General features: G+C 62.7%; 51 protein-coding genes, 1 rRNA gene, 1 other RNA gene, 1 pseudogene and 1 riboswitch (1 of these 55 running past the window's edge). Of the genes and pseudogenes, 34 read left to right on the top strand and 20 right to left on the bottom strand.

Annotation, left to right across the window (positions count from 1 at the left end; translation table 11 throughout):
• A protein-coding gene (locus tag C6W55_RS11300) for an ABC transporter ATP-binding protein (protein ID WP_286892690.1) crosses the window boundary here: on the bottom strand, window positions 1–104 show its 5' portion. Its footprint begins 1,000 nt before the window's first position; only the first 104 of its 1,104 coding nucleotides appear in the window; the start codon lies at window positions 102–104; its stop codon lies off the left edge, out of view.
• Window positions 105–384: 280 nt separating this feature from the next.
• Between C6W55_RS11300 and C6W55_RS11295 the strand changes: the two genes are divergently transcribed.
• Both C6W55_RS11295 and C6W55_RS11290 read left to right on the top strand, forming a co-directional pair.
• A complete protein-coding gene (locus tag C6W55_RS11295; protein WP_286892689.1) occupies window positions 385–1,698 on the top strand; it encodes an MFS transporter in 1,314 nt (437 codons plus the stop codon).
• Complete coding sequence (locus tag C6W55_RS11290; RefSeq protein ID WP_286892688.1) at window positions 1,667–2,584, top strand: polysaccharide deacetylase family protein; 918 nt, start codon at window positions 1,667–1,669, stop codon at window positions 2,582–2,584. Before C6W55_RS11295 ends, C6W55_RS11290 begins: the two co-directional genes overlap by 32 nt.
• Window positions 2,585–2,679: 95 nt before the next feature.
• Here the strand turns inward: C6W55_RS11290 and C6W55_RS11285 are convergent, their stop codons facing one another.
• A complete protein-coding gene (locus tag C6W55_RS11285; RefSeq protein WP_286892687.1) occupies window positions 2,680–3,456 on the bottom strand; it encodes an exodeoxyribonuclease III in 777 nt (258 codons plus the stop codon).
• An 81-nt stretch (window positions 3,457–3,537) separates the two neighbouring features.
• Window positions 3,538–4,221, bottom strand: a complete 684-nt coding sequence (locus C6W55_RS11280; protein ID WP_286892686.1) for a GntR family transcriptional regulator — start codon at window positions 4,219–4,221, stop codon at window positions 3,538–3,540.
• A 116-nt stretch (window positions 4,222–4,337) separates the two neighbouring features.
• Between C6W55_RS11280 and C6W55_RS11275 the strand changes: the two genes are divergently transcribed.
• Complete coding sequence (locus C6W55_RS11275) at window positions 4,338–4,511, top strand: hypothetical protein (protein ID WP_286892685.1); 174 nt, start codon at window positions 4,338–4,340, stop codon at window positions 4,509–4,511.
• A gap of 83 nt (window positions 4,512–4,594) precedes the next feature.
• Here C6W55_RS11275 and C6W55_RS11270 read toward each other — a convergent pair whose 3' ends face one another.
• Window positions 4,595–5,473, bottom strand: a complete 879-nt coding sequence (locus C6W55_RS11270; protein WP_286892684.1) for an SMP-30/gluconolactonase/LRE family protein — start codon at window positions 5,471–5,473, stop codon at window positions 4,595–4,597.
• Between the two features lie 195 nt (window positions 5,474–5,668).
• On the opposite strand from C6W55_RS11270, the gene murI reads away from it, so the two are divergent.
• Window positions 5,669–6,439 carry a glutamate racemase gene (gene murI / locus C6W55_RS11265; protein ID WP_213484661.1) on the top strand — a complete coding sequence of 257 codons (771 nt, stop codon included), beginning with the start codon at window positions 5,669–5,671 and terminating at the stop codon, window positions 6,437–6,439.
• A 58-nt stretch (window positions 6,440–6,497) separates the two neighbouring features.
• On the top strand, window positions 6,498–6,893 hold the full coding sequence (locus C6W55_RS11260) for a VOC family protein (protein ID WP_015256328.1): 396 nt from the start codon (window positions 6,498–6,500) through the stop codon (window positions 6,891–6,893).
• 62 nt (window positions 6,894–6,955) lie between these two features.
• Here C6W55_RS11260 and C6W55_RS11255 read toward each other — a convergent pair whose 3' ends face one another.
• Window positions 6,956–8,761 (bottom strand): 5'-nucleotidase C-terminal domain-containing protein, encoded by a 1,806-nt coding sequence (locus C6W55_RS11255; protein ID WP_286892683.1) that lies wholly within the window; start codon window positions 8,759–8,761, stop codon window positions 6,956–6,958.
• Window positions 8,762–8,932: 171 nt separating this feature from the next.
• Between C6W55_RS11255 and C6W55_RS11250 the strand changes: the two genes are divergently transcribed.
• The 3 genes from C6W55_RS11250 (at window position 8,933) to C6W55_RS11240 (ending at window position 11,863) form a co-directional block, all read left to right on the top strand.
• Window positions 8,933–9,949 (top strand): polysaccharide deacetylase family protein, encoded by a 1,017-nt coding sequence (locus tag C6W55_RS11250; RefSeq protein WP_286892682.1) that lies wholly within the window; start codon window positions 8,933–8,935, stop codon window positions 9,947–9,949.
• Window positions 9,950–10,089: 140 nt separating this feature from the next.
• A complete protein-coding gene (locus C6W55_RS11245; protein ID WP_041853976.1) occupies window positions 10,090–10,650 on the top strand; it encodes an RNA polymerase sigma factor in 561 nt (186 codons plus the stop codon).
• Entirely contained in the window at window positions 10,634–11,863 is a 1,230-nt protein-coding gene (locus C6W55_RS11240; RefSeq protein ID WP_286892681.1) for a hypothetical protein, read from the top strand. The genes C6W55_RS11245 and C6W55_RS11240 overlap by 17 nt, the downstream gene beginning before the upstream one ends.
• Before the next feature lie 46 nt (window positions 11,864–11,909).
• Here the strand turns inward: C6W55_RS11240 and C6W55_RS11235 are convergent, their stop codons facing one another.
• The 4 genes from C6W55_RS11235 to C6W55_RS11220 all read right to left on the bottom strand — a co-directional run bounded on the left by C6W55_RS11235 (window position 11,910) and on the right by C6W55_RS11220 (window position 20,487).
• Window positions 11,910–16,541 (bottom strand): DEAD/DEAH box helicase, encoded by a 4,632-nt coding sequence (locus tag C6W55_RS11235; RefSeq protein ID WP_286892680.1) that lies wholly within the window; start codon window positions 16,539–16,541, stop codon window positions 11,910–11,912.
• A 171-nt stretch (window positions 16,542–16,712) separates the two neighbouring features.
• Window positions 16,713–17,240, bottom strand: coding sequence for a C40 family peptidase (locus tag C6W55_RS11230; protein ID WP_286892679.1), 528 nt, complete (start codon window positions 17,238–17,240; stop codon window positions 16,713–16,715).
• 6 nt (window positions 17,241–17,246) lie between these two features.
• Window positions 17,247–17,400, bottom strand: a riboswitch (cyclic di-AMP (ydaO/yuaA leader).
• A gap of 227 nt (window positions 17,401–17,627) precedes the next feature.
• On the bottom strand, window positions 17,628–18,452 hold the full coding sequence (locus C6W55_RS11225; protein WP_213484666.1) for a hypothetical protein: 825 nt from the start codon (window positions 18,450–18,452) through the stop codon (window positions 17,628–17,630).
• Window positions 18,453–18,468: 16 nt separating this feature from the next.
• The gene (locus C6W55_RS11220) at window positions 18,469–20,487 is read right to left on the bottom strand and encodes a M1 family metallopeptidase (RefSeq protein ID WP_286892678.1); all 2,019 of its coding nucleotides are present in this window, start codon (window positions 20,485–20,487) and stop codon (window positions 18,469–18,471) included.
• 111 nt (window positions 20,488–20,598) lie between these two features.
• On the opposite strand from C6W55_RS11220, the gene C6W55_RS11215 reads away from it, so the two are divergent.
• The gene (locus C6W55_RS11215) at window positions 20,599–21,108 is read left to right on the top strand and encodes a YwhD family protein (RefSeq protein ID WP_015256318.1); all 510 of its coding nucleotides are present in this window, start codon (window positions 20,599–20,601) and stop codon (window positions 21,106–21,108) included.
• 89 nt (window positions 21,109–21,197) lie between these two features.
• Here C6W55_RS11215 and C6W55_RS11210 read toward each other — a convergent pair whose 3' ends face one another.
• From C6W55_RS11210 to C6W55_RS11200, 3 genes are all read right to left on the bottom strand, one after another.
• On the bottom strand, window positions 21,198–23,282 hold the full coding sequence (locus C6W55_RS11210) for an MMPL family transporter (protein ID WP_286892677.1): 2,085 nt from the start codon (window positions 23,280–23,282) through the stop codon (window positions 21,198–21,200).
• Window positions 23,283–23,415: 133 nt separating this feature from the next.
• Window positions 23,416–24,030 (bottom strand): TetR/AcrR family transcriptional regulator, encoded by a 615-nt coding sequence (locus C6W55_RS11205; RefSeq protein ID WP_286892676.1) that lies wholly within the window; start codon window positions 24,028–24,030, stop codon window positions 23,416–23,418.
• A 14-nt stretch (window positions 24,031–24,044) separates the two neighbouring features.
• A complete protein-coding gene (locus C6W55_RS11200; protein WP_286892675.1) occupies window positions 24,045–26,156 on the bottom strand; it encodes a transglycosylase domain-containing protein in 2,112 nt (703 codons plus the stop codon).
• Window positions 26,157–26,358: 202 nt separating this feature from the next.
• On the opposite strand from C6W55_RS11200, the gene speE reads away from it, so the two are divergent.
• From speE to C6W55_RS11165, 7 genes and pseudogenes are all read left to right on the top strand, one after another.
• Entirely contained in the window at window positions 26,359–27,189 is an 831-nt protein-coding gene (gene speE, locus C6W55_RS11195; RefSeq protein ID WP_213484669.1) for a polyamine aminopropyltransferase, read from the top strand.
• Window positions 27,190–27,259: 70 nt separating this feature from the next.
• On the top strand, window positions 27,260–28,129 hold the full coding sequence (gene speB / locus C6W55_RS11190) for an agmatinase (protein WP_213484670.1): 870 nt from the start codon (window positions 27,260–27,262) through the stop codon (window positions 28,127–28,129).
• A gap of 233 nt (window positions 28,130–28,362) precedes the next feature.
• Window positions 28,363–28,713, top strand: a pseudogene (locus C6W55_RS11185) (PH domain-containing protein); the annotation flags it as partial.
• Between the two features lie 162 nt (window positions 28,714–28,875).
• Entirely contained in the window at window positions 28,876–29,664 is a 789-nt protein-coding gene (locus tag C6W55_RS11180) for an amino acid ABC transporter substrate-binding protein (protein WP_015256311.1), read from the top strand.
• Between the two features lie 39 nt (window positions 29,665–29,703).
• Window positions 29,704–30,375, top strand: a complete 672-nt coding sequence (locus tag C6W55_RS11175) for an amino acid ABC transporter permease (protein ID WP_015256310.1) — start codon at window positions 29,704–29,706, stop codon at window positions 30,373–30,375.
• A gap of 13 nt (window positions 30,376–30,388) precedes the next feature.
• Complete coding sequence (locus C6W55_RS11170) at window positions 30,389–31,135, top strand: amino acid ABC transporter ATP-binding protein (protein ID WP_015256309.1); 747 nt, start codon at window positions 30,389–30,391, stop codon at window positions 31,133–31,135.
• Between the two features lie 2 nt (window positions 31,136–31,137).
• Entirely contained in the window at window positions 31,138–32,460 is a 1,323-nt protein-coding gene (locus C6W55_RS11165) for an MmgE/PrpD family protein (RefSeq protein WP_286892674.1), read from the top strand.
• A gap of 81 nt (window positions 32,461–32,541) precedes the next feature.
• Here C6W55_RS11165 and C6W55_RS11160 read toward each other — a convergent pair whose 3' ends face one another.
• The 7 genes from C6W55_RS11160 to purB form a co-directional block, all read right to left on the bottom strand.
• Window positions 32,542–33,987, bottom strand: coding sequence for a M56 family metallopeptidase (locus C6W55_RS11160; protein ID WP_286892673.1), 1,446 nt, complete (start codon window positions 33,985–33,987; stop codon window positions 32,542–32,544).
• Window positions 33,984–34,343, bottom strand: a complete 360-nt coding sequence (locus tag C6W55_RS11155) for a BlaI/MecI/CopY family transcriptional regulator (RefSeq protein ID WP_015256306.1) — start codon at window positions 34,341–34,343, stop codon at window positions 33,984–33,986. Before C6W55_RS11155 ends, C6W55_RS11160 begins: the two co-directional genes overlap by 4 nt.
• A 177-nt stretch (window positions 34,344–34,520) precedes the next feature.
• Window positions 34,521–35,237, bottom strand: coding sequence for a YwaF family protein (locus C6W55_RS11150; RefSeq protein ID WP_286892672.1), 717 nt, complete (start codon window positions 35,235–35,237; stop codon window positions 34,521–34,523).
• A gap of 138 nt (window positions 35,238–35,375) precedes the next feature.
• Window positions 35,376–36,506: an N-methyl-L-tryptophan oxidase gene (solA, locus tag C6W55_RS11145; protein WP_286892671.1), complete on the bottom strand. Its 1,131-nt coding sequence runs from the start codon at window positions 36,504–36,506 to the stop codon at window positions 35,376–35,378.
• Window positions 36,503–37,018, bottom strand: coding sequence for a GNAT family N-acetyltransferase (locus tag C6W55_RS11140; RefSeq protein WP_015256303.1), 516 nt, complete (start codon window positions 37,016–37,018; stop codon window positions 36,503–36,505). Before C6W55_RS11140 ends, solA begins: the two co-directional genes overlap by 4 nt.
• A 53-nt stretch (window positions 37,019–37,071) precedes the next feature.
• Entirely contained in the window at window positions 37,072–38,232 is a 1,161-nt protein-coding gene (locus tag C6W55_RS11135; protein WP_286892670.1) for an amidohydrolase, read from the bottom strand.
• A 36-nt stretch (window positions 38,233–38,268) separates the two neighbouring features.
• The gene (gene purB, locus C6W55_RS11130; RefSeq protein WP_286892669.1) at window positions 38,269–39,639 is read right to left on the bottom strand and encodes an adenylosuccinate lyase; all 1,371 of its coding nucleotides are present in this window, start codon (window positions 39,637–39,639) and stop codon (window positions 38,269–38,271) included.
• A 506-nt stretch (window positions 39,640–40,145) separates the two neighbouring features.
• Between purB and C6W55_RS11125 the strand changes: the two genes are divergently transcribed.
• The gene (locus C6W55_RS11125; RefSeq protein ID WP_015256300.1) at window positions 40,146–40,583 is read left to right on the top strand and encodes a YwiB family protein; all 438 of its coding nucleotides are present in this window, start codon (window positions 40,146–40,148) and stop codon (window positions 40,581–40,583) included.
• Complete coding sequence (gene argS, locus C6W55_RS11120) at window positions 40,580–42,256, top strand: arginine--tRNA ligase (RefSeq protein WP_015256299.1); 1,677 nt, start codon at window positions 40,580–40,582, stop codon at window positions 42,254–42,256. The genes C6W55_RS11125 and argS overlap by 4 nt, the downstream gene beginning before the upstream one ends.
• 3 nt (window positions 42,257–42,259) lie before the next feature.
• Here the strand turns inward: argS and C6W55_RS11115 are convergent, their stop codons facing one another.
• On the bottom strand, window positions 42,260–43,405 hold the full coding sequence (locus C6W55_RS11115; RefSeq protein WP_286892668.1) for a S8 family peptidase: 1,146 nt from the start codon (window positions 43,403–43,405) through the stop codon (window positions 42,260–42,262).
• Between the two features lie 216 nt (window positions 43,406–43,621).
• On the opposite strand from C6W55_RS11115, the gene rpoE reads away from it, so the two are divergent.
• The 16 genes from rpoE to C6W55_RS11035 form a co-directional block, all read left to right on the top strand.
• The gene (gene rpoE, locus C6W55_RS11110; protein WP_286892667.1) at window positions 43,622–44,203 is read left to right on the top strand and encodes a DNA-directed RNA polymerase subunit delta; all 582 of its coding nucleotides are present in this window, start codon (window positions 43,622–43,624) and stop codon (window positions 44,201–44,203) included.
• Window positions 44,204–44,677: 474 nt separating this feature from the next.
• Window positions 44,678–46,279, top strand: coding sequence for a CTP synthase (locus tag C6W55_RS11105; protein WP_015256295.1), 1,602 nt, complete (start codon window positions 44,678–44,680; stop codon window positions 46,277–46,279).
• A 159-nt stretch (window positions 46,280–46,438) separates the two neighbouring features.
• Window positions 46,439–46,822 (top strand): response regulator, encoded by a 384-nt coding sequence (locus C6W55_RS11100; protein WP_015256294.1) that lies wholly within the window; start codon window positions 46,439–46,441, stop codon window positions 46,820–46,822.
• Between the two features lie 149 nt (window positions 46,823–46,971).
• Entirely contained in the window at window positions 46,972–47,826 is an 855-nt protein-coding gene (gene fba, locus C6W55_RS11095) for a class II fructose-1,6-bisphosphate aldolase (protein ID WP_015256293.1), read from the top strand.
• Between the two features lie 101 nt (window positions 47,827–47,927).
• Window positions 47,928–49,187 carry a UDP-N-acetylglucosamine 1-carboxyvinyltransferase gene (locus tag C6W55_RS11090; RefSeq protein WP_015256292.1) on the top strand — a complete coding sequence of 420 codons (1,260 nt, stop codon included), beginning with the start codon at window positions 47,928–47,930 and terminating at the stop codon, window positions 49,185–49,187.
• A gap of 70 nt (window positions 49,188–49,257) precedes the next feature.
• A complete protein-coding gene (gene rho, locus C6W55_RS11085; protein ID WP_015256291.1) occupies window positions 49,258–50,568 on the top strand; it encodes a transcription termination factor Rho in 1,311 nt (436 codons plus the stop codon).
• Window positions 50,569–50,616: 48 nt separating this feature from the next.
• Entirely contained in the window at window positions 50,617–51,897 is a 1,281-nt protein-coding gene (locus tag C6W55_RS11080; protein WP_015256290.1) for a radical SAM protein, read from the top strand.
• A gap of 113 nt (window positions 51,898–52,010) precedes the next feature.
• Window positions 52,011–52,208, top strand: coding sequence for a 50S ribosomal protein L31 (rpmE, locus tag C6W55_RS11075; protein ID WP_015256289.1), 198 nt, complete (start codon window positions 52,011–52,013; stop codon window positions 52,206–52,208).
• A gap of 56 nt (window positions 52,209–52,264) precedes the next feature.
• Window positions 52,265–52,690 (top strand): cation transporter dimerization domain-containing protein, encoded by a 426-nt coding sequence (locus C6W55_RS11070; RefSeq protein WP_015256288.1) that lies wholly within the window; start codon window positions 52,265–52,267, stop codon window positions 52,688–52,690.
• A 95-nt stretch (window positions 52,691–52,785) separates the two neighbouring features.
• An RNA gene (gene ffs / locus C6W55_RS11065) (signal recognition particle sRNA large type) lies at window positions 52,786–53,050 on the top strand.
• Window positions 53,051–53,208: 158 nt separating this feature from the next.
• Entirely contained in the window at window positions 53,209–55,023 is a 1,815-nt protein-coding gene (gene dnaX / locus C6W55_RS11060; RefSeq protein ID WP_286892666.1) for a DNA polymerase III subunit gamma/tau, read from the top strand.
• 25 nt (window positions 55,024–55,048) lie between these two features.
• Window positions 55,049–55,360 (top strand): YbaB/EbfC family nucleoid-associated protein, encoded by a 312-nt coding sequence (locus C6W55_RS11055; protein ID WP_015256286.1) that lies wholly within the window; start codon window positions 55,049–55,051, stop codon window positions 55,358–55,360.
• A 16-nt stretch (window positions 55,361–55,376) separates the two neighbouring features.
• Window positions 55,377–55,973 carry a recombination mediator RecR gene (gene recR / locus C6W55_RS11050; RefSeq protein WP_015256285.1) on the top strand — a complete coding sequence of 199 codons (597 nt, stop codon included), beginning with the start codon at window positions 55,377–55,379 and terminating at the stop codon, window positions 55,971–55,973.
• Between the two features lie 148 nt (window positions 55,974–56,121).
• Window positions 56,122–56,493 carry a DUF2508 family protein gene (locus C6W55_RS11045; RefSeq protein ID WP_015256284.1) on the top strand — a complete coding sequence of 124 codons (372 nt, stop codon included), beginning with the start codon at window positions 56,122–56,124 and terminating at the stop codon, window positions 56,491–56,493.
• Window positions 56,490–56,753 carry a pro-sigmaK processing inhibitor BofA family protein gene (locus tag C6W55_RS11040; protein ID WP_015256283.1) on the top strand — a complete coding sequence of 88 codons (264 nt, stop codon included), beginning with the start codon at window positions 56,490–56,492 and terminating at the stop codon, window positions 56,751–56,753. The genes C6W55_RS11045 and C6W55_RS11040 overlap by 4 nt, the downstream gene beginning before the upstream one ends.
• Before the next feature lie 320 nt (window positions 56,754–57,073).
• A 16S ribosomal RNA gene (locus C6W55_RS11035) occupies window positions 57,074–57,671 on the top strand; the annotation flags it as partial.

Here is a 57,671-nt window from a genome sequence, read left to right as displayed (position 1 = left end):
AATTTGCCCCGCTCGATGTTGAAGCTGACCTCGTCCAGTACGGTGACGCCATCTTCATAACGTTTGGTCACGCGGTCGAACCGAATGATCACGTCATCCGCCAACTGCTTTAACCCTCCTTTTCATAACTGCCGAATCATGAAGCCGTGCACAGCCGTTTGTCCGACTCTGCCGATGGGTGAATCACGATTGTTATATTATCATGGATTTCGTCGTGTGGGGATACAAGAAAAACGGCAAACGCCGTCATTTTATGGCGGCGGGCCCGTTTTGCGGCGAAAGCTGTCGGGAAGCGGGAAAAAGCTGACGCAAACGCCTTCCCGTGCTATGATGAAAACGATAACACTTACGGGCTCGGAAAAGGATGGAAATGGAGGGGGATGCGTGAGAAACCGGTGGATCAACTCGCCTGCCGCGTATGCGCTCGGGATGTTCGCGATGATGGTGCCGACGCAGGCGTTCAGCTCGTTTTATTTTTACTTTTATGTGGATGAACTGGGGCTCGCCGTCTGGCTGGCCACGATTGCGCGCACGATTTACCTTGTATGGGACGCGGTCAACCAGCCGCTCGCCGGTTGGCTGTCCGACCGGACGTCCACGCGGCTCGGGCGGCGGCGGCCGTGGCTGCTCGGCGCCGTGCCCGCGTACATGCTGACGTTCGTGATGGTGTACGCCGTCCCGCCGGGACTCGGCAAAGCCGGCATGCTCGCATGGTTCCTCGCCGCGCTCATCCTGATCGAAGCGGTCGCGACGATCATCTGGGTGAACTACGGGGCGCTCTTCCCGGAGCTGTTCCAGGGCAATCGGCTTCGCGCCCGGGCGTCGGCCGTACAGCAAGGCTTCCAGATTGCCGCCCTCCTGGTCGGCACCGCCGCGACGCCGCTGCTTTACACTTCTCTGGGCTACGGCAACATGGCGCTGATCTATGCCTTTCTCTTCGGCGTTCTGATGCTCGTCTGCATCGCCGGCATCCGCGAGCAGGAAGAAGCGCGGCAAGGCCCGAGGCTGTCGCTGAAAGAATCGTTCCGCACGACGCTGCGCAACATCCCGTTCTGGCTGCACAACATCGCCAACTCCTTCGCCCAGACCGTGAACGGTCTGATCGGTTCAATCATTCCGTTCTACGCAAAGTATGTGCTCGGCATCCCGGAGAAACAGGTGTCGATTCTGCTCGCTTCGATCTTCGTCTCGGTTATTCCGCTCGTCTTCGTCTGGTACCGGATCGCGCGGGACATGGACCCGGTGAAATGCTGGCGGCTGTCGCTGGCCGCCTACGCGGTGTCTGTGCTGCCCCTCAGCTTCGCTGGCGATCTGGCCAGCGGCATTGCGGCAGGCGTGCTCGTCGGCTTCGGGTTGTCCGGATTCCTCGTCACGCCGCCGATCGTCGGCAGCCGCATCATCGACCTTGACTTCGCCGATACCGGCCAGCGGCGCGAAGGCGTCTATACGGCGGTCTCCGGGTTCATTACGCGGTCAAGCGGCCTCATTTCAGCAGTGGCGTTTCTCATTGTGGGCATGATTTTTGACTATGAAAGCGGGGAAAATCCGGGACCGAATCCCGAAGCGGCGTTTGTGTGGCTGAGCAGCTACGTTCCGTTCGGCTTGCTCGCTGTTGCCTTCGCGATCTCGTTGTTCGTTCGGCTGAGAAAGGAGACAGAGGTGCGGCATGACGGTCAAATATCTGGTCATCAACTGTGACGACTTCGGCCAGAGTCCGGCGATGAACGCCGCGATCATGCATCTGCTTGAGGAAGGACTCGTCTCGTCGGCGACGATTATGGCGCCGGCGCCGGCTTTCCGCGAAGCGGCCGAGTGGTGCCGGAAGCGGGAGCAGCCGAACATCGGCCTCCACCTGACGCTGACCAGCGAGTTCGAGGCGCTCCGCTTCCCGAGCCTGACGGGCGGGGCGTCGCTGCACGACGACAGCGGCCATATGTACCGGACGGTGGAGGAATTCGAGCGGAGCGCGGACACCGCGGACGTGATGCGCGAATTGACCGCGCAGTACGAGGCGGTCCGGGCGAGCGGCGTGCAGGTCACCCATGCGGATAACCATATGGGCAGCCTGTACGGCATGGCGACCGGCCGCAGCCATATCCCGCACGTGCTCCGCTGGTGCGCCGGGCGGGGCCTGCCGTTCCGGCTGTTCCGGAAGGTCGACCCCGCCGATCCCCTGCTCGGGCCGATGCCGGGCGTGGAGCGCGCGGCCGCGAAGGCTTCGGCGCTCGCGGGCGTGCTCGGCGTCGCGCTGCCCGACTACCTGCTCTCGCACCCGTTCGAGAAGCGGGACGGTGAAACCTACGAATCGTTCAAGCAGATGCTGATTGACAAGCTGTACCGCCTGCCCTTTGGCATCTGCGAGACGTACATCCACCCCGGCGTCGACGATCCGTGGATGCGCGAGCACATTCCGCACTGGGAGAAAAGGGTGTGGGAGTTCCGGCTGATGATGGACGACGACTTCCGCTACGCGATCCGCGACGCGGGCGTGACACTGGTCGATTACACCTTCATCCGGCGGCACGGGAGAGAATCGCGTCTGCGCGCCGGCGCGCGGCTGGCGGCGTCCGTGCTGGGCCGGTGAGAAAAACGCGCAGCCGCATGTTGTCCTGCGCCCCGGGGTGGGACTGGCATGCGGCTGCTGTTGTTTGTGCCGGATGAGGAAAGTTTCTCGCACGGTCAAGCTTCCGGCGGTACGCCGGGATCACGCATCAGGAGGCCGACCGGGCAATGGTCGCTGCCCATGATGCCGCTGTCGATCAGCGCATCCTCCAGATACGGCGCAAGCCGGGCGGAGACGAGGAAATAGTCGATCCGCCAGCCGATGTTCCGCTCGCGCACCTTCGGCATGAAGGACCACCAGGTGTACGCGTCCGTCCGGTCCGGGTAGAAATGGCGGAACGTGTCGATGAACCCCGCCTCGAGCAGCCGGGTCATCGCCTCGCGCTCTTCGTCGGTGAAGCCGGCATTTCCCCGGTTGGATTTGGCATTCTTGAGATCGATTTCCCGGTGGGCGACGTTCAGGTCGCCGCAGACGACGACCGGCTTGCGCGCGTCCAGTTCCTTCAGGTACGCGCGGAACTGCTCTTCCCAGGCGATGCGGTATTCAAGCCTCGACAAGTCGCGCCGCGCGTTCGGCGTGTACACGTTGACGAGGAAGAACGCGGGAAATTCGAGCGTCAGGACGCGCCCTTCCGGGTCGTCCCCGTCCGAGAAGCCCGTCCGGACCGCCTCCGGTTCGATCCGCGTGAACACGGCGGTGCCGGAGTAGCCTTTCTTCTCGGCGCAGTTCCAATACTGCCGGTAACCCTCCGGCAGTTCCAGCTCCAGCTGGCCTTCCTGCAGCTTCGTCTCCTGCACGCAGACGATGTCGGCGTCCGCGCGCCGGAAGTAGTCGAGAAATCCTTTGCCGACGCAGGAGCGCAGTCCGTTGACATTCCAGGAAATCAATTTCATTGATTAGTGCACCTCAATATCATTCTGCGGCCATCCGGTGCCGCAGGCGGCGCCCGGAAGCGGGCCCCGATTCTTAGATTCTTATATAGTAGACCACGGGTGCGTTTCTTTTGGCAATGGATTTGCCAGGTACTTGCGCAGCACATCGCACAGGAGGATCACCGCTTCACGGAGCGATTTCTCATCCATGTACGAATAGCTGATCCGAAAGCGATGGTGCTCGGGCTCATTGGCGGCAATTCCTCGTTCCCGAAAGTAATCGGACAAGGCCCGCCGCAGTTCCGCATCTCCCTGAAACGGCCCGTAGTTCGCGATAATCGCCGGGTTCTCCGTCACGAGCTGATGGATATTCCTGCAGATTTCCCGGTTGGGCAGCAAATCGGGGTCCACCATTGCGACATGAAGCCGATACCGGCAGTCCGATGAAGATCCCTGGAAATGCCGCCACGTGTGCGCCCGGGGCAAATAATCAATGAGAGACAATTGCCATGACGCGGACAATTCCGGCGTTCCGCCGCCATCTTCCGGATCCGGGCCGACGAAGCAGCCTTTCCCCTGCGTGCAGTGAATCAGCTCCATTCGTTCCAGCTCGGCATACGCCTTGCTGACGGTCACCTGGCTGACCTTGAGGCTCCTCGCCAGTTCACGCACCGAAGGCAGCCGGGTTCCCGTCTTCAACAAACCGGAACGAATGCGATCGGACAACGTTTGGGCGATCTGTTTCGACAATGGCGTACCGGCATGACGTTTCAATTCAATATGCATGGCTTGCCGCCTCCGACTGTTATACACGTTTCTTTACTGTTATACGGTGTTATGGCTATATTGGCCGTAAATTCATTGATTTCAGTATAACTTTAAAGAAACGGGAGGTAAATGCCATGCGGGGATTTAAAGGAATTCTTGCGCTGTTTCTTGCGGCCATTGTCCTTTTGACGGTTGTCATGGTGTGGAAGGAGAACCCCGGGGCAGAAGCGGAACGCGGGATGCGTCACGAATCTAAAGAGGAATATATCAAGAGGAAGCTGGACCATTGGACGCCGATGGTGCCCTGAGCCTGCCAATGATAGAAGCAGCCCGCCCGGCGCGCCGGCCAGAAGGCGGGTTGCTCCCCGTTGGATCGGCATGACTTCGGCGTTCATACGCGCGCGCGTTGGACCGGCAGCCCGGGCACGTCCACCTTCACGCGGAACAGGCCGCCCGCCAGCGGCTGCTTCCCGGTGTTCTGCCCGCTGCCGCCGCCCGCCGTCGTAATGTACAGCTCGTCGAAATGCTCCCCGCCGAACGCGCAGGAGGTCACATTTTCGACCGGGATCGGCACCGACGCCAGCTTCTTGCCCGTCTCGGGATCCCACCGTCCGGCCTGCCAGCCGCCCCAATGGCCGATCCACAGCTTGCCTTCCGCGTCGATGCACATCCCGTCGGGACCGCCCGGCTCGTCCGCCGGATATTCGATGGCGACCCGCCGGTTCGCGATCGCGCCGGTCTCCGGATCGAAGTCGAACGCCCAGACGATCCGCTCGGCCGAATCGATGTAGTACATCGTCTTCCCGTCCGCCGCCCAGGCCAGGCCGTTCGAGCAGACGACTTCCGTCAGCTTCCGCGTCAGCTTGCCGCCCGTCTCCAGCGTATAGAGCGAGGCGTTGCGCTGCCATTTCGCGCTCATCGTGCCGGCCCAGAACCGGCCGGACGGATCGCATTTGCCGTCGTTCACCCGGTTGCCTGCATCCGGTTCGTCCGTATGGACAATGAGCCCGGTCTGCTCCGTCTCCGGATCGAACCGGTAGAAGCCGTCCGCCAGCCCGAGAATCCACGAGCCGTCCTCGGCGGGAACCGCGCAGCCGATCTTCTGATCGAACCCGTGGACGGTAATGCGCCCGTCAAGCGGCCGATAGCGCTGCAGCTTGCGCCCTTCGATATCGACCCAGAACAGTTCGCCGAGCCGCTCGTCCCATACCGGTCCTTCACCGAGCCGGTTGCCTGCGGCGACGACACATTCGGCCTGATACGTCAACATTGCGCTCAACTCCATTTCCTGCTGGTGTATCTTTACCCACAATAACAGAACGGGGCGGAAAGCGCTATTGTCTTGACGGCGGATGCGGGCGGGACATTTGACGGTATTCAAACCGCGGGCGGATAAGGTAAAATGAAAAAGGTTAACGGATGGGCAATCGCGGCTTTTACCACAACAGACGGGAATCGGGTGCAGATGAGGATCGGATTTTTTGACTCGGGGCTGGGCGGACTGACCGTGCTTGCCGAATCGCTTCGCCGGCTTCCGGCCAAAGATTACCTGTACATGGCGGACACGCTGCACGTGCCGTACGGAACGAAGACGAAAGAGGACGTCAGGCGCTACGTTCTGGAAGCCGTCGAGACCATGGTCGGTCAGGGCATTGACGCACTGGTCGTTGCCTGCAACACGGCCACGAGCATCGCGATCAATGAGCTGCGGGAGATCTACAGCATGCCGATCGTCGGCATGGAGCCTGCCGTCAAGCCCGCGGTGGAGATGAACCGGGCGACGGGCAAGCGCGTGCTGGTGTGCGCGACGCCGCTGACGCTCTCCATGCCGAAGTATTACGCGCTGGTCTCCCGCGTGGACGAAAACGGCATCGTCGATTCGCTGCCGCTGCCCGAACTGGTCGACTATTGCGAGCGTCTCGTGTTTGACGGGGAAGAACTCGCGGCGTATTTCCGGCGGAAGCTGGAACCGTTCGATCTTGACCGGTACGGCATCATCGTGCTCGGGTGCACGCATTTTATCTATTACCGGGACGCGCTGCGGCGCGTGCTGCCGGAATCGATCGAGATCGTCGACGGCAACGCCGGCACGGTTCGGCGGCTGGCGGCGCTCCTGACCCGCTACGGCATCTCGGAGAATGACGGCAGCGGCGATGTGCGGCTCATGTGCACCGGCGGCGATCCGGCGTACATCCGGAAGATGGGCATCGCGCTCGACCGGGCCAGGACATTGTAATACAGGACATTGCAAAATTTGATGCGCGGCAACAGATGCCGGAGAGGAGAGACAAGTCATGGGCAACAATCGGGTGATCGGCGGCGGCGGATTTCATCACGTGGCGATTCGGGTGCACGATTTTGACGCGTCCGTGAAGTTTTACACCGAGGTGCTCGGGTTCACCGAGCGCGTGCGGTGGGGCGAAGGGAACGGGCGGGGCATCCTGCTCGATACCGGAGACGGCAATTACCTTGAAATCTTTGCGGGAGGCGCGCCCGGCCCGAAGCCGGAAGGGGCGTTCCTGCATCTGGCGCTTCGCACCGACAATGTCGACAAGGCGATTGAGGTTGCGCGCGCAGCCGGCATGGAAGTGACGGTCGAGCCGAAGGATGTCTCGCTCGGAACGGTGCCGGCGCGGATCGCGTTCTTCAAGGGGCCGGACGGCGAGATCATCGAGTTGTTCCAGGAATAAAAGAATGACAGAGAACCCCGCACGGCGGAGCATGCGTTCCGTGTGCGGGGTTCTGTCATGCTTCAGGGCAGCAGGATGCGCTGACCGGGGAAGATGAGGTCGGGGTTCTCCAGTCGGTTCAGCTCGGCCAGCTTCTGCCAGGTGGTGCCGTATTTGCGGGCAATGGCCCAGAGCGTATCGCCCCGTTTCACGATGTACACGCGCTGCCCGGATGACGGCTGCTGCTGCGGCGCAGGCGCCGGCTGCGGAGCCGGTGCGGGCTGCTGCGGTGCAGGAGCGGGCTGTTGCGGTGCAGGCGCCGGTTGCTGCGGCGATGGCGCGCCTTCCGGAATCGTGCCGGGAGCTACGGCAGGCTCAACGCGGATGCGTCCTTCCGCCTTGGGCGCGACTTCGCCCTCTGCCTGCAAGTAGCGGATGACCGCTTCCTCCAGCGAAGCGAAATCACCGGTCACCGGCTGTTCCGCTAACATGGCATACTGATCGCCGCCGGCGGCGAGGAAATCGTTCGTCGCCAGCGTGTACACCGCCTGAAGGTCGAGCGGTTTGCCGTCCACCCGGACGTCGTAAACCCGCTCTCCCGCCGGTTTGCCGGGATCGATTTTGAATGTCATCCCGGCGACGTGCGGGAACCCGCCCAGCGGTTCGGGGTACGCGGACACGCCGTGTTCAAGCGCCGCCAGCAGCTGGGCTCCGGTGACCTCCTTCGTCTGGATGTAGTTGCCGAACGGCAGCACGGTGATCACTTGACCCTTCGTGATGTCTCCGGCCGGGATGGACGCGCGGATGCCGCCGCCGTTCGTCAGCGCAACGTCCGCGCCGGTCTCGAACAGCATGGCGTCGGCGATCAGATTGCCGAGATTCGTCTCACCCGCCCGCACATGCTCGCGCTCGCCGTCGAGATCGACGAGGCTCTTGCCGACGATCTCGGACAGCAGGGGCTCCTGATTCGCCTTCACTTCTTCAATCACGGCGAGCACGCCCGGGTCCGGTTCGATGCCGGTTGTCTCTTCGGCCGGGATGAGCCGGGCATTTCGCGCTTTCACGCCCGCCGGTCCGACGGTCAGTTCGACGACGCCGACATGCTCGCCGTATTCCCCGGCCTGCACGATCAGCGTGCCGCCGGCCTCCAGGCCTTCGGGCAGCGCCGTGTGGCTGTGTCCGTCGACAATGAGATCAATGCCCGGCACTTCTTCGGCTAGTTTCCGGCTGGTGTCGGTGCTCGCTTCGTCCAGGCCGAGATGGGCCAGTGCAATGACGGCATCCGCCTTGCCCTCAAGCTCCGCGACGACCCGTTTCGCTTCCTCGACCGGATCGGCGAAGGTCAGCCCCGCGACATTGTCCGGGTGCGTCTTGTAGGTCGTCTCGGGCGTCGCAAGCCCGAAGACGGCGACCCGCACGCCGCCGGCATCCAGCACGACGTACGGCTCGAGCAGCCTCGTCCCGTCCGGCTTGTATACGTTGGCCGCGAGCATCGGGAACGACGCTTCGCCGGCCAGTTCGAGCAGCCGGCCGTAACCGTAGTTGTAATCGTGATTGCCCGTCGCCATCGCGTCGAAGCCGACGGCGTTCATCATGCGGACGATGCTGCCGCCGCGCTCCAGATTCGCGATCGTCTGCCCGTGCAGCGAATCGCCCGCATCGAGCAGCAGCGTGTTCGGGTTCTCGGCTTTCAGTTGCTTCACGAAAGCGGCCAGCTTCGCATAGCCGATGTTCGCATCCGTCTGCTCAACCCGGGAATGGACATCGTTCACGTGGACGATCGTGATCGTCGTCTCCCCTTGGGCGGCGCTTGCCGCCGCAGGCAAGGCCAGCAGACTCAGGATCAGGAATGCCAGCAGCATGCGCCCGGCCTGTCTCAGCCGCTCCATCATCCGATTCCTCCTCGAAAAAGTAGTCCCCGATTTCAATAATACAGGCAAATTGTCATCGCTATAATAAATAGAAATCAAAAATGCATAAATTGGATCCGCTTTCCGTGAACTTGCGGCCGGTCCGATTCGTCTATACGGTTAACGGAACGGATCGGGGAGGAGAGCGGCATGCGGGAGGGACGTGCGCGGCCCGGCGGTCGGAGCGGAACGGAGCTGGGTTTGGTGCTGGCGGGACTCGTCCTGCTCCATGGCATCGCCGGCATCATCAGCCTGTTTGGCGCGGAAGCGGGAGCGGACATCATCCTCCAGATGTTCGGGCTTGCCGCGGTCCGTTCGACAATTGCGGCGGATGCCGAAAGCGCCTCGGACACGGCGGCGGATATCGCCTTGACCGAAGGAGCACCCGGGGTGTCGGGCGGATCGGGACACGCGGCGGCCGAGGGCGGCGGCTTGGCGGCTGACGGGACGCCTCTGGCCGGAAATCGGCCGGCACCCGCCGGGAGCACGGCAACGGAACAGCCGCCGGAATCGATCGTGCAGCCGCCGGGTCCGTCGGAATCGGAATCGGCTTCGCAAAGGCGGGAAGCGCCCGTACCGGCCAAACGGGCCGCGCTGACTTTCGACGACGGCCCTGACAGGAAATATACGCCGATGGTCCTTGACATCTTGTCGCAATACGGCGTTACTGCTACATTTTTTGTCGTCGGCACTCAGGCCGAGCGTTATCCCGAAGTGCTGGCGCGCATCCGGGACGAGGGACACGGGATCGGCAGCCACGGCTACGCCCATGCGGACATGGGCAAGATGACGGCCGCCGACATCGCCGAAGATCTGCGCCTCGCGGACGAGGCGCTGCGGGAAGCGGCGGGCATCGTCCCCGCGCTGTTCCGGCCTCCCTACGGATCGGTATCGGATGAACTCAAAGCCGCGCTGTCGGATTCGGGCAAGAAGCTCGTCCGCTGGAATGTCGATCCCCGCGACTGGGACGGCACACCGGCCGCCGAAATCGCATCCCATGTGCTGGAACACGCGAAAGACGGCGCGATCATTCTGCTGCACAGTTTCGGCGGCAAGAACGCCGATCTCAGCGGAACGATCGAAGCGCTGCCGGAGATCATCGAAGGGCTGCTGGCACAGGGGTATGAGCTGACGACCGTATCCGGATTGGAGCGTGACAGCAAGTGAATGGACGTATTTTTTCGGCTCCCCTATGGCAATCGGTGATGAATTCCTGGATAATGGAAACGGGTGCTTCAAGCGCCGCCGTGCCGCAGGATGCGGCCGCGGTGCCGGACGCCGATTGTATCGGGACTAGAGGTGGCGAAGTGCAATCCGATACGGGTTTCGAATACTTGCGGTTCATCGGCGAGCAAGCCGACCGCAAGGCATTGTTGACCGAACTGATGAATGCATATGGCAAAGACGTCTGGAACTTCGCCTACAGCATGACGCGGAAATGGGACCAGGCGGACGACATCGCGCAGGAAGTGTTCCTGAAGGCTTACCGGAATCTGCATACATTCCGCAGCCAGGCGTCCGTGAAGACATGGCTGCTTGCCATTACCCGCAACATGGTGCTCGATTACCGGAAGCAGGCGTTCTTCCGCCGGGTGGTGCTGGTGGACGCGTTCAGGGAGGACGGAGCCTCTTCATCCGCCGAGCGGGAAGTCATCGAGTCGCTGGCGGTGAACGACATGTGGAAGCAGGTGCTCGAACTTCCGTACAAATACCGTGAGGTCGTCATTCTGTACGCGCATTATCAACTTTCGATGAAAGAAATCGCGGAAATGCTGGGCGTAAGCGAAGGGACGGTCAAGTCGAGGCTGTTCCATGCAAGGCGGAAACTGGCGGCGAGAGGAGGCGGTCGCGGTGATTCCGACAGATGACGAGCTGAAGCGCGAACTGGCCCATGGACCGCTCAAGCGCAGCGGTTTCGACGAACGGCTGCGCAGACGGATCGAAGAGCGGCTGGACGAGAACCCGGTCCGCCGTCCTTTCCGGCCGTTCCGGCTGGCCGGCATGGGCATGGGCGTATGCCTCGTGATCGCCGCGGTCGTGCTGCTGATCCGGCTCCATCCGGGGAACACCGGCGGCACGCAGCAGCAGTTGGCCGATTCGTCCGGGACGGATACGATGGCCGGCTCCGCGACGGCCGTGACCGATGCGGAGGAGACGCCGCGCCGTTCGGTGCTGCTCCTCGGGCTCAGGCAGGATACGGACGGAGAGGCGAGCGCCTACCGGACGCTGCTCGTCTCGGGCGGGCCCGACGCGTCCGATTGGTCGGCGGCGGATGGAGACGGCATCATCATGCCGTACCGCACCGATTTCTGGCGGCTGGATGTTCAGGAAATCCAGGGCAACAACGGCACGATTCGGCTGGTCGGAGCCTACAACGCTTCGCGCGGAGATACGGGGACACTGCCGCCGGTTCGGGCGGGAGGCGGGGGCATCGGTCCGATTGAGGAGCGCATCCTGTTTGCGGGCAACCGCTACGTCGGCATCGCCCGTCTGACGTCGGGCGAGTGGACGTATCGGATGATGGATATAGCCGATCTTTCCCAGCCCCGGAATGTCAGATTGATTGCATCCGACGCCGAGCGGCATATGGTTCCGGCCGTACAGACGGACGGCAGGCTCGGCGTAGCCGAGACCGATATGCCGGAACGTCTGGGCGGCATCGACGAATGGACGCTCGCGCGCAAGGCGGGCCGCTGGATCGCGGTCGGGCGCGATGAAGGCGCCGGCAAACGGATGGAAAATACCATCCCGCGGGAACTGCCCTATGCCATCGGCTCCGTGATCGTCGCCCACAACGAACTGGCATTGTATTGGGATGACATCCGCGCCGTGCAGCCCGCCGCCGTCGATGCCGTGACGTCCCCGGCGCGCAATATGGCGGTCATCCTGACAGACCGGAAGATCGTCATCTACAGCATGAAGAACGGCAAACTGGATCGGGAAATGCTGGACATGGAGCTGAAGCCCGGCGAGACGGTCATCATGGCCGAGTGGGCGACGCACGTCGATTATGTGGACGAATGGATTCGCAGAGTCAGTGAATTGTTTGGCGAGGCTCCGGCCAGCCGGGCGCTGCCGTGATGCGGAAATGAAGAAGGGATCCCCTGCGCGGGGATCCCTTGCTTGTTCATCGGCCGAGCGAGCTCAGCCAGACCGTCATCGCGCGGGCGTCGCGCTCCGCTCCGACGGATTGCAGCAAGGAGGCGGCCTCCGGCGATTCGGCGGCCGGTTCGCCGTTCAGGGAGGCGATCCGGATTTTGCTGCGCTTCGTCATTTGCATGATCGTGCGGAACGCGCGGCGCATCGTGTCCGCCAGCGCATCTTCGCCGATGTCTTCCGGCGCCCGCATCGTGGATACGCTCCTCCCGTATCCTTCGATCCACAGCAGCCATTCGCCGCCGCGCAGCACGAGGAAGTTGCCGCTGCGGCGCGCGAAGGCGGCGCCCGGCCGCTGCGGCCACGGCGCAAGCAGCCCGAACGGATTGGCGGGATCGGGCGCGGCCAGCACCGTCACGTCGTCTTCGGCTCCGGTTTCGACGGGCGGCCGGCGAAGCGACGCGACCCGTTCACGGGAGACGAATTGCATCGTCTGCACGCCGCGGACGAACATGCCGCGCGTGACGATGCCCATGGTCTCCAACTGCCGGAGAACGGGCAGCAGCACATCCCACCCGAAGGGCGACCAGTGGTCGGCCGTTTCTTTCGCGAGCACGCCGAACCCGTCGAGCAGATGGCGCGTCCAGGCCATGACGGACGTCTCTTGCGGCACATCGGCTTGCGGCGCATCCGCATCCTGCAGCAGATCGGAGAGCGCATACCAGCGGCCGTGTCCGGAGCCGGTCCGGGGCAGTCCGCGGGCAGCGCCTGTCTGCGCGGTCTTCGCCGTTTTTGCCGGCTTCGCCGTCAATGCGAGACGCAGCGGGGCGAATTGATCGTTCGACACATGCCCGTCCCGGACGAGATCCAGCAGATCGGACAGCAGCTCGGACGGCAGCCGGTCGAACTCCCGGGCCAGCTTCGTCAGGAAGGCGGCGCCGCCATCCCGGAGCCGATCGAGCAGTTCCGGGTGCTTGACCGGCCGGCCGGCGCTTTCCCGCAGAACCGGAACGTAGAGTTCCCGTGATTCGGCAAGGAAGAACGCGACCTGGACCTGGTCGGCGCCGGATTCCCTGCGCGCCGTCCAGATGACTTCCCCGCTTGCGCAGAGCGCGTCGAGCAGTTCGCCGCGGTAAGCGGTCAGCCGGGAGGGGAAGATGACGGTCTCCCACAGTTCGAGCGGCAGGAACAGCCCCTGCAGCCGGCCGATCACCGCCAGCAGGCCGCTCTCGCCGGCGAGCCGCGCGCCCGGCAGCGCGTACTGGAGCGCGGCAGCCTCCAGCAGCCACCTTTCCGGCTCGAGCGGCTCGGCCTCCCTGCGCGCTTCCCGCACGGAACGGCGGAGGATGCGGGAGGCGATCCGGCTGCTCATCCATGCCTCGCCTTCATCATCGCCCGCGATCGGCGACGGTTCGATCCGCTCCTGCAGCAGCAGCTCGTCGATGACGGCGCGCGCCTGCACCGGCGACAGCTGCGGATAGCGGCCGATCAGATCCGCCATCGTGAAGGAGAGCACCTGCTCCGTCCAGCGCCCGGCCACGAAGGCGATGGATGCGGGAGTCGCGGGAAACTCGCGGTACAGGTCGCGTTCGTCCGCGCAGATCCAGCGCACAATGCCGCCGAATTCCAGCGGCGCAATCCGGCCATCCCGTTCGAGCGCCCGGAGCCACTCCGCCGTCCGGCCGCCGGCCCAAGCGGCCAGCTCGTCGGCCGAGCTGTCGCCCCGCCGCTTGAGCAGCGCGTACAGCCCGTCCGGATCCGCGGGCGGACCGCCCGGCCCCGGTTCGGCGAGCCGCCGCCGCTCTTCCTCGATCGCTTCCGGCCGCACGGCGCGGCGCAGCGCTTCCTCGCCGAACAGTTCGCCCGCAAGCCGCTTGTTGATTTCGATGAGCTGCAACTGCAAATCGCCGCTGAGCTGGTCGCCTTCGTACAATTGCTTCATCGCGTAATCGGACACGAATGCCGACGCCAGCGGCGAAGGATGCGCGGTCTCGCGCATGACGATGCGGATGGTGCCGTCGGCGAGGGAGCGCAGCGCATCCAGAAGGTTCGGGAGGTCCAGCTCGTCGTGAAGCGTGCAGCGCATCGCTTCGTGCAGATAGGGGAACTGCTCGGCATACGGCAGCGCCTCCCGGAGCAGTTCTTCGCTGCGGATGCGTTTCTGCCACATCGGCGTGCGCCGGAAGCTGCGCTGCAAGAGCAGCGACGTCTCCGCAATGCGCCGGAACGAGACGGCGAAGAGGGGGGAGCCGGCAATGGCTTCCCTCAGCAGCCGCTCCACATTGTCAGGCGTCACTTGCCGCACGGCGTCAAGCCAGGCCGGTCCCCATTCCGGCAGCACAAGCTCGATTCCGCCGTCCCGGGCATGGGCGTACACCTGCTGCCGCATCGCTTGTTCCAGCACATGCCGGATCGCCAGCAGCCAGGTGCGGTTGACGCGCTTGCCCCAGTGGTTGTGCATGACGACGTGCCAGCGCCCCGTCACGTCGCGGTAATACTCGACGAGCAGCCGCTTGTCGGTCGGCACGCCGCCGTGCGCGTGCTGGGAGCGGACGAGCGCCGCAAGGCCGGATGCCGCCCCGCCGTCCAGATGGAAGCTGCGGGACAGCCAGTCGATGGTCTCCGCATCGGCGGCCGCCTGGCCGCCCGTCCCGGAACCATCATCCGGCCCGCCGAAGTCCGCCGCCTGACCCTCCGAAGGGTTGACGGCTTCACGCGCTGCCGCTCCATCGACATGTTCCGCCGTTTCGACAGCGCTCCCCGCCGCTCCACCGCCAGCCGTCAGCCGCCGTTCAAGTTCGGCCCACAGCCGGCCGACGGCCTGTCCCAGCTCGTAGGAACGCCCGGGGCCCTCGTTCCGCCAGAACGGGATTTCGCTGTACCGGTTGCCCGCTTCCACCGCATAGACCCGGTCCTGCCGGATGCTCTGGATACGCCACGAGCTGGTGCCCAGCTGGAAGACGTCGCCGACCCGGCTCTCCTCGATATACTCTTCGTCCAGCTCGCCGAGGCGGACGCGGGTCTCCGCATGGTGGACCGGGTAGCCGGAACTCTGCGGAATCGTGCCCGCGCCGGTCAGCGCGGCCATGGCGCTGCTTCCCCGCCGGGAGATGCGGCCGGTCAGGCTGTCGTATTCGATCAGCGGCCGCACGAACGGATATCGTCCGCCGAGCACGAGCAGCGCGGCGTGCAGCCGCTCCGGCGGGAACGACCGGAAGCTGTCGCTGCGGATGATGAGCCGATGCAGCTCGTTCACGGCGAGCGCGTCCGGCGATGCGGCCGCCATCGCGACGACGTGCTGCGACAGCACGTCAAGCGGATCCCGGGGCGGCTCGATCGGCTCGATGTCGCGCTCGATGATCCGCCGGGTAAGCACGGCGATCTCGGGCAGCTGTTCGCGGGTGCGCGCGACGATCGCCCCGCGGCTTACACCGCCGACGGCATGGCCCGCCCTGCCGAACCGCTGGATGCCGGCCGCCGCGGAGAGCGGCGAATCGAGCTGGATCACGAGGTCGACATGACCGACGTCGATGCCCAGCTCCAGCGACGAGGTGGCGACGATGACGCGCAGATCGCCCGATTTCAGCCGCTTCTCGATCTCCAGCCGGCGCTCGCGGCTGACGCTGCCGTGATGCGACATCGACATCTCGAACCCGGCATGGTCGTTCAGGTGAAGCGTCAGCCGTTCGGCCAGCCGCCGGCTGTTCACGAAGATGATGACGGATCGGGCGCCTTCCATCAGCTGCATCAGGCGCTCGACGATCGGCTTCCAGACGAGTTCAATCTTCCGGCTGCCCGGCGGCTGCCCGGGAAGCGTCACCGTCAGCTCGATCTTCCGCTCCATCCGGCTCTCCACGATCTTGACGGGCCGCGGCCGGTATCCGTACGGGTGCGCAAATTCTTCGGCCGCGCCCGCATCAGCCGGCGCGGCGGACCGGCCGCCGTCTCCCGGCACGGGCAGCGCCTCCCGGGGCTCTTCCCAGCCGGCGAGGAAGCGGGCGACGCGCGCAAGCGGCTTCTGCGTCGCCGACACGCCGATCCGCTGGATCCGCGCCGGGCAGAGGTCAGCGAGCCGTTCGAGCGTCAGCGACAGATGCGCGCCGCGCTTGTCCGCGGCCAGATCGTGGATCTCGTCGACGATCACTTTCTCCGTCGTCCGCAGCATCCGCCGGCCCTTCTCCGACAGAAGCAGGATATACAGCGACTCCGGCGTCGTCACGAGCACGTCCGGCGGCCGCCGCAGCATCGCGGCGCGCTGCGCCCCGGTCGTGTCGCCGGTGCGGACGGCCGCGCGCAGGCCGGGCCAGGGTTGTCCGGATTCCGCGGCCAGCCGGTCGATCGCCTCGGCGAATTCGGCAATGTGGTGATGAATGTCATTGTTCAGGGCTTTCAGCGGCGTGATATAGACGACTTTCACGCCGGAACCGGCGCCCGGCCCGGTCTTCGTCCGGATGCAATGATCGAGGCAGGGCAGGAGCGCCGCCAGCGTCTTCCCGGAACCGGTCGGCGCGGCAATCAGCGCGTGATGTCCCGTGCGGATGGCGTCCCAAGCCTCCCGCTGCACGGGAGTCGGTTCTCCGAAGGAACGGAAGAACCATTGCGCGAGAACCGGATGGAACCCCTCCAGCTCCGGCGGCAGCGGCTGCCCGCCGAAATCCGTCATGCCCTTCGCCTCCTTGCATCGTTGCAGGAAAAACATTCCGTATTCCCAGCATAACCAATCCGGCATTCGCACACAATCCGGCGTGTCCGGGCAAAACGCAAGAACCCGCCGGGCTCTCGGGGAGACCCTGCGGGTTCTGATGCTTGCCGGACCGTTCCGCCCGGTTTACGGTTAAGCTTCCGTACCTTCAGCCGCGCCTGCGGCTTTCTCTGCTTGCTCCTGCACAGCCGGCTGCTCGACGGCGATCTTCTCGTAGGCGCTGTCGCTCAGGATGCGGCGCGCGGTGACATACCGCTTCGCGTAATACTTGTCCGACAGCGCGGTAATAACGACGCCTTTCGACGTGGAGGCGTGGGCGAACTTGCCGTCGCCGACATAGATGCCGACGTGGGAGATGCCGTTGCCGCTCGTGTTGAAGAAGACGAGGTCGCCTTCGCGGAGATCCTCTTTCGCCACTTCCACGCCTTTCTTCGCCATGGAAGCGGAGTTGTGCGGCAGTTCGATGCCGAACTTCGCAAATACATAAGCGGTAAAACCGGAACAATCAAATCCTTTGGTCGTGGTGCCGCCGTACTTGTACGGAGTGCCGAGCAATTCATCGATTACTGCGTCCATCTTCGATCCGGCAGAGGCGCCAGCCGTCGTGAAAGCAAATACAATGGCAAGCAGCGCCGTGACGGATACCGCCAGTCGTTTCACGTATGCGAGAACTCCTTCCGATGCCTGCGAGGTTAGCTGTGGGGTTCGGTCGAAGGCTCCCTGGGACTCTTCCGGCGCATGCCGCCCGGCAGCGCAGAGTCCGTTCACCCGGATTGGTTCCCCCGCTTCCCGTTCGACGGGAATTCGGCATTTTTCACAACGGTCCTACGAATTCGCTTTCCGCTCGTGAAATCCTTCCAAATTAAAATGAGAATCCTCTCATAAAAACACGAAAATTCTCTCATAAAACACCAACCCCCCCACATAAAAAGGCGAATTTTTCTCATGAAAAGGTGAATGGAAAAAGAAAAAGCCGACATGTCCGGGCTAGTGTCCGGATATGTCGGCTTCGGTTTGCGGCGGGCCGCTGCGGGGCCGGACCGGCAGTCAAGCGGCCGGCTGCCGTTTCGATTGCCACGCTTCATATTGCGCGGCGAAGGTCCATACTTTGAACCAGGTGCGGAAAAATTGCTGGGCCTGGTGCAGAATGAGCGCGAACAGCCCGGCCCAGATCATCGACACGGCGGTGGAGACGAGACCGGTCGCGGCGCCGATCGCCCATACCGTGAGCGCCGCGGCGGCGGCCATCGGCAGGCTGCGGATCGTGACGGACAGCGACGGCAGCATCCCGTCACCCGCCGCCGCTCCGAACTGCATGCCGAGCGAGACCAGGCGGATGAGCAGGCACCACCCCAGCCAGGCGGCCGCGGCGGGCAGCACCGCCCACAGCAGGTCGCCCCATCCGGCGCTGTCGAAGAACGCGCGGCGCGCAAGCGGCAGCAGCCAGGCGAGCGGCGCGAGGATCAGGGCGAGTTCGGCGGCGTAGATGAGGGCGATGCGCTTCCAGGCGGCCCGGATGCCGGCGAAAAACGTGGTGCCGCGCTCCTTCGTCGCATGCTGCAGCGAGTGGAACAGTCCGGCGTTGATGAACGGCGTGAGCAGCATGCGGACGGCGAGCAGACCGGCCAGCGCCAGGCCGTAGGGAACGAGCAGATCGGTCTTCATGATCCGGAACTGCGCTTCGACAAGGAAGAGCTCCACGGCCCCCTTGGCGGCCAATGGATCCGGGTACCGCTTCAGGAGCGGGACCAGCACGCCGTCGATCGCCCGGTAGAGGAAGAATCCCCACAGAAACTGATAGACGAACAGGAGGACGATGATGCCGGCGTGCCGCACGGTGCGGTTCCATCCGTTGATCACATAGGTTTTCATGGCGGTCCTCCTCCCATTACCATCCGAACCGGGCGATGATCGTTTCCAGCAGCTTCGCGGCGCCGAGATTCCAGCGATTCCGTGTCGTCCGCGGCAGCTCGGCTTTCATGAAGTTGTTGTACAGCCGGTTGTCGAGCAGGTTCGTCCGGTTCGGGTCCGCCGCCGCCCAGACGACCGGATGCGGACGGGTGACCCGGATCTCGGTCCTGGCGCTGTCGCTGTCCCAGACATGCGTCGAGACCGACCCGTCGGCGAACTGCAGCAAGACGGCGATGGGGCCGGTATAGGCGCCGGTGCGGGACAGGGTGACGACCGATTCATATTGCCGCGATCCGTTCGATTCCGAAGGCGCAGTCCGGACCGATTCGATCGCCACGTCGGCCGCCTCTCCACCGTACACGAACGCGCCGAAGTAGTCGTCCCAGTCGGTGCCGGTCACTTTTTCGACGATGCGCTGGAAGTCGCGGGATGACGGGTGCTTGAACTTGTAGGTCTGGAAATACGTCCGCATGATGGCGCGCATTTTCCGTTCTCCCGCCCTCCGTTCGATGCCGAGCAGCACCAGTTTCGCCCGGAGATAGACGTTCTCGGCGTAATGCTCGTGGCTGCGGTATTTCCAGGAGAGCTGGTCCAGCGGCGCCGGATCGGTCAGGTATACCGCCTCGACCGGCAAGTTTGGCGAGATGCCGTAGATGGCGTCCATCACCTTGTCCTCGGCGTAGGAGGTGAACCCTTCGTCCAGCCAGGCTTCTTCGAACTCGTTCGTGGCGACCATGCCGTACCAGTATTGGTGGCCGACCTCGTGCACGACGGTCCGTTCCAGCTCGAAGCCCGGGTTTTCTTCCTCGGCGGACGCCGCGGTGATCAGCGTCGGATATTCCATGCCGCCCGCGCCGCCCGCGCCCTTCGGCGGCACGACGATGGACAGGGTGGAGTAGGGATAGGCGCCGTACCATTCCGCGTATTTCGCCAGGGACGATTTGGCGGCGTGCATGTAGCGCTCCCGCAGATGGGCGTGCAGCGGATCGAGGTACAGCTTGATCCGTACGCCGGGGATGCCTTTCGCGGAATACGATTCCTCGCTGTAAATGAAATCCGGCGAAGCCGCCCAGGCGAAATCGTGCACATCGTCGGCGTAGTAATGGTACGTTTTCATGCCGCTTTCGATCTTCGGCGTTTCCGCGAGGAATCCGGTGGCCGCCGTCTTGTAGTTCTCCGGCACGCGGATCTTGACGCTGAAGATGCCGAAGTCGCTGTAGAACTCGGAATTGCCGTGATACTGGTGCGCGTTCCAGCCTTCCTGTTTCCGGCCGCGCGTCCCCTTCGTCTCGTAGACGGCGATCTTCGGAAACCATTGGCCGGCCATGACGAAATCACCGGCATAGCCCATGCGGGCGAACACGCGCGGCAGCTTCACGTCGAACTGCATGCGCAGCGTCACGCTGCCGCCGGGCGGCACCGGCTGCGAAAGGCGCAGTCTCGCCAGCGTCCGGTCGTTCGGGTTGCCGTCGTCCGGGCTGACGTACTGCAGCCGGGGCAGCAGGTTCTCGCCGTCCTCGGCGATGATGGAGCGGAGCGTGATGCCGCCGACGCTCTCCGGCACCGCCCGGTCGTTCCGGAGCCGGCCGCCGGACTCGCGCATGAACGTGGTCTGCGGGCTCTCGAAGGCGTTCGGATACAGGTGAAAATAAAGTTCGGATACCGTTTTCGCGCCGGGGTTGGTCCATGTGACGGTCTGCTCGCCATGCAGCGTCTTCGCCTCGGCGTCCAGCCGGACGTCGATGTGATACTCGACGACGCGCCTCGCGAGCGCGGCCGGCTTCGGTCTCTGCACCGTCTCCGGAGCGGAAGCCGAAGGCGGCGCGGCCGCTGCCCCGGGAGCCGGCTTCGCAGTCTTGGGATCGCCGGATGAGATGGCCGACGCGTACGTATATTGGGAGAGCCAGGCGGTGCGGAACTCTTGTCCGAACAAAGCGAGCGCGAGCACGGCAGCCGCCGCGATCAGGGCGATTCGGGTGCGGGCGTTGAGCTGCATGGACCGATTACCTCCCGTTGACAAGCATCTACGGCATGTATATGTTGGCTACGGGCGGATTATTAGCTAAAATGATTGACAAACCCAGCAAGGAAGGCGGGGACATTTTTCGTGGAACAGCAAGACAGCGGTTCGCAGAAGAAGCGCACGCTGGCGTTCAATGTCGTCAGCACGCAGACGCATAAAGGATTCGGCGCGGGGAGCATCAATCTGAACGATGTGTCCTCCGTCATCATCGACGGCGGCGAAGCCTATATCGACATCGGCGCCATGCATGCGAAGAGCAGGGTGGAACGCGGCATCAAGTTCAGCCCGAACAAGGAAGATGTGCCGAACGGCCGGAAGGTGTGGGTCGTCTGGGTCGCGGTCGACCGGAGCGGTGAGGGAGCGTACTACGCGGGCGCGACCGCCTGCGAGATGCTGATCGATTCGGAAGCGCGGCGCGGGTGGAAGATTCTCGCCGACCACGTGAACCGGCTGGATTACGCGATCAAGCGCAGGTTCATGCTGGACGAATTGTCGGCGGAGGAGAAAAAGGCGCTGAAAGACCTGCTGATCCGCCACAACGCGGAATGGTGGGAGCGTTCGCCGGAGGAGCTCAAGCAGGCGCTGGATGTGTGACTGGCAGCGGTGTCGTTTCGGACAGGGTGCATTATTGCACGATATTGAAAGGAGGCCGACCGGGGCAACAGTTCCCGGTCGGCCTCTTCTTATTTGTCCTTCTCGAACAGCACGATCAGTGACGGCAGCAGGAATCCCCGGATGAGGAACGTGTCGAGCAGAATGCCCACGGCGGTAATGAAGCCGAAGACGGACAGCACCTGCACCGGCTGCGTCATCAGGACGGCGAATGTCGCCGCGAGAATGAGGCCGGCCGAGGAGATGACGCCGCCGGTCTTCGCAACGGCGATTTCCACCGCCTTCCGCACCGGATGGCGCCGCCGTTCCTCCTGGAACCGCGACACGAGGATGATGTTGTAGTCGATCCCGAGCGCCACCAGGAAGACGAAGGCGTACACCGGGATCCGCGTGCTGTACGTGTCGATGCCGAACAAGAGGTCGGTCAGGAACAGGCCGAGCCCGAGCGCGGACACGTACGAGATCAGGATCGTCGCCATCATGTAGAGCGGCATCTTCACCGAGCGCGTCAGGTAGATGAGCAGCGCCAGGATGAGCGCCGTCTCGAGGATGACGATGCGGACGATATCGGAGCGGTTCACGGCGCGGTCGTCGATGCTGGAGGCCGTCTCTCCGGCGAAATACGCGCTGCCTTCGATGCCGCTCTCCGCCAGCAGATGGTCGGCGTCCGCGATCAGGGTTTCGAGCGCGTCCATCGTCTCTTCCGCGTACGGGTTCTCGCCGTACGTCAGGCTGAACTGCGCGATGCGGCCCTCCTCCGCGGCGCCGTTCTCGCGCACCTGGCTGACGAGCGGCTGCGCTTCGAGGGAGGCGGCGAACCGCTCCTTCTGTTCGTCGGTGAGCGGCTGCTCCGCTTCGACGATGACGGTCGTCTCCGCCACGAGCCCGCTTTCGAATTTATCCGCCACGATCTCATACCCCGCGCGGGAAGGCATGTCCGACGGGAACGACTTCATCAGATCGTATTCGTAGCGGATGTTCAGCACGCCCAGCGCCGACGCGATCAGCAGGACGCCGGCGGCGATCGCGGTGGCGGCCGGCTTCTTCGCCGTCAGGCGTCCCGCACGGCTCCACAGCGAGGAATCCGAATGGTCCGGATCGCCGACCTTCGGAATGAGCGGCCAGAACGATTTGCGGCCGAACAGCGTGAACAGCGCCGGCACGAGCGTTACGGACGCGATCATAATGATCGCCATCGTCGTGCCGAAGATCGGCGCGAAATTGCGATAGTCGCCGTATTCGGCGAAGAACAGCATCAGCATTGCGGCGAGCACGGTGCCGCCCGCGAAGAATACCGGCACCCCGGTTCCCCGCATGGCGTGCTTCATCGCCTCGTACTTGTTCTCATGATGCTTGAGCTCGTCGCGATAGCGCGAGAACACGAACAGCGAGTAGTCGGTGACCGCCGCGAACAGCAGGATCGTCATGATCGACAGCGACTGGTTGCTCATGACAAGGCCCGCGGCGCCCATCAGGCCCAATGTCTGGTTCACCGCTTCATATACGAAGGCGGAGGCCAGCAGCGGGATAAGGGCGAGCAGCGGCGACCGGTAAATGACGACCAGCAGGACGAGAATGAGTCCCACGGTGGACAGGATCAAGACGACATCGGCGCGCGAGAACAGATTGAGGCTGTCCACCGCAATGCCCGCGGGGCCGGTGACGTAAAATTCCATGCCGGCAGCCGGCTCGGCCAGACTTTCCAGATGTTCCAGCGCGGTGCGCAGTTCCTTCGTCTCCATCGAGGATTCGAAAATGATCGGAACGATGACGGTGCTGCCGTCCTCCGACCGGAAGGATTGCACGGCCTGCGGCGGGAGCGACGGGAGCGGAACGATCGACTTCAGACCTTCCGTCTCCGGCGCCTGCTCGAAGAACGGCTTCAGCGCCTCCAGGTCGGCTTCGCCTTCTTTCGCATGGAACACCAGAATGGCGGGCAGCCCGTCGGACGATTCGAAGTATTGGTCCAGCTTGTTCTGAGCGATGACGGATTGCGCGTCTTCCGGGAGCGAGTCGATGCTCGTCACCTCGTATTCCTTGGCGCTCGGCGCCAGCCCGCCGAGCAGCAGCGTGACGGCAAGCCACACGCCGAGCGTAATCCGCATCCCCCTCTTCGTGGACACGAAGTCCGTTATGCGAAGCAGCAACGATTTCATGTACGGGTCCTCCTGTTTCCGTAATCGTGATTTGCTTAAAGTGACACTTGTGTCACTTTCGGCAAAAAAAGAATGCAAAGCGCAACTTCGCTTGCCATTCTCTTATTATGGCCTTGTGCAGCATCGCTGTCAATCAGGCCATGATGCCGTGCCGGATGATGTCCTCGATGGCCGCCACCCATTCCTCATACGGAATGCCCGAATGATTGGGGATCATGATGGACTGAAAAATAAAGCCGAGCACCAGCCCGTCGGGCAGATGGGAACGCAGTTTTCCTTCCCGCCGTCCCTGCCCGATGAACGAGCCGAGGCGCGCGTACATGTCCAGGTGGAGCTGGTCCAGCCGCGCAAGGTTCGCTTTCACTTTCGCGTTCGCGGACCTCGGAATCTGCTGGACGCTGTTAATCAGCTGATGGATCGTCCTCCGCTTGAAGATGAGATCAAGCAGATACCGGAACCGGGATTCGAAGTCCGGATAGTTTTCGATTTCCCGCAGCTCGGCCAGAAAACGGTTCATCTCGTGGATCATGAAATCGGAGATGAGCTCGTCCTTGTTGTCATAGTACTTGTACAGCGCGCCTCTTGAGATCTGCAGACGTTCGGCCAGGATACTGAAGGTGAAGCCTTCGTAGCCCTGCGCAAGCAGCACGTGCCCGGTCTCCCGGAACAGGTCGTCGGTCGTAAACTTGCGTTCCCTTGCGATTTCAATCACCTCATCGAAGAGGTTTACTTCGACAAGCTCCCGCATATTCCTCCTTCTCGCTATCCGAGCCACCAGCGCTTCAAATCTTCCCACCAGGAGCGGCGGATTTCCTGGTCCGCCCGGGGGGAGTCCGGCTCCTCGCCGCCCGATTCGTCATGCGCGTCGCAATACTCGACCGGCTCGGTACCCGCAATGAACGTTTCCGTCCGCCGATGCGGACACGCTTCGCCCGCGAGTTTGCCGGTTTCGGGATCGATGTACACTGTCACGACGCCGTCCGGCATCGGGAACATCTTCGGCGGCACGCCGGCGAGCGCCCGCTCGATGAAGTCGGCGAAGATCGGCGCCGCGCGATGCGCCTCGGCCTGCGTGATCGTGCGCGCCTTGTCGTAGCCGACCCAGACGGCGGCCGACAGCTCCGGCGTGTAGCCGACGAGCCAGGCGTCGTAGGCGGTCGTGCCGGTCTTGCCGGCCACCGGGCGCTTGATGGCGGCCGACACGCGGTGCGCCGTGCCGCCCGGCTCGAACACGCTCTCGAGCAGCCGCGTCATGACATACGCATGCGCGGGCGACGCCGCCTGCTTGGGCGACGGTTTCGCCTCATACAGCACGCGGCCCGCACGATCCTCGACCCGTAGGATCGCGACCGGCTCGTGCCGGACGCCGCCGGCGGCCAGCGCGCCGAACGCGGACGCCATCTCGAACGGGCTGACGGGGAACGTGCCGAGCGCCAGCGAAGGCACCGGCTGCATCGGGCTGTCGATGCCGAAGCGGCGGGCCGTCGCCACGACGTTCTCCGGCCCGACCGCCATAATCGTGTGGACGGCATAGATATTGTCCGAACTTGCGATCGCCGTCCGCATGTCGATCTCGTCCATGACATAATGATCGTTATGGTTGCGCGGCTCGTACGTCTTGCGGCCTTCGTCGTACGTGAAGACGGTCGGTTCGCTCCGGAAGCGGGTGACCGGGGTCATGCCGTTCTCGAGCGCCGTCAGGTAGACGAACGGCTTGAAGGAGGACCCCGGCTGGCGCGTCGTCGCGAAGACGCGGTTGTATTGGTTCGTGTTGTAGTCGCGGCCGCCGACCATCGCCTTGATATGGCCGTTTCGCGGATCGATCGCGATGAGCGCCGCCTGCTGTTCGGAGCCCGCCGGAATGCCGTTCTTCACCGCTTCTTCGGCGGCTGTCTGGATGTCGGGGTCGAGCGTCGTGTAGATGCGGACGCCGCCTTCGGCAATCAGCCGCTCGTCGATGCCGAGCTGTTCGACGGCGACCATCCGGACGTAATCGCGGAAATACGGCGCGTATCCGTCGTCCGCATCCGATTCGAGCGGACGGAAGTTCAGCGGCTCGCGGAACGCGGCGTCGGCTTCCTCCCGCGTGATGACGCCCTGTTCCACCATGGCGTTCAGCACGAGGCGCTGCCGGTCCTTCGCGTTCTTCATGTCCCGGTAAGGCGAGTAATACCGCGGCCCCTTGGGCACGCCGGCCAGCATGGCGCTCTCCGCGAGCGACAGTTCGGAAGCGTGCTTGCCGAAGTAGCGCTCCGCGGCGGCTTCGACGCCGTAGGCGCCGTGGCCGTAGTAGATCTGGTTCAGATACATCGTCAAAATTTCCGTCTTGTCGTATTTCATTTCAAGCTGCGCCGCGTAAACGGCTTCCTGCAGTTTCCGGGACCAGGTCCGCTCGTGGGACAGCCAGAGGTTGCGCGCCAGCTGCTGCGTCAGCGTGCTCGCGCCCTGCTTCGCCGACAGGCTGCGCAGGTTGACGAGGGCAGCGCGGGCAAGTCCGCGCAGATCGATGCCGTGGTGCTCGAAGAAGCGGCGGTCTTCGATGGCGAGCGTCGCCTGCACGAGGTACGGCGAAATTTCCGACAGTTCGACGGAATGCCGGTATCCGCCGGCGTGAAGCGTGTCGATGACGCCTCCCCGGCTGTCGTAGATATACGAAGTCTGGCTGATGAACGCGGCGGGCAGCGACTGCGTGCTCAGCCAGATCCAGCCGGCGATCAGCCCGCCGGCGGCGAGCAGCAGGAGGAAGGCGAAGACCGCGGCCCAGACGCGGAGGCGGGCACGCCGGATCACGCGCCGCTCGGCCCGGAGCAGCCGTTTCTTCTGTTTCTCGCGCTCTTCCGCGGTCTGCGGGCGGTTGTTCGACTGATCCGCCATGTTCGCCACCGTCCTTTCCGCTCGCAATCTTTCATGTTCCTTAGTATGGAAATCGAAAGACGGCGTTATTCATGCGGGTTTGGAGGCGGTCGGCATTCCCGGAAGAAAAAACATTTTGAAGCGGGGCGGGGAGCATGTTGCTTTTTCCCATTGAAACTCTATAATACAGGTTGAAATCCTACAGGAAGAAGGGATCGTCCTCGTGACGGAGATATGGTTTACGGAGAAACAGACTGACCATTACGGCATCACGATGAAGCTGAAGGAAACGTATGTCCGCGAACAGACGGACTTCCAGGATCTCGCCATGGTGGAGACCGAGGAATGGGGCACGATGCTGCTCCTCGACGGCATGGTGATGACCACGGACAAAGACGAGTTCGTGTACCACGAAATGGTGGCGCACCCGGCGCTGTTCACGCATCCGAATCCGGAGCATGTGCTGGTGGTCGGCGGAGGCGACGGCGGCGTCATCCGCGAAATTCTGAAACATCCGAAAGTGAAGCGGGCCGTTCTGGTCGACATTGACGGCAAGGTAATCGAGTATTCGAAGCGTTACCTGCCGCAAATCGCGTCCGGGCTGGACGATCCCCGCGTCGAGGTGATCGTGAACGACGGATTCATGCACATCCACGATCACAAGAACACGTACGACGTCATCATGGTCGATTCGACCGAGCCGGTCGGGCCGGCGGTGCAGCTCTTCACGCGCGGGTTCTACCAGGGCATCTACGACGCGCTGAAGGAAGACGGCATGTTCGTCGCGCAGACGGACAATCCGTGGTTCAAGGCGGATCTCATCCGCAACGTGAACCGCGACGTCAAGGCGGTGTTCCCGATCGTGCGCACCTACTGGGCGAACGTGCCGACCTATCCGAGCGGGCTGTGGACGTTCACGCTGGGCAGCAAGAAATACGACCCGCTTGAGGTGGACGAATCGGCGATACCCGAGATCGATACGAAATATTACTCGCCCCGGCTGCACAAGGCGGCGTTCGTGCTGCCGAAGTTCGTCGAGGATCTGGTGAAATAAGCGAAATGCGAGCGTTCGGACGGCCGTCCCGCTTCGGGGCGGCGTTCTTGATGGAAAGGGGAAAACCGGTGTGAAGCTGGATCAAAAATATTCCGGCAACGTGTTCATTCTGAGCTCCGAAGATTACGAGGCGGCGAAGGCGGTCATCTATGGCATGCCGATGGACTTCACCGTCTCGTTCCGTCCGGGCTCGCGCTTCGGCCCGCCGCGCATCCGCGAGGCGTCGGTCGGGCTGGAGGAGTACAGCCCGTATCTGGACCGCAGCCTCGAAGACATCGTCTATTTCGACGCGGGGGATCTGCTGCTGCCGTTCGGCAACGCGGCGCGCAGCCTGGAGATGATCGGCGAATTCGTGAGGGGCGTGCTGGCGGACGGCAAGCTGCCGGTCGGCCTCGGCGGCGAGCACCTCGTCTCGTGGCCGATCATCCGCGAAGTGTACGCGAAGTATCCGGATCTTGCGGTCATCCATATCGACGCGCACGCGGACCTGCGCGAGCAGTACGAAGGCGAGCCGCTGTCACACTCGACGCCGATCCGTAAAACGGCGGAGCTCATCGGCGGGAAGAACGTGTACCAGTTCGGCATCCGCTCCGGCTCGCGCGAGGAGTGGGCGTACGGACGGGAGAACGTGAACTTCCATCCGTTCGAAGTGCTGGAGCCGCTGAAGCGCGCGCTGCCCGAGCTGGCGGGCCGGCCCGTGTACGTGACGATCGACATCGACGTGCTCGATCCGTCCTGCGCGCCCGGCACCGGCACGGCCGAAGCGGGCGGCATCACGTCGAAGGAGCTGCTGGATGCCGTGCATGCGATCGCGCGCTCCGACGCGCGGGTCGTCGGCTGCGACCTGGTGGAAGTGGCGCCCGCCTACGATCCGACGGAGCAGACGCAAATCGCCGCTTCGAAGATCGTGCGGGAGATGCTGCTCGGTTTCGTGAAATAAGCACGGCAGAAGATCGATATCGGCTCATGCGGGCCCCGGAGGAAGATATTCCTCCGGGGTTTGAACATTCCACAATTTGACGCAAAAGTGATAGAATATTGAACTACAATCGATTACATGTTATTCGCGGTGCGGACAGATCATAAGGAGGGATCGCCGTGTCGCTGTTCAGCGGGTTGTTCGGCAACTATACCGAGGTTTCACCCCGGGAACTGTAGCAGCAGTACGGCGCATACCTGATGCCCGGGGAGACCGTCCAGACCGGGTTCCGGCTGGTACGCGACACGTTCATCTTGACGGACAAGCGGCTCATCCTGTTCGACCATCAAGGCGTGACCGGGAAGAAGACGCGCGTCGTCTCCATCGACCTGGATTCGATCTACGATGTCACGATGGAAACGGCCGGCACCGGGTTCGACGACAGCGAGCTGACGATCCATTACATCACCTCTCCGTATTACAAAGCGAACAACTTGCAGACGGCAAGCTACCGGTTCGAGTTCAGCAAAAAATTCAATATTCAGCCGTTCTATGTGGCGCTGGTGTCGCTGGCTTACGAGAACAAGCAACGGATCAACGGTTGAACCAGGAGTCATCCGGCTCTGCCGCGGCGACGCGGGCAGGGTCTTTTTCATCAAAAAAAATTGATCTCCGGGGAAAAATTTAATTTGACTAAACCAATCGGAAATCGTAAGCTTAATACGGTCGGAAATTCGACAATTTTCAACAAAAGGGGTAACCACACCATGAAAAAGCTGTACTTCACTTTGGCCGTCGTGCTGCTGTTCAGCGTATTGGCTGCAGCCTGCTCTTCCGGCAAGTCCGGCGGCGATGACGACAAGAAAGTGCTCCGCGCGGGCTCGACGGGCCAGTCGTTCCCGAACAGCTACAAGGACGGGGACAAGCTGGTCGGTTTTGACGTCGAAGTCCTCGAAACCATTGCCGCCAATCTCGGCTATACGGTAGAATGGGTTAACACCGATTTCTCCGGCCTGATGGGCCAGCTCGAGACCGGCAAGATCGACACGGTCGCCAACGTCGTGGCGGTGACGGAGGAGCGGAAGCAGAAGTTTGACTTCACCGTGCCTTACTCGTACGCCGGCGTGGCGATCGTGACACACGTGGACAACACGGACATCAACACGCTGGAGGACCTGAAGGGCAAGACGGTCGCCGGCGTGCTCGGTTCGCAGAACGTGAAGAACCTGCAGAACTACGATCCCGAGATCAATGTCCGGACGTACGAGAACCGCGACGGCGCGCAGAACGATGTCCTGAACAAGCGCGTCGACGGCTATGTGCAATCCAAGGCGAATCTGATCGCCGAGATCAACAAGAACAACCTGCCGCTCAAGTTCGTCGGCGAACCGTTCCACTATGAGGATGTCGCGTTCCCGTTCGTGAAGAGCGAGAAGAACCAGAAGCTGATCGAGCAGTTCAACGCCGAAATCGAGAAGCTTCGGGAGGACGGCACGCTGAAGAAGCTCTCCGAGAAGTATTTCTACGGTGAGGACGTCACGACGAAGAGCGAGTAATCTGAACCGCGCGAAAGCGCATGGGAGCGGGCGATAGACGTGAATTTCGATCCATCCTACATCATTGAAATATTGCCGAGGATCATTCAGTACATCCCGATCACGCTGCTCATGGCGGTGCTCGCCATGATTCTGGCGATCGCGGTCGGGCTGGTGCTGGCTCTCGCCCGCAACAGCAGGAACCGGCTGCTCAGTTCGGGAGCGGCCGTCTATATTTCTTTCTTCCGCGCCATTCCGATGCTGGTGCAGCTGTTCCTGATCTACTACGGCCTGCCGCAGCTGTTCCCGGTATTCACCAAAATGGATGCCGTAACGGCGGCCGTTATCGGATTCGGATTCAAGCAGGCGGCGTTTCTGGCCGAGATTTTCCGGGCGGCGTTCCTCTCGGTGGACAAAGGGCAGATGGAAGCATGCATCACCGGCGGCATGACGAAGCTTCAGGCGTACCGGCGGATCATTCTGCCCCAGGCGGCGCGCAACGCGCTGCCCGGCACCGGCAACATTTTCATCAGCCTGATCAAAGAGACGTCCCTGGCGTTCACGCTCGGGGTGGTCGAGATTTTCGCCGAAGCGAAGATGCAGGCCGCCGAATCGTTCCGGTTCTTCGAAGCCTATCTGGCGGTCGCCTTGATCTACTGGCTGCTGATCATCGTCTATACGTATCTGCAGCAGAAGCTTGAGAACTATCTGGATCGCCCATATCGGACATGAAGGTTGATTGGCCATGATCAAAGTGACAAACCTCAAGAAACGATTCGGCGACCTCGTCGTGCTGAACGGCATCGACTTCGAGGTGAAGGACGGCGAAGTGCTGTCGATCATCGGTCCGTCCGGATCGGGGAAATCGACGCTCATCCGCTGCCTGAACTTCCTGGAGCGGCCGGAAGCCGGCGTGATCGAGATCGGCGGCGTGCGGGTTGACGCCGAGAAGTGCACGAACAAGGAAATCCGGCAGCTTCGCCTGCAGACCGCGATGGTCTTCCAGAATTACAATCTGTTCAAGAACAAGACCGCTCTGCAGAATGTGACGGAATCGCTCATCGTCGTGAAGAAGATGCCGAAGAAGCAGGCGGAGGAGCTCGGCATGGAGCTGCTCCGGCAGGTCGGCCTGGAAGACAAGCGGGACAACTATCCCGCCACGCTCTCCGGCGGCCAGCAGCAGCGCGTCAGCATCGCCCGGGCGCTCGCGCTCAGGCCCCACGCCATCCTGCTGGACGAGCCGACGTCTTCCCTCGACCCGGAGCTCGTGTCGGAAGTGCTGCAGACGATCAAGAAGATTGCCGAGATGGATACGACGATGATCATCGTGACGCACGAGATGGATTTCGCCCGGGATGTGTCCGATCACGTCATTTTCATGGCGGACGGCAACATCGTGGAGCAGGGCCCGCCGGCCGAGCTGCTCGATAACCCGCGGAAAGAGCGGACGAAGCAGTTCCTGCGGACATTCCACGCGAACAGGAAGCGGTGACGATGGCGGACAGTCTGACGTTGGCGTTCCTGGACAAGCTGTGGCGCATGCCTTTCTCCGGGGAGAGTCTGGAGAAAGCGAAGTACGGCATATTGGATTACATCGCATCCGCCTTCGCCGGGAGGGCGGATGCCGGCGTTATGAAGCTGATCCGGGCGGCGGACGAGGAAGGCGGCCGGCCGCTTGCGCCGGTGCTGTTCCACGGGTGCCGCGTCAATCGCGGGCAGTCGGCGCTCATCAACGGCTTCATGGGCCATGCGCTCGATTATGATGATGTGCATGCGGAGGTGCGCGGCCATCCGAGCACCGTCATTCTGCCGGCGCTCATCGCGCTCGGCGACCGCGGCGGCGACGGCCGGCGTTTCCTCGAAGCGTATATCGTCGGCGTTGAAGCGATGGCGCGCATCGCGCTGGCGCTGTCGAATGAACATTATGAGCGCGGGTTTCACAACACGGCGACGGCGGGCGCGTTGGCGGCGGCGATCGCCGGCGCGCATTATCTGGACTGGCCGGCGGAGCGGGCCGCGCTGGCGCTCGGGCTCGCCGCGACGCAGGCCGGCGGACTGCGCGTCCACTTCGGCACGGAGACGAAGCCGCTCCATGCCGGGCTGGCCGCGGCCGCAGGGATCCGGTCGCTGCTGCTCGCGGAAGCGGACGTGCAGGGAAGCCGCGCCAGCCTGGACGGCCGGCTCGGCTATTTCGCCGTGTTCGGCCAGGGCGAAGAGCGGGCGCGCGCCGAACTGCTGCGCGAGGACGCCGTCCCGCGGATCGTCAGCCCCGGCCTGTGGCACAAGCTGTACCCGTTCTGCTCTGCGGCGTATTTCGGCTGGCACGCGGCCGAGCAGCTCGGCCGGATTCCGCTCGACCGGATCGAAGCGATCGAGATCGCCTTCACCGGGCGGAGCGATGCGGCGCTCATCCATCAACGCCCCTTGAACGGCGAAGAGGGCCGCTTCAGCATCGAGTATATCGCCGCGCTGATCCTGAGCGGCCGGGGCATCCGCGCCGGCGACTTCCAGCGGGTGCCGATCGACGGCGAGATCCGGGCCTACATGGACCGGATGCGGCGCACGAACGTAATGGACGAGCCAACGGGCGTGAGGTACACGCGCATCACGGTGACGCTCACGGACGGCGGGACGGTGACCGCCGTCGGCGACCGCCCGAAGGGCTCCCCCGGCAATCCGGTCACGGAGGCGGAGCTTGAGCGCAAGTTCGAAGAAGTCGTGACCGGTCCGAACGCGGCGGCCATACGGGAACAGGTGCTGCGCCTGGATGAGGCGCGGGATGTGAGGCCTTTCATCGGTCTGCTCGGCGAAGGATGACGGACCGGTGCATAAGCGAAAGTCCCGGCACACCGGCCGGGACTTTCACACGGCTCCAACCTTGACGGGTTGGGGCTTTTCTTATGACTGCGAGAAATCGAAGGACAGGCGGTTGACTTGGTCAATCAGCCGTTGCAGGCCGGATGCGTCCGCGCTGTAAGGCCGGACATCGCCGCCGAGCCAAGCTTCGGCCTGTTCCCGCGTGACCGTCATGCTGTACGAGGCGCTGCCGTCCGGGTTCGTCTGATCGCCGATCGAAAGACTGATGCGGTCGACGTTGTCGATCAGGCTGAAGAGCAGAACGGCGTTGCGGCAGAATGTCTCGTAGGCGGCGTCTCCTGTCTCTGCCTGATCGGCAGCTGCATTCATTTGGTAACGGATGATCACGCCGTAAGGCGGTTCGGTTGTCTGCAGCTCGATGCCGTTCCAGTCCAAGCCTTCCGGTTCGGGCATGCCGTGGATGAGACCGCCGACTTTGCCGGCATGGCCCACGTACAACGTCTTGTTGTTCATCAACTCGGTCAGGTTGTAACCGGAATAGAACGTCTGCCGGTCGGTGTGCGGCACCGGCTGCGCCATCTTCGGGTTTGTCGAGCACGCCGCAATCAGGACGGCGATGGCCAGCATGTACCCGGCGATCACCCGGGCGGATGGTTTCCGGTACGCGAGAATGTTGCGAATTCTCGCCTTCACCTGGTTTTCGCCAAAAGCCGGAGAAGACCCGGCGCGAAGCCCGGAACTGCGGACGGCACACGACAACAATGCGGCAGCGTATGGCCGCTTGTGACGGCCGCCCGTCTTGTCCAATACCTTCTCGTCGCAGGACATTTCCATATCTTTGCTCATCAGCGCATAAGACAGCCAGATCAGCGGATTGAACCAGTGGATGATTACCATGATATAGGCCAGCGGTTTGATCACATAATCCCGCCGGTCGATATGGGTCTGCTCATGCAGAAGGACGTACGTCAGCTCCTGTTCGCTCAGGCCTGTCGGAACGTAGATTTTCGGCTTGAGCAGGCCGAAGACGAACGGCGTGTCAATCCGGTCTGACTCGTAAATATGATCGCGGATGCGGACGGCTGTCCGAATGCTGTTTCGAACGTTCCAATAGTTCACGGCGCTTCTGGCCAGGAGAACGATGACGCCGATGATCCAGATGATGCCGCCGAGCCGGATGAGCATGTCCAGCATGTCCACGCCCGGCACTTTCGCGGCGGGCATCATCGTCTCCGCCATGCGCTCGATCCCCCGCATGCCGGCATCCATCGCTGTCGTTTTCAGTTCAGGGGACACGAAGGTCATGAAGCCCGAATCTTCCGCGGCGAGAGGCTCAATCGGCCGCATGATGCTAAGCGGCGACGCAAGACGAACCGGTATGACGAGCCGGACGGCAACGGCAATCCACAGCAGATAGGACAGCACGGCGGGAGCGCGCCGCAGCGCCAGTCTTGCCGCGATCACCACGAGCGCCGTGAACCCGGCGGCAATGCTCATATTGACAACGGTGAAAAACAGGTTCGTCACTCCGCCGCCTCCTCAATGATCCGTTTCAACGCCTCGGCTTCCTGCCGGGTCAGTTTCTTGCCGCCGAGGAAAGCAGTCAGAAACTGCGGGAGCGATCCATCGAAAGTTTTGTCGACGACCGCCCGGCTCTCGTATTGCTGCACATCGGCTTTCTTCACAAGGGCTGTGACCGTCGCATTCTCATTTTTCAGAATCCCTCTGCTGCACAGCTTTCGCAGCACGGTATAAGTCGTCGATTTCTTCCAACCGAGCTGCTCCCGGCTCAATCTCACCAGATCCGTCGAATTGATCGGTTCGTGATCCCAGACCAGGCACGCAAACTTGTATTCGGCCTCAAACAATTTGGGCGGTTCCATCGCAGCCATCGCCTTTCTGCAGGTTTATCGTAATCGACCTAACGAAGAGTCTATCGCAATAAACCTGTTCTGTCAACGGTGCCCGCGCTAGTGGAACGCGAAAAAAAAGCCCCCGCATACGAGCATGCGTGCGGGAGTCGGTTGGCAGCGGAGCTGCGGCCGTCTTTGCGGCGCAACTCAACGCCTCGGCCGAAGGGCGAAGGGCAGGTACAGGATCACGCACATGGCCAGCGCGACGCCTTCCAGCGACAGAATGTACCACGGCCAGGGGCCGAGCAGGTCGAGCAGCGACGGGTCGTCCGGCTTGCGGGCGATGAACATGTAGTTGCCGCCGGTTATGGCATTGACGATGCCGATGGGGATGAGCAGGATGTTGAGCCAGAGCATGGTGCGCCAGATGGAAGACCATGTCGGCCGGAAGCCGTACGCGGCGATCATGAACAGGCTGGAGACGATGATGCCGCCATGGGCGATGAAGAAATAGAAGAAGGTGAAGTGCGGATACCCCGACAGAATGGCGGCGGGCGTCAGCAGCGCCTGCAGCGCCCCGCCGATGCCGGCAAAGTAGTTGAATTCAAACAGGCGATAGCTTCGGGTCCAGAGCATGATGAAGGACAGGATCAGCGTCAGGCTGCACAGATGCAAGGGCAGGGTGTAGGCCGGATCCCACTGGTCGGCAACGAAATACCAGATATGGAGCGCAATGTCGAGCAGCAGCAGCATCGCGGCCAGCGCGTGGCGAATGACGTCCGCGAGACGCGGGCGCTCCCGCAGACCGCGCCAGCCGAGGGTGAATGCGCTTACCGCCGCGATGATGACAAGAGACACCCAATGAGACGGCGAATAGAACGTGAAAGGAGCCGTTTCGGAGCCGAAAAAAGGCACCCGTTCCATACCGTCAACCCCCTTTTCGTTTTTTCTCTGTTTTGTTCACCATTTTTTCACAAATCAACCCGTTCTGGCAACATGTTTGTGCGCATGAAAAAGGGCCCGCCTGGAAGGCAAGCCCTTTTCCTTTCCAAATCCTATGAATTATATGAACCGGGACAGCGAGAAGGCGCCGAGATCGAAGCGGGTCGAGCCGTTCAGCAGCAGTTCCGCGGCGATCTCGCCGAGCGCGCTGGCGAATTTGAACCCGTGGCCGGACAAGCCGCCGATGACGAGCACGTTCGGATGCTGCGGATGCCGGTCGATCACGAAATCTTCATCCGGCGTAAACTCGTACTTGCAGACGGAGCTTTGCAGCAGCGGCCCCGCCGCCCGCGGCATATACTTCTGCACGACCTGACGCAGCGACTGCTCGTCCGTCTCGTAATGCCCGAACGGATGCAGCGGCTCGCCGGGCCGCCAGTCCCGGCCGCCGTCGTGCTTGCCGATCTTCAGGCCGCCGCCCAAGTCGGGGAAACCGTAAAACCCGCCTTCCGCGGTATGCAGCGTGAAGCCGGGAAACTCGCCGGCGCGGTATTCGGCCGATTCCGTCCCGAACCAGCCGACCGGGATGCGCAGCGGCCGCAAGGGGAAGCGGACGAACGGCTCCAATTGTTCGAACCATGCGCCGGCGCTGAGCAGCGCCTTCTCCGCGCGGAAGACGCCCTCGGCGGTCTCCGCGGCGACACCGGCCTGATCCGCCGTCACGCGCAGCACCGGCGTGTTCGTCACGAGCTTCGCGCCCGCCGCCTCCGCCAGCCCGCGATAAGCGGCGATCGCACGCTCGCTGAACAGATAGCCCGCTTCCGGCTCGTACATCCCGATGAAATGGTCGGGCAGGTCAAGTCCAGGCCATCTTCTGCGCATCTCGGCCCCATCGAGCATTTCCACGGAGACGCCGAACGCCCGGGCGTCATCCGGGCGGCTGCCGAAGCTGTAATGCTCCGGATCGGCGATGTTGATCACGCCGGAGCGGACGAGCAGCGTCGTCCCCGCAAGCTGCTCCAGCTCCCGCCACAGCTCGTCCGCCCGGAGCGCGAGAGAGATATAGGCGGAGCCTTTCTTGTACGCGTGGCGGATGAGCCGGGTCTCGCCGTGATGGCTGCCCTCCCGGTGGGGCGGGTCGAAGGCGTCGATCAACAGCACGCGCGCGCCGCGCCGGGCAAGATGATACCCGGCGCTCATGCCGGCCGAGCCCGCACCGACCACCATGACGTCATAGATCGGCGCGCTCATCTGCCCGTCTCCCCGCTTTCCGGAAGCAGTTCCTTCTTGTAGAAGATCGTCGTATGCCCTTTGCCCAGATCCTTCTCCATGATCGGCACATACCCCCTGCGCACGTACATGTCGCCGAGCCACGGATGCTCCTTCGCGGTGCCGAGCGACACGGCCGGACTTTTCAGGGTGTCGCGGACCATCGTCTCCTCGCACCAGCTGAGCATCGCGGAGCCGATTCCTTTGCGTCCGAGGTCGGGATCGACCGCGAACCACCAGATGTGCGGCACGCCGAACGGTCCGGGCTGCGGCCCCCAGGGCATCCGCAGCGTCAACGTCGCGAGCGGCTTCCCGCTTTCTTCCATAATAAAGCACATGTGGTTGCGGATGTTGCTTTCCACCAGCGCCAGATCGGCGGTGGCGGCCGCGAAGTTGATGCCGAGCTCGCGGATCGGCTTGTAGGCCCGGAGCGTCAGATCGAGCAGCGCAGGAGCGTCCTCCTTGACGGCGAGCCGGTAAGTGAAGTCAGACATGCGGGGTCACCTTCATCTCTCGTTCATATGGGAAAAAATCAACGCATGAACCGTCACGCCAACGTTTCAAGCGCAAGTTCCGCCGCATGTGCGAACAGGACGGCGCTGACCGGCAAGGCATCCTCGTTCAGCGTGAACTTCGGGTGGTGCCATTCCTCGGTTCCGCTTGTGCCCATCCAGATGAAACATCCGGGGACATGCTCCTGGTAGACGGAGAAGTCTTCGCCGGCGGTCGTCGGCCGCGCCTCGACCACCGTTAGGCCCAGCTCTTCGGCGGCCCGCGTCATCAGGGCGGCCATCGCCGGATCGTTGTTGACGAAGTGCTGGCCTTCCGTCCAGATCAGCTCGGCCGACGCGCCGTAACCGGCGGCTACGCCCTCCGCCACCCGGCGGATCTGTTCCGGGATGCGCCGGCGCACGTCGGCGTTGAAGGTGCGCACGGTTCCTTCAAGTTCGGCGCAATCCGGAATGACGTTCCACGTCGCGCCCGATTGGAACCGGCAGACGCTGATGACCGCGCTCTCCAGCGGGCTCACGTTCCGGCTCACGATGGTTTGCAGGGCGCCTACGATGGCGCTGGCGGCGACGATCGGATCGACGGCGGCGTCCGGGATCGCGCCGTGGCCGCCCTTGCCCGTCACCCGGATCTCGAAGCGGTCGACGCTGGCCATCAGCGCGCCCGTCCGGATGCCGACGGTCCCGACCGGCAGCTCCGGCTTGTTGTGCATGCCGAGAATCGCGTCGACGCCTTCCAGCACGCCGGCCCGGATCATCGCGCGGGCCCCTGCAGCGATCTCTTCAGCCGGCTGGAAAAGCATGCGCACGCGGCCTTTCAATCGATCCCGCCGCTTGTGAAGCAGCAGCGCCGCGCCGATCATCGAAGCGGTATGGAAATCGTGGCCGCACGCATGCATTTTGCCCGGCTCGCACGACGCGAAGGGCAGGCCGGTCTCTTCCGTGACGGGCAGCGCGTCGATGTCGGCGCGCAGGGCGACCGTCGGACCGGGGGATGCGCCTTCGATGTCGACGACCAGGCCGGTCTTGAGGCCGAACGTCTGCACGCTCAGGCCGGCTTCCTCCAGCCAGCCGCGGATGCGCCGGGTCGTCTCGAATTCTTCCAGCGACAGTTCCGGATGCATGTGCAGTTCGCGTCGGATGGCGACAAGATGCGGCGCGAGCGCTCCGGCCGAATCTTTCAAAGCTTGAAGCGGCATATCGACCATCCTCCTTTTTTAGAATAGGTTGTCATTTCAGTCTTCCCTGAGCCACGGCGACTGTTCCGCACGGGCCAGCACCCGGTCCACGATCTGCGGCGCCGATCCGAGGTAGGCGGCAGGGTCGAGCAGCTCTTCCAGCGTCTTCTCGTCCAGCGCTTCGGCCACCCGCTTGTCCGCCAGCAGCACGTCCTTGAACGGCGTGTTTTCCTCCACCGCCTTCATGGACAGCTCATAGATGACATGGTGCGCGCTTTGCTTGCCGAGGCGGTCTGCCAGCGCGAACATGACGCGCTCGGACAGCAGCAGTCCGCCGAGCCGATCGAGGTTGCGCCGCATGTTTTCGGGCTTGACGACGAGCCCTTCGAGCACCGCCTTCGTCGAGGAGAGCTGGGCGGAGAGGTAGATGCACGTCTCCGGCAGCGCGATCCATTCGCCCCGCCAAGACATCGCATCCCGCTCGTGCTCGACGATCATTGCCTCTTGTACGAGCGCGACGTTGTAGCGGACCGGCTTCGCCAGGCTGGCGATGCCTTCGAACGCCGCGGGATTGCGCTTGTGCGGCATCGTGGAGGAACCGATCTTGCCCGAGGTGAACGGCTCTTCCAGCTCATCGATCTCGGTGCGCATCAGGTTGTAGAATTCGTTCCCCAGCTTGCCGAGCGTGGCGCTGATCATGCCGAGGATGCCGATGTATTCCGCCTGCCGGTCGCGGGAGGAGTGCCAGCAGATGTCGGGCGCGTGAAGCCCAAGCTTGCGGAGCGCGAGCGCCTCCACTTCGGGGCCGAGCGGACCGAACGCCGCGTACGTGCCGACCGCGCCGCCGATGACGCCGGTGAACACGCGCGCTTCCGCTTCCTTCAGCCGGTCGAGATGCCGGAGCACTTCGCTCAGCACGACGGCGATCTTGAAGCCGAACGTCGTCGGCAGCCCCTGCATGCCATGCGACCGGCCGGCGATCGGCGTGTCACGGTATTCGCGGGCGAGCCGGGCGAGCTGCCGGGCGACGGCGGAGAGATCGCGCACGATGATCGCGTGGGCTTCCTTCAATTGAAGCATCATGCCGGTGTCGACGATGTCCTGCGTCGTGGCGCCGAAATGAACGTACTCCCCGGCCTCCGGCCCGCAGAGCGCCTGCAGCGCCCGGATCGTCGGCATCAGGGAGTGCTTCGCCTTCAGCACTTCGTCCGCGATCGCCTGCAGGTCGAGCAGTTCGACCCTGGCCTTCTCGGCGATGACCTTCGCCGCATCCGCGGGAATCAGTCCGAGTTCCGCCTCGGCGAGCGCGAGCGCCGCCTCGACGTCGAGATGTTTCTGCAGCCGGTTCTCGTCCGACCAGACGGCGCGCATCTCGGGCGTGCCGAACACATTGCGAAGCATGACCATGTCAATGACGTGTGAGGACATGTTGGTTCCCTTCTTTGCTGATTGGTGTGGGTTTCGTCGCCAAAATCCGACTTAATCACTTGGTTATCGCTTATTGTACTACTAGCATTCCCGGCGGTCAATGGATATCCGCTCCCAGCTCTTGCGCAGCCGGCGGCAGGCACAGTATAATGGTGGAAATCTGTTAGCGACGATGACCGGGAGAGTACTCCGCTGATCAAGCCCCATGCAGCGAGCCGGGACGGTGGAAGCCGGCGGGTCCCAGCGGAGGAAGCGCACCCGCGAGTTGGTTCCCTGAACCGCTGACGCCGGATGACGTCGGCGCGCGTAGGGGAACCCGGCAGAACGCCGTTATCGCTTCAAGGGGAAGATGCCCGTCCCGATCTCAAGCACGATGGCGTGCGGAGACGGGAACGATGAGGCGCGTCTTCCAGAAGAGTGGCACCGCGGATAAACCTCCGTCTCTTTCATGGGACGGGGGTTTTGTGATGATCGGGCTTCTTGAGCTTTGCGCGGAGGTGCAAGACATGGTACTGGCTGCGATTCCGGCTGAGGGACTGCCCGTGAAGATCGCGCTCGAAAGCCGGCAGGACGGCGGCGAGACCGCGCGGTCGGTGCTCGACGGCAGGCTCTACGCCAAGGCCGGCGCGCTGTATCTCCGTTATGCGGAAGAGGACGGCCGGATCCGCTCGACGCTGCGCTGGGACGGCAGGACGCTGCGGCTTGTTCGCACGGGGGACGTCGAGAGCGCCCAGACGTTCGAGCCGGGCGTTGAGACCGGAGGCTATTACCGGACGCCGCTCGTCCGGTTTGATCTCCGAACGAGGACGCGCCGGCTGCGCGTCGAGGCGGACGGCCGCAGCTTTCCGATGGTGTGGAGCTGGGCTTACCGGCTGGAAGCGGGGGGCGCCGATGCCGGAGAATTCGTCATCAACCTAACGATACGGGAGGCAGATGAATCATGAGTGATCATGTATTGGAACGCATCCATCAGCGGGTGAAAGACGCCATCGCGGATGCGGCGGTCGCCGCCGGGATCGCGGCGCGCGACGAGCTGCCGGCATTCGTCGTGGAGGTGCCGAAGGACAAGGCGCACGGTGATCTTGCGACGAACGCGGCGATGCAACTCACGAGGCTGGCGAAGCGGAATCCGCGCCAGATCGCGGAAGCGATTCTGGAACATCTCGACCGGGGCGCCGCCATGATCGAATCCGCCGAGATCGCGGGGCCCGGGTTCATCAATTTCCGCCTGGACAAAAGCTATCTCTACCCGGTCATCGGCGAAGTGCTCCGGGCGGGCGAATCTTACGGCCGGGTGAATATCGGCCGCGGGCAGAAGGTGCAGGTCGAATTCGTCAGCGCGAACCCGACCGGTTCGCTTCATCTCGGCCACGCGCGCGGCGCGGCGGTCGGCGACGCGCTGTGCAACGTGCTGGACTTCGCGGGCTATGACGTGACGCGCGAGTATTACATCAACGACGCGGGCGCGCAGGTCACGAACCTCGCGAAATCGATCGAGGCGCGCTACCGCCAGCAGCTCGGCCTCGAAGCGGAGATGCCCGAGGACGGCTACTACGGCGAGGACATCATCGGCTTCGCGAAGGAGCTGGCGGAGAAGGAAGGCGACCGGCTGCTCTCGCTGCCGGATGACGAGCGGCTGCGCTTCTTCCGCGAGTACGGCCTGACGCGCGAGCTGGACAAAATCCGGCGCGATCTGGAGCGGTTCCGCGTCAAGTTCGACAACTGGTTCAGCGAGACGTCGCTGTACGAGACCGGCCAGGTCGAGGCCGCGGTGGAGGCGCTGCGGGAGCGGGGCATGGTCTATGAGGAAGACGGCGCGGTCTGGCTCGAGTCGACCCGGTTCGGCGACGACAAGAACCGCGTCCTCGTCAAGCAGGACGGTTCCTACACCTACCTGACGCCGGACATCGCCTATCACCGGGACAAATTCCGCCGCGGATACGACCGGCTGATCAACATCTGGGGCGCCGACCACCACGGGTACATCCCGCGGATGAAGGCCGCGATGGCCGCCCTCGGACACGATCCGGACAGGCTGGTCGTCCTGATCGCCCAGATGGTCAGCCTGTATCAGAACGGCGAGAAGGTGAAGATGTCGAAGCGGACCGGCAAGGCGGTGACGATGGAAGATTTGATGGACGAGGTCGGCGTCGACGCGATCCGCTATTTCTTCACGATGCGCAGCATGGATTCGCATCTCGACTTCGACATGGATCTCGCCGTCTCCACGTCGAACGACAACCCGGTCTATTATGTGCAGTACGCCCATGCGCGGATATGCAGCATTTTCCGGCAGGCGGAGGAGCAGGGGATCGCCGTCGACCACGACAAGGCGGACCTGACACGGCTGACCGCCGAGGCGGAGTTTGAGCTGCTGCGCAAGCTGGGCGAGCTGCCGCAAGAAGTGGCGGATGCCGCGGAAGCCTATGCGCCCCACCGTCTCATCCGCTATGTGTATGAACTCGCTTCGCAGTTCCACAGCTACTACAAGGCGGAGCGCGTCATTACGGACGACGCGGCGCAGACCGGAGCAAGGCTTGCGCTGCTGGCCGCCGTCCGGACGGTCATCGCCAATGTGCTGCGGCTGATCGGCGTTTCGGCGCCGGAGCGGATGTAAGATTCAGCCGAGCCGGTCGGCGGCCGCCAGCATGCGCATCACGTCGATCTCGCCGGTCCGTTTCGGCGCCTTCGCGCCGCGCAGGGGATTCATCGAATTGCGCAGAATCTCCTTGATCTCGGCCGGCGAAAGTCCCGGCCGGTAGGCGAGCAGCAGGGCGATCGCTCCGGTGACGTGGGAGGTTGACATCGACGTGCCGCTCATCTCGTTGTATTTGCCCCGCAGCCAGGCGGAGATGATTTTGTCCCCCGGCGCATAGATGTCGACCAGACTGCCCCGGTTGCTGAACGGTGCGATTCTCCGCATCCGCGTCGTGGCGCCGACGGAGAGCGTCTGCGGGAACCGGGCGGGATAGTCGATCGCCTTGCGCTTCGCGTCGTTTCCGGAAGATGCGACGATGATGATGCCGGCGCGCCAGGCGTTCTGCACGGCGGCCAGCAGCGCGCGGCTGCGCGTCTTCATGCCGAAGCTCATGTTAATGATGTCCATCCGGTTGCGGATGCACCATTCGATGCCGAGAATGATGTCGGAGACGTAGGCCGAGCCGTTGTGGTCGAACGCCTTCACCGGGTGGATGACCGCGCGGGGTGCGACGCCGACCATGCCGTGCAGCTGGTTCGCGGCCGCGATCGTGCCGGCGATGTGCGTGCCATGGCCGTTGTCGTCATGCGGCAGCATGCTGCGCGCCAGCAGGTTGATGCCCCGTGAAATGGAATGACGGAGATCGGGATGGCTGAAGTCGACGCCGGTGTCGATGACGCCGACTTTGATGCGGTAGCCGGTCGTCAGGCGCCAGGCCATCGGCGCGCGGATCTGTTTCACGCCCCACGGAATGCCTTGTTCGACGGCGGGCGCACTGCGAACGGTGCCGTGGACAGCGATGCGGGAGTCCGGCTCGAGGGCGCATCCCGCCCACGGCAGACCGGTCGGACGGCCTGCCGGAAGCATGAAGCTGACGCCGCGGATGAGCGGAAGGAGCCGGATGGCCGGACCTTCCGGCCGCCCGGGAGGATGCCGCGCCGTCCACTCGCGGACGAAGCGGCGATAATCTCTGGGGTGGCGAAACCTGAGCATGCAGCGGACTCCTTGACGGTCCGGGGCGGTCAGCGCCCTCTCCTCCAGCCATCTGAGAACCGGGCTTAAGTCCATCGGCGCATTCCTCCCGGGTGGAACATGCTGGACTTATACTATGAGGGCGTCTGGACAGCGGCATGAGCAGATGTCCCGCTCTCCCGAATTGGGCGGCCGGCGGGCGGCGATCCCCCTTTCGCGTTGCTTGCTTTTTGAAATGAAATGAGGTTTACTATAGGTTGACAATGGATAGAACTATGCTGGTTAGATGACTTGCGCGAGAGGATGTGTTCGATGAGCGGCGAGATTCGATTGAAGCTCGATCCCGAACGGATTGAAGAAATGCCGATGGTCGATCTGGCCTTCGAAATTCTGAAAACAGCCAACGAGCCGATGTACTACCGGGATTTGATCCAGGAGATCGGCAGGATCCGCGGCTTTTCCGAGGAGAAAATCAACGAAGTCATCGCGCAGATTTATACGGAGATCAACATCGACGGCCGGTTCGCCTGCGTCGGTTCCAACGTGTGGGGGCTGAAGCGGTGGTACCCGGTTGACCGGAGCGAAGATCCGTCCCTCGGGGCGTCGCGTCCGCGCATCATCAACGATGATGACGAAGAGGAAGAGGATCTGTACGGCGACGAGGAAGAAGCATACGTTACGGACGAAGAAGATTACGACCTCTACGACGAGGACGGCGAAGATCTGTACGACGAAGCCGACGACGAAGCGGATGTGGACGAGGAAGTTCCGATCGACGACGAAGAGCTCGACGAGCCGGATCTCGAGGTCGACGACGAACTGGAGCCGGAGGTCGAGGACGAGTTCGAGGACGACGCGGACGATCTCGATGCCGAAGACGAAGAGGACGTGTGACGGGACTCCGCAGGCGCGAGCCGCAATCCGTTCGCTTGGCAGACAAGAGCAAGCAGGTTTCATGCCTTGCATCGCCATGTCTGTCGACGCGAGACGGACATGCCTTCTCAAGCCCGAAGGCATCGGCCGTTTCACTTGACCTCCAAGCACAAGCAGGACTGATGCTTGTATAGGCTTGTCGGTCGACGCGAATCGGACGCGCCGGCAGGAAAGGCGCGGCGCCAGCCGATTCACTTGACCTCCAAGCACAAGCAGGACTGATGCTTGTATAGGCTTGTCGGTCGACGCGAAACGGGGTTGCCTTTTCGATGGAAGGCACAGGCCGTTTCACTTGACACAGGCGCGGACACACGGGTAAACTATTGCTTGGGCTATAGATCGCTTTATACACGGCAAGCGTATGAAAAGTGCCCCGCGGCGCGGGTGTCACTTTTTTTTGTTTTTTCAACCATTCGACTTGGAGGTCAACAGCACGTGACGAAATATGTATTCGTAACCGGCGGCGTCGTCTCGTCGCTCGGCAAAGGGATTACGGCGGCATCGCTTGGCCGGCTGCTGAAGAACCGGGGACTGAAGGTTACGATCCAGAAATTCGATCCTTACATCAACGTCGACCCCGGCACCATGAGCCCCTATCAGCACGGGGAAGTGTTCGTGACCGACGACGGCGCGGAGACCGACCTCGATCTCGGCCATTATGAGCGATTCATCGACATCAACCTCACGAAGAACAGCAACGTGACCACGGGCAAAATCTACTCTACCGTCATCTCGAAAGAACGGCGCGGCGAATATCTGGGCGGCACCGTTCAGGTCATTCCGCATATTACGAACGAGATCAAGGAACGCGTCTTCCGCGCGGGCCGCGAAGCGGGTTCGGACGTCGTCATCACGGAAATCGGCGGCACGGTCGGCGACATCGAGAGCCTGCCTTTCCTGGAGGCGATCCGCCAGATCAAAAGCGACATCGGCCGCGACAACGTCATGTACATCCACGTCACGCTCATTCCGTACATCAAGGCAGCCGGTGAAGTGAAGACGAAGCCGACGCAGCACAGCGTGAAAGAACTGCGGAGCATCGGCATCCAGCCGAACGTCATCGTCTGCCGCACGGAATATCCGATGGGCGAGGATCTGAAGCGCAAGATCGCGCAGTTCTGCGATGTCGACCAGGGTGCGGTCATCGAATGCCGCGACGCGTCGAATCTGTATGAAATTCCGCTCAACCTGCGGAAGGAAGGGCTGGACGACATCGTCGTCAACCATCTGAAACTGGATGCGCCGGAACCCGACATGACCGAATGGGAGAACCTGGTGCGCCGCGTGAACGCGATCACCGGGTCGGTGGAAATCGCGATCGTGGGGAAATATGTGGCGCTGCACGACGCCTACCTCAGCATTGTGGAGGCGCTGGGCCACGCCGGCATCGACGCGGAGCGCGAAGTGAAGATCCGCTGGGTGAACGCCGAGGACGTCACGCCGGAGAACGTGGATCAGCTGCTGGCCGGCGTGCACGGCGTGCTCGTGCCGGGCGGATTCGGCGACCGCGGCATCGAAGGGAAGATCACCGCGATCCGCTGGGCGCGGGAGAAGCGCGTGCCGTTCTTCGGCATCTGCCTGGGGATGCAGGTGGCCGTCGTCGAGTATGCGCGCCACGTCGTCGGCATGACGGGCGCGAACAGCTCGGAGATCGATCCGTCCACGCCGTATCCGGTCATCGACCTGCTGCCCGACCAGAAGGATATCGAAGATCTCGGCGGCACGATGCGCCTCGGCCTGTATCCGTGCAAGATCGCGCCGGGCACGCTGGCCGCGCAGGCGTACGGTCAGGAACTGATCTACGAACGCCACCGCCACCGCTACGAATTCAACAACGAATACCGCGAGCGGATCGAAGCGGCGGGCCTGCGCGTATCGGGCACGTCCCCGGACGGCCGGCTGGTCGAAATGATCGAACTGCCCGACCATCCGTGGTTCCTGGCCGTCCAGTTCCATCCGGAGTTCACGTCAAGGCCGAACCGGCCGCAGCCGCTGTTCCGCGAGTTCGTGGGTGCGGCGATCCGGCACGCGGAATAATGTAACGGAGGAAATACTTTTTTCCAGTTGATGAAGGATATTGACGAAGCGGCGTCGAATACCTCCCCTGCTGGGCGTGTTGTCTCTCAGCCCGGGTGAAGCCTGGCCGGCCGAATGCAGGCTGAGCCGCGGCATTCGCTCACGAGGAGGGATCGTGCGTTGGATGACAAGAAAGTGCTGATCGTGGATGACCAGAACGGCATCCGCATGTTGCTGATGGAAGTGTTCAGCGGCGAAGGATACCGGACATTCCAGGCTTCCAACGGCAAACTGGCGCTTGAGATCGTCAAGAATGAATCGCCTGATCTTGTGCTGCTCGACATGAAGATCCCGGGAATGGACGGGCTCGAGATATTGAAGCGGGTGAAAGAGATCAACCGCGACATCAAGGTCATCATGATGACGGCATACGGCGAACTGGACATGATCAAAGAGGCGACCGAGCTCGGCGCGCTGATGCACTTCACGAAGCCTTTCGACATCGACGAGATGCGGATGGTCGTGAATATGCAGCTGCGGGGCAGCGAAACGCGCAGCAGGTAGGCGAGCGGATCCGGAGACGGATCCTTTTTTTTCTGGCGAGAGAACGCCGGACGAATTACCACAGCGGGAAGCATTGTGGTATAATGTCTCAGTATGACAAGTCTGCACGGCTTGAACCATATCGCGCAACCAATTTAGGAGGAACGAACATGCCACTTGTGTCCATGAACGAATTTCTGCCGAAGGCGAAAGCGAACAAGTTCGCCGTCGGGCAATTCAACATGAACAACCTGGAATTCGCGCAGGCGATCGTCGAGGCGGCGATCCGCGAGAAGTCGCCGTTCATCTATGGCGTCAGCGAAGGCGCCCTGAAATATATGGGCATCGAATTCACCGTCGCCATCGCGGAAGCCGCCGCGAAGAAATCCGGGCTGCCGATCGCGCTGCATCTTGATCACGGCAGCAGCTTCGAAGTGGCAATGCAATGCATCCGCGCCGGCTTCTCGTCGGTCATGTTCGACGGTTCCCACTATCCGCTCGAAGAGAACATCCGCCTGACGAAGGAAATCGTGAAAGCCGCCCATGCGATGGGCGTATCCGTCGAAGGGGAGCTCGGCACGATCGGCGGTGTCGAAGACGACATCAGCGTCGATGAAGCCGACGCTGCGCTGGCGAAGCCGGAAGAAGCGATCCGCTTCTGGGAGGAGACGGGCGTCGACGCGCTCGCGATCGCGGTCGGCACGGCGCACGGCATGTACAAGGGCGAGCCGAAGATCCGCTTCGACATCATTCGCGAAGTGGCGGCGAAAGTTCCGGTTCCGATCGTCCTGCACGGCGGATCGGGCGTTCCGGACGACGCGATCCGTGAAGCGATCCAATGCGGCGTAGGCAAAATCAACGTCAACACGGAGAACCAGATCGCCTGCACGGACAAGATCCGCGAAGTGCTCGGCAAGGACAGCAAGGTCTACGATCCGCGGAAATACCTCGGTCCCGCGCGCGAAGCGATGATCGAAGTCGTGGCCGAGAAGATCCGGTTGTTCGGCAGCAGCAACCAAGCGTAATCTGTTTTGATACATGCAGGAACCGCCGCGCATGGCCGGCGGTTCCTGCGCATCCGTCCGCATGACGGTCAACCAGCGCCATCGGGAGGATATGGGGAGACATGGAGAAACTGATGGTCCGCGGCGGCCGCCCGCTGCGCGGAACGGTCACGATCAGCGGCGCGAAGAACAGCGCCGTCGCGCTGCTGCCGGCTTCGATACTGGCCGACGGCGAAGTCAGACTGGACAATCTGCCGCGGCTCAGCGACGTGGCCGTCTACACGGAGATTCTGGAAGAGCTCGGGGGCAAGGTGAAGCGGATCGGGGATTCGATGATCATCGATCCTTCCCGCATGCGTCCCGTACCGATGCCGAACGGCAAGGTGAAGCTGTTGCGCGCGTCCTATTATTTGATGGGCGCGATGCTCGGCCGGTTCGGCGAAGCCGTCATCGGCCTTCCCGGCGGCTGCAACTTCGAACCCCGTCCGATCGACCAGCACATCAAAGGCTTTGAAGCGCTCGGCGCCACCGTCACGAACGAACACGGCGCGATCCGCCTGAAGGCGAAGAAACTTCGCGGCGCGAAGATCTATCTCGACGTTGTCAGCGTGGGCGCGACGATCAACATCATGCTTGCGGCTTCCCGCGCGGATGGTCTTACGATTATCGAGAACGCGGCCAAGGAGCCGGAAATCATCGATGTCGCGACGCTGCTCAACGCAATGGGCGCCCGCATCAAAGGCGCGGGCACCGAGACGATCCGGATCGAAGGCGTGGACCGGCTGCACGGCTGCCGGCACTCCATCATTCCCGACCGGATTCAGGCGGCGACGTACATGATCGCGGCCGCCGCAACGCGCGGCGACGTTGTCGTGGACAATGTCATTCCGAAACATCTTGAAGCCGTGACGGCCAAGCTGCAGGAGATGGGCGTCCATGTCTATGAAATGGACGAATCGATCCGCGTCGTCGGCCAGCCGACCTACTCCGCCGTCGACGTCAAGGCGCTTGTCTATCCGGGGTTCGCGACGGACATGCAATCGCCGATGACGAGCCTGCTCACGCAGGCCGAAGGCGTCAGCATCCTGACGGATTACGTGTACAGCAACCGGTTCAAGCATGTGCCGGAACTGGTGCGCATGGGCGCCAAGATCCGCGTGGAAGGACGGTCGGCCATCATCGAAGGCAGCAGGCTGAACAGCGCAAGAGTCCGCGCGTCCGACCTCAGGGCCGGCGCGGCGCTCGTCGTGGCGGCGCTGACGGTGGAGGAAGGCGTTACGGAAATTGCAGGTGTCGAATATATTGATCGCGGGTATGATAATCTTGTGGACAATCTTCGCAGATTGGGAGCCGATGTGTGGCGCGAGCCCGAAATCGGCTGAGGCCTGAACCGCCGCAACGGACGGTGGTTCCTCGCATAAAGGTCAAAATTGAATCACAAGGGGTGAAACGATGACCGATTTGCAAATCTCTGATCTGGAAGAGATGAAGCTTACGGAATTATACAAGCTGGCCAAAGAACATCAGATTCCGAACTACGGCCAGATGCGGAAGAAAGAGCTGATCTTCGCGATCCTGCGTGCCCAGGCCGAACAGAGCGGCCTCATGTTCATGGAAGGCGTGCTCGACGTCCTGCCGGAAGGCTACGGTTTCCTGAGGCCCATCAACTACTTGCCGAGCAAGGATGACATCTACATATCGGCGTCGCAGATTCGGAAATTCGACCTGCGCACCGGTGACCTCGTATCCGGCAAATGCCGGGCGCCGAAGGAGAACGAACGGTTCTTCGGATTGCTGCAGGTGAATGCTGTCAACGGCGTGAGTCCGGAAGTTGCCGCTGAGCGGCTCCACTTCCCCGCCCTGACTCCCCTCTATCCGCAAAAGAAACTCGTTCTGGAGACTTCCCCCAATAACCTGTCGACTCGCATTATGGATATTCTCGCTCCGGTCGGACTCGGCCAGCGCGGGCTGATCGTCGCACCTCCGAAAGCGGGCAAAACGCTGCTGCTCAAGGAGATCGCCAACAGCATCTCGGCGAATCATCCGGAGATCGAGCTGTTCGTGCTGCTGATCGACGAGCGGCCGGAGGAAGTGACCGACATGCAACGGTCGGTGAAGGGCGAAGTCGTCGCGTCGACGTTCGACGAATTGCCGGAAAACCATATCAAGGTGGCGGAAATGGTGCTGGAGCGGGCGCTGCGTCTGGTCGAGCACAAGCGGGACGTCGTCATCCTGCTCGACAGCATCACGCGGCTCGCGCGCGCCTACAACCTCGTCGTGCCGCCGTCGGGCCGGACGCTCTCCGGCGGGATCGACCCGGCGTCGTTCCATCGGCCGAAGCGGTTCTTCGGGTCGGCGCGCAACATCGAGGAGGGCGGCAGCCTGACGATTCTGGCGACGGCGCTCATCGACACCGGCTCGCGGATGGATGACATCATTTACGAAGAGTTCAAGGGCACCGGCAACATGGAGCTCGTGCTGGACCGCAGACTGGCGGAACGCCGCATTTTCCCGGCGCTGGACATCCGCCGTTCCGGCACGCGCCGCGAGGAAATGCTGCTCACGAAGGAAGAACTGGAGTGCGCCTGGTCCATCCGCAAAATGATGAACGACACTCCCGAATTCGTCGAGCAGTTCCTGCGCAAAATGCGGGAGACGAAGTCGAACGCGGAGTTTATCGACGTCATGGCGAAGCTGGCGGCGGACGGCGGTATAGGCTCCGGCGGCACGGGCGCGAGGCGGAGTGTCCGCACGACGACCTGAGCGCCCATTGAACCGGTTCGGGCGGAAAAATGAAGGTGGGACTAACGCATGAATCTGGTGTATGCCGATGCCGGCGGCCGCGTCTATGACCATCCCGGATGGGGCGGGCTTGGCCGCAGCGCCGACATGATCATCGAACTGATGGAAGACGAACTGATCCCGTTGCCCGAAGGTGCGACGCTGGTCAGTCTGCCGTTCACGCGGCCGGTCGGCATCGATCCCGATACGGGCGAGATGCGGCCGCTGCCGGGCGATGTGCAGGCGATCGGCGCGCTGCTGCCGCAAGGGTACACGCGGCTGGCCATTCCCGCCTATGTCAAGACGGACCGCAGCCGGAAGCTGCCGCTTTTCGGCTATACGGCGGTCGTCTGGAAAGACGGCGGCTTCCACGTCGCCGCGCAGCGCACCGATGATCCGGAACCTTGGAATCCGCTGAACTGCGACCGCGGCGAGCTGGAGGCGGGCGTCGAATCGCTGCTTGCGCGGTATCCGGAGAACCGGGTGTACAAGCATCTGTCGCATTGCGCGCTCGGCTATGAATGCCTGACGGCGTCGAACACGTTCCTGAACCGCTGGGAAGGTGCTGTGCCGGTGTCCTACAGCTGCAACGCGGGCTGCTACGGCTGCATTTCCGAGCAGCCGGACGACAGCGGCTTCCCCGCGCCGCAGACGCGGATGAACTTCCGGCCGACGGTGGACGAGCTGGTCGAGATCATGCTCGAGCATCTGAAGACGCCGGATGCGATCATCAGCTTCGGTCAGGGCTGCGAGGGCGAACCGTCGACGCAGGCGAAGCTGATCATCGACGCGATCCGCCGGGTGCGGGAGAAGACGGATCTCGGGTATATCAATATCAATACGAACGCCGGCCTGACCGATCACATCCGGGCGATCGTCGACGCCGGGCTCGATCTGATGCGCGTCAGCACGATCAGCGCCATCGACGAGCATTACAACGCCTATTACCGTCCGCGCGGCTACTCGCTGGCGAATGTCGAGAAGTCACTCAGATACGCCTCGGATCACGGCGTTTATACCTCGATCAACTACCTGGTCTTTCCCGGCGTGACGGACCGCGAGGAAGAGATCGAGGCGATGATCGGACTCGCGAAACGGACGGGGCTGAAGCTCATCCAATTCCGCAATCTGAACATCGATCCGGATAGCTATCTGGAGCTCATCCCGCCCGCGCGGGGCGAGATCTACGGGATGAAGCAGATGATCGAGATTTTCCGGGCGGAGCTGCCGGACGTGCGCATCGGCAACTATACGCATGTACCGCCGCCCGAATTGCGGCGCCGGAAAGCGTCGCCCGCCGGCCGGGATTGACGTGCCGGAAAGACCGTTGCGCGAGTTTGGCTATCCGTGCTATAATCCTCTCATGTGTCATTTAACTCTGGGCCTGCTGTCTAAGGGCTCAGGGCGTGAAAGAGGTGAACGAGATGAAACCGGACATTCATCCGACGTATCACGTCACGACAGTTACTTGCGCGTGCGGCAATACGTTCGAGACGGGTTCGGTGAAGGCGGACCTCCGTGTCGAAATCTGCTCGAATTGCCATCCTTTCTTCACGGGCAGACAGAAGTTCGTCGATACCGGTGGCCGCGTTGACCGTTTCAAGAAGAAATACGGCATCTGATCGGATGCATACTCGAACCTCCCCCAGCCATCCTAATGGCGAAGGGAGGTTTCTTCATGATGTTCATCAGACTGCGTCTGCGGAAACGGCGGCTTCGCTTCCTGCTGCCCGGCATCCTGCTGGCCGCGGCGCTCGCCGCAACCGGATGCGGGAACGCGGACCGCGATGCGGATGATCCGACCGATTATTACGGCAACGACGGCTATATGGGCACCAGCAATACCAATCCGAATCTCCCGCTGACCGGCACGGCCTGGAGCTACCGGCGCGACAACGCATTCGCGGCGGAGCTGCTGCGCGGACTGGACGGCATCCGGGATATCCGGATCACGCGGACGGGCGGATCTCATATGCACGTTCATCTCGAGATCGACAAGAAGCTGAACCGGGAGGAGGCGGCGCAGCTTGCCGCGCGGGCGGAAGCGGTGCTGAAGGAGAATTTTCCCCGTTACCGGGTGACGGTCGATGCGGACCAGAAGTGATGCCTTCGGCTTCGGGCTTCGATCACAACAACTTCACAGCATTGACAGTCATGCCCGGTTGCGATCCGAATCCGGATCGGCTATACTTATCTTTACCGTGCTAGACGGGGAGGTAGCGGTGCCCTGTAACTCGCAATCCGCTGCAGCGAGGTTGAATTCCTGCCCGAGGTCTTGCGCTGCAAGGCTGGCGCCCGCAAGCCGTGTTGACGGCCGGGTCCTCCGCAATGAGCCCCTGTGAACCTGGTCAGGTCCGGAAGGAAGCAGCCATAAGCAGGTTTGTTCATGTGCCGGGGGAGTGCCTGGCCCGAGCGGGGATCGGGAATGCCGCTTGGAACGCAATGATCGGAGGCAGGTGCACGGACCTTAACCTACATATCGCACGTTCGGCCGTCCCGGCTTGCCCGGGACGGCTTTTGTGATGACCGGAAAGCAGCAACGTCGTTTCTCTTGTTGTCCGGTTGGTGTATAATAGAGCATCATGCGGCCTCACGGCCGGACGATGGAAAGGAACGGTCCGCGTGTCCCATATCGCCTTGTACCGCGCCTGGCGTCCGCAGACGTTCCAGGACATGGTCGGCCAGCATCATGTCATTCAAACGCTTCAGAACGCGATCCGGGAGAACCGGATCGCGCATGCGTATCTGTTCAATGGTCCGCGCGGAACGGGCAAGACAAGCGCAGCCAAGATCATGGCCAAAGCCGTCAACTGCGAGCACGGACCGACGCCGGACCCGTGCAACGCCTGCGCGGCCTGCGAAGGCATCGCCGCCGGCACGGTGCTTGACGTGATCGAGATCGACGCGGCTTCCAACCGCGGGATTGACGAAATCCGCGACATCCGGGACAAGGTGCGTTACGCACCGACGGAAGTCCGGTACAAAGTGTACATCATCGACGAAGTGCACATGCTCACCTCCGAAGCGTTCAACGCTCTGCTCAAAACGCTGGAGGAACCGCCCGGGCACGTGATTTTCATCCTGGCAACGACCGAACCGCACAAGCTTCCCGCAACGATCGTCTCCCGCTGCCAACGGTTCGACTTCCGGCCGGTGCCGCTCGAGGAGCAGGTCGGACGGCTGCGGCGGATCTGCGAGGAAGAAGGCATCGAGGCGGAAGACGACGCACTGGCGTACATCGCCCGCCTCTCCGAAGGCGGCATGCGCGATGCGATTGGCCTGCTGGAGCAGACGGCGGCTTTCACGGACGGGCGCATCACGCTGGACGGCGCGGTCGACGTGACGGGCGGGATCCCGGCGGAACGGTTCGAGGAACTGGCGGAAGCCGTTCGCGGCCGGGACGCCGCGGCGGTCATGCGCGTTACGGAAGCGCTGACAGCGGCGGGCAAGAGCGCCGACAAGTGCATGGAGGACCTGATCGTCTTCTTCCGCGACCTGCTGCTCCTGAAGCTGGCGCCTGACCGAACCGCCGCCACCGAGCGGATCGTCGACGTCGAACGCTTCCGGAACGCGGGCGAAGGGTTTACCGCCGAGCGCCTGTTCCGGATGATCGACATTCTGAACCGATACCAGAACGAGATGCGTTTCGCCGCGCAGCCGCAGACGATGTTCGAGGTGGCGCTGCTCAAGATTTGCACGCTGCCCGACGACGATGCTTCGGACGGCGCGTCCGGCGGTTCGGGGTCTGCCGAAACGGCCCGCGCGCCGGTCGCGCGCGAGTCCGCGGATGCGGCGGAGCTGCACCAGCTTCGCAGGCGCGTCGAAATGCTCGAGCAGCGCATCGAGCAACTGCTTCGCTCCGGCGGCGGAGACCAACCGCGGCCGGCCGTCCCTTCGGGCGACGGCCGGCAGGGCGCGTCCGGCGGGCGCCCCGCCGGCTCCTTCGGCGCGCAGCGGAACGCGGCGCCCGCCATCGGCCGGGTGAAGCTGGAGCCGTACATCGCGGCGCGGGATTCGGAAGAGACGCGGAAGGTGAAGGCCCGCTGGCCGGAAGTGCTGCAGCGCGTCAAGGATGTCCGCATCTCGGTCCATGCCTGGCTGATCGACGGCGAACCGGTGTCCGCGACGGGCGGTCAGGTGCTGATCGCGTTCAAGAACACGATGCACCGCCAGACGACGGAGAAGCCCGCCAACCGGGAAATCATCGAAGGCGTCATGGGAGAAGTGTTCGGCGCGCCGATGCGGTTTCAGACGGTCTTGTTGAAGGAATGGCAGGCCGCGGCGGAAGGCGAAGGCGAACGCCCGCAGCCCGAGGCGCTGGAGCTTCAACCCGAGGAGGAGCAGGGTGAGCAGGCCGGCCGGCCGCCCTGGGTCGAAGAAGCGGTGAAGCTGTTCGGCGAAGAATTCGTCGTCGTCGTGGACGATGACAAGACATGATTTTGAATAAGGAGAGTTGGCGAGTATGAACAACATGCAGCAGATGATGCGGCAAGTGAAGAAAATGCAGGAGCAGATGCTCAAAGCCCAGGAGGAGCTCGAGAAGAAGGAAGTCGAAGGCACCGCCGGCGGCGGCGTCGTGACAGTGCGGGCGAATGGTCACAAGAAAATTCTCGGCATCACGATCAAGCCGGAAGCCGTCGACCCGGACGACGTCGAAATGCTCCAGGACCTCGTCCTCGCGGCCGTGAACGACGCGCTGAACAAAGCGGAAGAGATGGCGAACCGGGATATGAGCAAGTTCACGGGCGGCCTGAAGATCCCGGGTCTGTTCTGAGGAGGAGCGGCCTCTCTTGTACTATCCGGAACCGATCGCGAAGCTGATCGATTCGTTCTCCCGGCTGCCGGGCATCGGTCCGAAGACCGCCGCCCGCCTTGCCTTTCATGTGCTGCGCATGAGCGAGGATGACGTCGTCTCATTCGCCAAGGCGCTGGTCAGCGTCAAACGCAACCTGCATTACTGCTCCATCTGCTGCAACATCACCGACGTGGATCCTTGTCGCATCTGCCAGGACAAGACGCGCGATCCGTCCGTCATCTGCGTCGTCCAGGAGCCGAAGGATCTCGTCGCCATGGAGCGGACGAAGGAGTACGACGGTCAATACCATGTGCTGCAGGGAGCCATTTCGCCGATGGACGGCATCGGCCCGGACGAGATCCGCATTGCCGAACTGCTGAAGCGGCTGACCGACGATCGGGTGAAAGAAATGATTCTGGCGACCAATCCGAACATCGAAGGCGAAGCGACGGCGATGTACCTGTCCCGCCTGGTCAAACCGTTCGGCATCAAGGTGACGCGCATCGCGCACGGGCTGCCGGTCGGCGGAGACCTGGAGTATGCGGACGAAGTCACCCTGTCCAAGGCGCTAGAAGGACGAAGAGAGTTGTGAGACGCAAAACCGTGCCGGTCAAGACGGCGCGGTTTTTTGTCGTGTGCGGGCCGCTCTCCGGTTCTAAGTTTGTCCCGCCTGTTATAGGTATGGTAGCAGCGGATCGTTTTTTTTTGCGGAACGATGCGGAATACGGGAGGGGCAAGCCATGGACTGGAGACGATTGCCGGACTTGCGGCGGAAAATAAGCTCGATACGCGAGGCGGTCATCAGACGGAGGGGAGGCGGTGAATCGGAGGAGGTGCGCGCGCAGCCCAAACCGCAGGCCGCGCAGACCGAAGCGGACAGGCAGTCGATGTCGCAGACGGCGCAGGCGCTGATCCGCGACATTCGCGAAGCGCACCGGGATTGGATCAATGCGCACCGGCATTTCGAGTACGCGTCGGGATTCGACCAGATCGACTATGCGATCTATGCGATCGAAGCGGCGGAGAAGCGGTACGAATTGCTGCTCAGACAGGCGAAAAACTTGAATGTCCACTGGCGCGTCGAATGGGAAAAAGGAGCGGGTGCGGGATGAAGACGGTGTTTGCCGTCATGCTGGCCGTTTCTTCGGCGGCGCTGCTGTATATTCTGGTGCGGAGACGCATGACCCGGGCGTGGCTCACGCGATTCTTCCTGCATATGGCGGCTGCGGCGGCGGTCATCTACGGGCTGAATGAATTCGGCTGGATCTCGGGCGTTCACATTCCGCTCAATCCGGTGACGGCGGCGGTGATCGTAACGCTCGGGGTGCCGGGCATTGCGCTGATCGCCGGGCTGCAAGCCGTGCTGATCTGAGAAAATCGGGGATTTGGTCATGAAGAATTGATATTTTGTTTCTTTACCGGGTACAAGCTATTGACTTTGATCGATAGGGTATGATACATTATCAATCGCGCCTGACGGAGCGTACCGATTGGCCGACGGACGGCGAAACGGAAGTCGAAAATTGGTACTTGCAATGAGGCAGGAAGATGTGATATATTATAAAAGTCGCCGCTGAAACAGCGGACGACGAAGATGGTTCCTTGAAAACTGAACAACGAGCTTGAGTTGCCCGTCTCCTTTGGAGACGAAGCAAAGCGCGAACGTACGAACGAGTCAATCGACTCTTGCCTTTAATGGAGAGTTTGATCCTGGCTCAGGACGAACGCTGGCGGCGTGCCTAATACATGCAAGTCGAGCGGAGTTTTCGCGGACGGAAGCCTTCGGGTGGATGTTGCGAAAACTTAGCGGCGGACGGGTGAGTAACACGTGGGCAACCTGCCCGAAAGACCGGGATAACATCCGGAAACGGATGCTAATACCGGATAAGCGGACCTTTCGCATGAAGGGTTCGGGAAAGACGGGGCAACCTGTCACTTTCGGATGGGCCCGCGGCGCATTAGCTGGTTGGCGGGGTAACGGCCCACCAAGGCGACGATGCGTAGCCGACCTGAGAGGGTGAACGGCCACACTGGGACTGAGACACGGCCCAGACTCCTACGGGAGGCAGCAGTAGGGAATCTTCCGCAATGGACGAAAGTCTGACGGAGCAACGCCGCGTGAGTGAGGAAGGTCTTCGGATCGTAAAGCTCTGTTGCCAGGGAAGAATCCCCTGGGGAGTCACTGCCCCGGGGTTGACGGTACCTGAGAAGAAAGCCCCGGCTAACTACGTGCCAGCAGCCGCGGTAATACGTAGGGGGCGAGCGTTGTCCGGAATTATTGGGCGTAAAG

The organism is Thermobacillus sp. (genome assembly GCF_003390775.1).
Taxonomy (GTDB): Bacteria; Bacillota; Bacilli; order Paenibacillales; family Paenibacillaceae; genus Thermobacillus; species Thermobacillus xylanilyticus.
The sequence above is the reverse complement of the archived record's forward strand: the minus strand, read 5'-3'. Positions and strand labels throughout refer to the sequence as shown.

Bases quoted from the DNA above. Each gene is read 5' to 3' on its own strand.
- C6W55_RS11290 (WP_286892688.1), top strand. From the start codon at position 1,667: ATGACGGTCAAATATCTGGTCATCAACTGTGACGACTTCGGCCAGAGT.
- C6W55_RS11285 (WP_286892687.1), bottom strand. From the start codon at position 3,456: ATGAAATTGATTTCCTGGAATGTCAACGGACTGCGCTCCTGCGTCGGC.
- C6W55_RS11280 (WP_286892686.1), bottom strand. From the start codon at position 4,221: ATGCATATTGAATTGAAACGTCATGCCGGTACGCCATTGTCGAAACAG.
- C6W55_RS11275 (WP_286892685.1), top strand. From the start codon at position 4,338: ATGCGGGGATTTAAAGGAATTCTTGCGCTGTTTCTTGCGGCCATTGTC.
- C6W55_RS11270 (WP_286892684.1), bottom strand. From the start codon at position 5,473: ATGTTGACGTATCAGGCCGAATGTGTCGTCGCCGCAGGCAACCGGCTC.
- murI (WP_213484661.1), top strand. From the start codon at position 5,669: ATGAGGATCGGATTTTTTGACTCGGGGCTGGGCGGACTGACCGTGCTT.
- C6W55_RS11260 (WP_015256328.1), top strand. From the start codon at position 6,498: ATGGGCAACAATCGGGTGATCGGCGGCGGCGGATTTCATCACGTGGCG.
- C6W55_RS11255 (WP_286892683.1), bottom strand. From the start codon at position 8,761: ATGGAGCGGCTGAGACAGGCCGGGCGCATGCTGCTGGCATTCCTGATC.
- C6W55_RS11250 (WP_286892682.1), top strand. From the start codon at position 8,933: ATGCGGGAGGGACGTGCGCGGCCCGGCGGTCGGAGCGGAACGGAGCTG.
- C6W55_RS11235 (WP_286892680.1), bottom strand. From the start codon at position 16,541: ATGACGGATTTCGGCGGGCAGCCGCTGCCGCCGGAGCTGGAGGGGTTC.
- C6W55_RS11225 (WP_213484666.1), bottom strand. From the start codon at position 18,452: ATGAAAACCTATGTGATCAACGGATGGAACCGCACCGTGCGGCACGCC.
- C6W55_RS11220 (WP_286892678.1), bottom strand. From the start codon at position 20,487: ATGCAGCTCAACGCCCGCACCCGAATCGCCCTGATCGCGGCGGCTGCC.
- C6W55_RS11210 (WP_286892677.1), bottom strand. From the start codon at position 23,282: ATGAAATCGTTGCTGCTTCGCATAACGGACTTCGTGTCCACGAAGAGG.
- C6W55_RS11205 (WP_286892676.1), bottom strand. From the start codon at position 24,030: ATGCGGGAGCTTGTCGAAGTAAACCTCTTCGATGAGGTGATTGAAATC.
- C6W55_RS11200 (WP_286892675.1), bottom strand. From the start codon at position 26,156: ATGGCGGATCAGTCGAACAACCGCCCGCAGACCGCGGAAGAGCGCGAG.
- C6W55_RS11180 (WP_015256311.1), top strand. From the start codon at position 28,876: ATGAAAAAGCTGTACTTCACTTTGGCCGTCGTGCTGCTGTTCAGCGTA.
- C6W55_RS11170 (WP_015256309.1), top strand. From the start codon at position 30,389: ATGATCAAAGTGACAAACCTCAAGAAACGATTCGGCGACCTCGTCGTG.
- C6W55_RS11165 (WP_286892674.1), top strand. From the start codon at position 31,138: ATGGCGGACAGTCTGACGTTGGCGTTCCTGGACAAGCTGTGGCGCATG.
- C6W55_RS11155 (WP_015256306.1), bottom strand. From the start codon at position 34,343: ATGGAACCGCCCAAATTGTTTGAGGCCGAATACAAGTTTGCGTGCCTG.
- C6W55_RS11150 (WP_286892672.1), bottom strand. From the start codon at position 35,237: ATGGAACGGGTGCCTTTTTTCGGCTCCGAAACGGCTCCTTTCACGTTC.
- solA (WP_286892671.1), bottom strand. From the start codon at position 36,506: ATGAGCGCGCCGATCTATGACGTCATGGTGGTCGGTGCGGGCTCGGCC.
- C6W55_RS11140 (WP_015256303.1), bottom strand. From the start codon at position 37,018: ATGTCTGACTTCACTTACCGGCTCGCCGTCAAGGAGGACGCTCCTGCG.
- C6W55_RS11135 (WP_286892670.1), bottom strand. From the start codon at position 38,232: ATGCCGCTTCAAGCTTTGAAAGATTCGGCCGGAGCGCTCGCGCCGCAT.
- purB (WP_286892669.1), bottom strand. From the start codon at position 39,639: ATGTCCTCACACGTCATTGACATGGTCATGCTTCGCAATGTGTTCGGC.
- C6W55_RS11125 (WP_015256300.1), top strand. From the start codon at position 40,146: ATGGTACTGGCTGCGATTCCGGCTGAGGGACTGCCCGTGAAGATCGCG.
- argS (WP_015256299.1), top strand. From the start codon at position 40,580: ATGAGTGATCATGTATTGGAACGCATCCATCAGCGGGTGAAAGACGCC.
- C6W55_RS11115 (WP_286892668.1), bottom strand. From the start codon at position 43,405: ATGGACTTAAGCCCGGTTCTCAGATGGCTGGAGGAGAGGGCGCTGACC.
- rpoE (WP_286892667.1), top strand. From the start codon at position 43,622: ATGAGCGGCGAGATTCGATTGAAGCTCGATCCCGAACGGATTGAAGAA.
- fba (WP_015256293.1), top strand. From the start codon at position 46,972: ATGCCACTTGTGTCCATGAACGAATTTCTGCCGAAGGCGAAAGCGAAC.
- C6W55_RS11090 (WP_015256292.1), top strand. From the start codon at position 47,928: ATGGAGAAACTGATGGTCCGCGGCGGCCGCCCGCTGCGCGGAACGGTC.
- rho (WP_015256291.1), top strand. From the start codon at position 49,258: ATGACCGATTTGCAAATCTCTGATCTGGAAGAGATGAAGCTTACGGAA.
- C6W55_RS11080 (WP_015256290.1), top strand. From the start codon at position 50,617: ATGAATCTGGTGTATGCCGATGCCGGCGGCCGCGTCTATGACCATCCC.
- rpmE (WP_015256289.1), top strand. From the start codon at position 52,011: ATGAAACCGGACATTCATCCGACGTATCACGTCACGACAGTTACTTGC.
- C6W55_RS11070 (WP_015256288.1), top strand. From the start codon at position 52,265: ATGATGTTCATCAGACTGCGTCTGCGGAAACGGCGGCTTCGCTTCCTG.
- C6W55_RS11055 (WP_015256286.1), top strand. From the start codon at position 55,049: ATGAACAACATGCAGCAGATGATGCGGCAAGTGAAGAAAATGCAGGAG.
- C6W55_RS11045 (WP_015256284.1), top strand. From the start codon at position 56,122: ATGGACTGGAGACGATTGCCGGACTTGCGGCGGAAAATAAGCTCGATA.
- C6W55_RS11040 (WP_015256283.1), top strand. From the start codon at position 56,490: ATGAAGACGGTGTTTGCCGTCATGCTGGCCGTTTCTTCGGCGGCGCTG.